A 55,368-nucleotide genomic window follows, 5' to 3' on the forward strand; every position below is an offset into this window, starting at 1 on the left:
ACCAATGTGCGCTGGGGCCTTCCGGCGACCGAGCACTGGTATTTCCACGCCAGCCCCTTCAAGGACGCCACCACACAGGACCCGGAGAAGAAACCGAATCCGCAGACGCTGGAAATGTTCATTCAGCAGCAATCGACCCAAAGCAACAACTAACCAAGGACCGAATCCCATGGCACGCGTCAAATACCTCAATCGGTCCAGCAGTCCCAACCAGGCCATCTTCGACCGCCTTGAGAAAGAGCGGAAGATGCCCACCGCCAACATCTTCCTGGCGCTGACCCAGACGCCTGAGTTGCTTGACGGCTTCCTTACCTACGCTAACGCGCTACGGTCGTCGCCGCTAAGCCCTCGGCTGCGGGAGTTGGCGATCCTCACTGTGGGACACCTCACGAACTCGCGCTACGAGATTGCGCACCATCAGTCGCATGGCCTCAAGGCCGGCCTGACGCAGGCGCAGCTCGACGCGATTCCGCAGTTCGAGAGCTCCAGCCTCTACACCGACCCAGAGAAGGCGGTGATGACATTTGCCAAGGAGTCGACTCTCAAGGTTGAAGTGAGCGACGACACCTGGTCACGCGCGGCGACATTCCTTGGCGAACCGGAAATGATCGCGCTGGTGCTGGTGGTCTCTTGGTACAACTCTGGTGTTCGCATCATGGCGGGCCTGGGGATCGAGCTCGAAGCGGGCCACTGAACGGCGGCAACGGCGCCGACCCACAACATCAACAGGAGGCATCACCATGACTTGCAGCCTTTTTCGTCGTCGCATGCTGGCGCTAGCCGCCGGCACGCTCGTGCTTGCAACCAGCCTGCCGGAGGCCTTCGCGCAGGGGACCGGTAGCGCCCCCATTCGTGTCGGGGGCACCTTGCCACTCACTGGCCCGCTGGCGTCGGTCGGCATGATTCACAAACTGGCAGCCGAGGTGTTCATCGAAGACATCAACAAGCGCGGCGGACTGCTGGGCCGCAAGGTCGAGTTCGTAGTACTGGACGACCAGTCGCAGTCGGCAAACGCCCGTACGCTGTACGAGCGCCTGGTCATTGCGGAAAAGGTCGACCTGCTGATGGGCCCTTACGGCACCAGTTCGATCATCGCCGCCATGGGCGTTGCGCAGCGGTTCAACAAGCTATTCATTCAAAGCAGCCTGGGGGAGCCTGCGCTGGCGCCGTACGACCTGCAGTTCCCTTCGCTGCCCCTGGGTCCTGATCCGCGCCTCGCAGACACGGAACTCATCCTCGATGGATATGCCAGCCTGCCGAATCCGCCTAAATCCATCGCCTTCGTCACCAGCAAGTTCCCGTCGGCGCTCGACTTGGCGAAGGGAGGCCAAGAGATCGCGCAAAAGCGTGGGCTCAAGAACGTGCTAACGCTCGAGTATGAGTTCGGAACGCGGGATTTTGGCGCGATTGCCGCCCGCATCAAGGACGCCAACCCAGACGTATTGTGGTCCGGCGCAGTGGGCATGGAGGCGGTGCAGCTGCTCGATGCGATGAAGCGCATCGACTACCTACCGAAGCGCCACTTCTACCTGTTCCCGGCGCCGGGTCCGACGGCGGCGAACCCCAACGCTGCCGGTGTGACCAGCCTGACCTGGTTCGAAGACCACGACCCGTTCACCAAGAATACGGGTGCCGCGGACTTCGTTACAGCGTTTGTGCAAAAAGCCAAGGCGGCCGGCTTGCCGTATCCGGTGGCCGAATACCAGGCTGCGTCGGAATTTGCTGCATGGCAGATCCTGGAGGCCGCTGCCAATGGCGCCGGCAAGATTGACGACAAGGCCATGGCGTCCTGGCTCAAGGTCAACAAAGTGCAGACCGTGCTCGGCGTTCGTTCGTTCGAAGGCAAGTTCAATAGTAGCGCGCCCGACACCAAGCTCAAGCAGGTGCAGGGCGGCAAGTGGGTGACCGTTTGGCCGGCGAAGTTCCGCCCGCCGAGTGGCGCCTTCCAGTGACATCGCATACCCCCGGATCGCAACAGGAGAAATCATGAGGACAATGACCTCGGCGCGGCTGCACCAACTGCACACCCCGATGACCCTCGACACCATCCCGGTGCCAAAGCCTCGGCCCAACGACGTGCTCGTGCGCGTGAAGGCGTGCGGCATCGTTCCCAACATGGCGAACGTCATCAACAACTGGCCGAGCTGGTTTCCGCACCAGCCGCTCGCCAAGTTTCCGGCCATCTTCGGCTTGGATCCGGCCGGCGTTGTCGAGGAGGTCGGTGAGGCGGTGATCAATGCAAAGCCGGGCGATCGCGTGTACGTGAGCCCGCTGCGTTCTTGTGGATCGTGCAAGGCCTGCCGCTCGGGCCGCCGTAGCCAATGCCGCTACTACACGCTCAATGGCTACTTCAGCACCAGCACAGACGGGCAACGCATCTTCGACCTGTACCCGTACGGCGGTTTCAGTGAGTACATGACAGCTCCTGAATACGCGCTGGTGAACATTCCCGACAACCTCAGCTTCGAGAAGGCTGGACGGTTTGGCTATCTCGGCACCTCCTACGGGGCGCTGCACAATGCCGGCGCTGGCCCGGGACAAGTCGGCCTGATTGACGGCATCACCGGTACGCTGGGCGTCGCGGCCACCGTGCTCGGCTTGGCGATGGGACTGTCCAAGATTCTGGGCGTCGGCCGGGATCTGGCTCTGCTGGAGCGCGTGAAGGCGCTAGCACCCGAGCGCATCGAAGTCATGGCGTTGGGGGAACGGCGCACCGGGGAATGGGCGAGGGCGCAGACCGACGGCGACGGCGTCGATTTCGCGATCAGCGCACTAGGCGCCCGCGCACCGGTCGAGACGATGCTGGATTCGATGAAGGGCGTGCGGCGCGGCGGCAAGGTAGTGAATATCGGCGGTGTGTCCGACGCGTTGCCGATCGACATGAAGTGGCTGATGGATGAGCAGATCCAGTTGATCGGGTCGAATTGGTTTAGCGCCACGCAAGGCCAAGAGATGGCCGACATGGTGAGCACCGGGACGATCGACCTGTCGTACTTGGAAGACGTCACATTCCCCCTGGAACGTGTGAACGAGGCGATCTCCGGCCTCAAGGACCGCAACGGGGGCTTCTCGAATTACGTCGTGTGCCCCTGAGGGCTTCGGCCGCCATGAGCATTCCAATGCCCGCGTCGACCGGTTGGCCCCGCGGCTGCTCAACCTTGTTGAAGGGCAACGCGGCGCTCATCTGCCAAGAGAAGCTGTGAATACAGTCGTACCCAAATTTTGGGTTGCACGGGAGACGGTGCGCGCAGCAAAGCGACGCCGCCAGTCAGCACAAGAGGGAGCGCTTGCGTGAGCGTCGTGATGATCAATGCCTCGATAGGTGATGAGCGACCTTACTTGGCTCTGGCGACGGGCGGGCGCGCGCTAGGACTGAATCGTTGCCTGGCCCTCGCTTCGACCCATGGGCTTGCGGGGGAGCTCGATCTGGCGGGGCTTCAGGGTCAGTGGTCGAGACTGATCGAGCCCTTGCGGGCCGCTTGCAACTCGACGCATGTCCTGCAGGCCATCGCTGCCGAAGGATTTCCGATGAAGAATCTGCGCCTGCACGCACCGGTAGCTCCGCGCCAAGTGTTTTGCACGATCAGCAACTACTCGGGCCAGTTGATCGAGGCCGCCGAAGACAGCGGCGACGGTCCAGCCGGTGCGGGCGCCAGCGCGCGCCGGGAGGCGGCGCTGGGGGCGATCCAGGAGCGTCGCCGAGTGGGTGCCCCGTACATCTGCCTAAAGCCAAGTTCGACCGTCCGCGATCCGACTGGCGCGCTAGTGATGAATGGCGAACACACCACGCTCGATTGGGAAGTTGAGTTGGGTGTGATCATTGGCGACGTGGATGGTGAACTGACGATCGAGCAGGCGGAGTCGGCAATTGCTGGCTATTGCGTGGTCAACGACATCACGTTGCGCTCGGCGGTTTTTCGTGAGGAGCCTCCGCGTTTCGGTACGGATTGGCTTCAGTCGAAAGGTGGTCGCGGCTGGCTGCCCGTCGGGCCGTGGTTCGTACCTTCTTGGAACGTGAGCGATCCCGGTGCGCTGCGCCTGTGGCTGCGTCTGAACGGCGCGCTCATGCAGAACGGTTGCACGGACGACATGGTGTTCGGCATTGCCGAACAGATTGCCTACCTGTCGCGACATGTCGCGCTTCTGCCAGGCGACCTGATCTGCACTGGTTCCCCGGCTGGATTTGGCAGCCACCATGGTCGTTTCTTGCATCCCGGCGACGTGGTGGAAGCAGGCATCGACGGCCTAGGGGCCCAACGCATTTGTTTCATCGAGGGCTCGCCCTCGTCTCATCGTAGGTATTGACCATGACCAAGACTGTTTTGCTGACTGACTACGCCTGGCCCGATGACTCCATCGAGCGCAGGGTCATTGAATCTGCGGGCCTGCGTCTCGTGAGTGGCCCGGCCGCGCCATCAAACGTGTCAGACATCGATACTCTGGTCGCCGCGCATCAACCGCACGGGATCATGACGTGCTGGGCGGAGGTCTCCGCGCAAGCGATCCAGTCCAGCCTGCCGCTCGAGATAGTGGCCCGCCTGGGCGTCGGGCTGGACAACATTGCTGTGCAGGCCGCGACCGACCGTGGAGTCTGGGTAACGAACGTGCCAGACTATTGCGTGGAAGAGGTTTCCGACCACGCGCTTGGATTCATCCTGTCCTGGACCCGTGGTCTGAATCACTTTGATCGCGAGGTTCGGGCCGGACGCTGGAACCCAGCGAGCGCGAAACTCAAGCGACTCGCCAACCTGACCTGCGGCATCGTAGGGTTCGGGCGCATCGGCCGCCTCACCGCCCGCAAGCTGTCTGCGTTCGGCTGCCGGATGCTGGCTTATGACCCATTTCCGGGTACACCGCAGCCAGGCGTCGAGCCGATGGATCTGGACAGCCTGATGCGCAACAGCGACATCGTTGTAGTGCATGCGCCATTGGTACCGGTCACCAAACATTTAATCGACTGCGAGCGGCTAGCCCTGATGCGACCGGGTGGCCTGCTCATCAATGTCAGCCGAGGCGCCGTTGTGGACACCGCGGCAGTGATTGAGGCCCTTACGTCCGGTCGTCTGTCCGCAGTTGGGTTGGACGTACTGGAGTCGGAGCCACTGGTGCCGGACGAACTGAGATCCAGTCCCGGCGCGATGTTGACGCCGCATGTCGCATTCTCGTCCGACGCGTCGTTGGAAGAATTGCGACGTCGCGCTGCCCAGGAGGTGGTGCGCGTCCTGTCGGGCCAGGCGCCGCACGAGGGGCGCAACCAGCCGGTTCGCCGCAGCTAAGGAGACACCATGTCGAATGCACCCGTGCCGGACCGCGATCTAGTCCACTTCGTCGAAGCCCAAGGCTTAACAAAACCTGGCGTCAAAGCGCACTGGCAGGAGTTGGCCGGAGGCGTGTCTTCCGACATCTGGAAGGTCGATTTGGGCGATCGCACAATTTGCGTCAAGCGCGCGCTGCAGCAACTGAAGGTCGCCAAGGTGTGGGAGGCTCCAGTCTCTCGCAATGCCTATGAGTGGGCTTGGATGCAATTCGTGTCGGAACATTGCCCTGCCAATGTGCCGACGCCCATCGCGCAGGATGTGGAAGCAGGCCTGTTTGCTATGACCTACTTGGAGCCGGAGGACCATCCGGTGTGGAAGCAGCAACTGCTAGCGGGCGAGGTCGACGTCGATCTGGCCGCTGCGGTGGGTAAGGTGCTTGGAGCGATCCACGCGGAAAGTGCCTGGCGGATCGACGTGGCCAAGCGCTTCGACACGATTGAGAACTTCTATGCCTTGCGACTGGAGCCCTACCTCGTCGCCACGGCGGCACGCTATCCCGAGGTCTCGGCGGCGCTGTTGGCGCTGGTGGCGCAAACAGCAGGCACCACGCACGCGCTGGTCCACGGCGACGTGAGCCCGAAGAACATCCTGGCCGGTCCGCGCGGACCGGTGCTTCTCGACGCGGAATGCGCCTGGTATGGTGATCCGGCGTTTGATCTCGCGTTCTGCCTCAACCATCTTGTGTTGAAGGCGGTTGTCGTGCCGTCGCGCAGCGCTGATTTCGCGCGGGCCTTCATGGCACTGATGCGCGGCTACCTCGACCAAGTTGGTTGGGAGCCTGCGCACGAAGTGCAACGCCGGGCCGCGCGATTGCTGCCTGGCCTGCTGCTGGCGCGGATCGATGGCAAGTCGCCCGTCGAGTACATCACCGACGAGCAAGACAAAGATCAGGTCAGAGGCTTCGCCGTTGGCTTGATCAAGCACCCATCTCAAGAACTCAGTGACATCTGCCGCCGCTGGTTCTAGACGGGATTGTGCCGACGCGCCCTAGAGGCGTCGGTAGGCGTCACTTTGCGATGGGAGGTCATTGAGGTGCGATCGATAGACAAGGGCATGGACGGGGAACGATCGCAAGCATTGTTCTCGGCCTGCCGAGGGAATGATCAGTCAGCGAGCTGGCGAGGAAAGGCGAGGATGCGTTTCGGCGCGGTTGGCGTTCGCTGCCTCCATTCCTCGGGTGCTGCCGCGCACAACGAGCGTCGGCGGCGAGACAGCGCTGTAAGGCGCCGCGTCTGCAGACTTCTGTTTCAGCTGATGAATGAACCACAGGCCGCACGCAGTGGCCAGTTCGGAGACGGGGAGGCTCATCGTCGTCAGTCCCGGTCCCCACCATCTGAAGCCCAACTCGTCCCCGAACCCAACAACGGACAACTGTTCGGGCACGTGCACGCCGCTTGCCAGCAGTTCCTCCAGAACGCCCTGCGTGTTCTGGACCGAACCCAGGACTACCGCCGTGGGTGGGCTGCGCAGTGCGAGCAGGCGTCGTATCGCATCACGGCCGAAATCCGTCGACGACGGCACTCCGAGTTCCTCTCGCGCATGCGTGGCCGCCTTGCTTCCGGCGAGGGCGTTGTGAAACCCTTGTAGGCGTGCGGCTCCAGTAGGAAGGTCCGTGGTGCCGCCGATATAGCCGATGCGCCGGTGGCCGAGTTCGACCAGGTGCCTGGTTGCCTGGAAGATCGCCTGCGTGTCGTCGATGCCAAACCAATGGTCCCCCAGCGAGGCATGTCTGCGCAGCAACTGGATGCGTGGCGTCATCTTGAGAAGGCGCACCGACTCTGGATGCGGCCGGGCCGTGGGCACGATGATGATGCCCGCCACATTGACGCTGGTGAGTTCGCGGATGTGGCGCAACTCGACCAAGCGGTCGTCGTCGGATTCTGACAGCGTCAATTGAAGATCTGCGCTCTCCAGGCACTTCGACAACGCGTGCGCGATCGTCGAATAGAAGCTGTTGCGGATGTCGGGAACGACCAGGCCCACCAAATTGCTGGAGACCCCGCGCATCATGCGCGCCGCACGGTTGGCGACATAGCCCATCTCGTTCGCTATCTCGAGCACCTTCTGCTTCATGGCAGAGCTGATGCGGGGGTCGTCGGCCAAGGCGCGGCCAACAGTGGAAGCGGAGACCTCGAGTCGGGCGGCGATGTCTTTGATTGTGACCATGGGAGAGATGGTGCAGGAATGCACTAACGATAGCATACTGGATGGCGATTGCCAACCAAAACGGCTCCCGTTCCAAGCCGTCGATGCATAAGAAAACTGCAAACAACCTTGAGTGAAGGTGCATCAAGACTGTTGACATTCCCGCAATGTCTCTTCTAGAATTTATGCTAACGATAGCATAGACAGACGATAACCCCGCCAGATGGCGAGCTCTATCGTCCGCGGCGCACCTCATCGCCCACGATCAAGGGCTGGCCACCCTGATCGGATTCTTTAGAGCCTCAACGGAGACAATTGCAATGAAAAAAACTCTGGTTGCCCTAGCTTCTCTGGCTGTTGCCGGTGCTGCTTCGGCACAGTCGTCTGTCACGGTATTTGGCGTGGTGGACGCCGCAATCAGCGGCTTCAAGAACCAGTCGGAAACGCCCTTCGGCGTGAGCGTCAACAAGACCGCGACGGCCTTGACCAGCTCTGGCTACAACTCAAGCCGCCTGGGCTTCCGTGGCACGGAAGACCTCGGCGGCGGTTTGGCTGCCGGCTTCTGGCTCGAAGCCGGCATGACCAACGACAACGGAAATGGCGCCGCCCCTGGCGGCGGCCTGAGCTTCAACCGACGCTCGACGGTCAGCCTGTCCGGCAACTTCGGCGAAGTCCGCCTGGGCAAGGACTTCAGCCCAACATTCTGGAACGACACCGTATTTGACCCATTCGGCGCCAACGGCGTGGGCACCAACTTGATTACGACCGCCAGCGGCGGCGCCGCCCTCGGCGTTCCCAACAGCGGCTTCCAGTCCAACCCGAACTACGTGCGATCCGTCAACTCGGTGGGCTACTTCCTGCCGCCGACCCTGGGTGGTTTCTACGGTCAGTTCATGTATGCCTTCAATGAACAGGTCTCGTACGACCCGGGTGGTCTGACCCCCCCGGGCGTCACCGCGATCGTCGCAAACCCGGCGCTGGCCCTGACGCCGAACAACGCGCGGGCTGGCCGTTATGTAGGTGGGCGCGTCGGCTACACCAATGGCCCGCTGGACTTTGCGCTGGCCTATGCCGAGAGCACCATCAGTTCCAACTACTACGCGGGTACCACGACCACCCTGGATACCTGGAACCTCGGAGCTTCTTACGACCTCGGCGTTGTCAAACTCTTCAGTGAATACTCGAACAACAAGCAAAAGACCGCCTATGCGACCAACGCGTTCAATCCTTTCGGTACCACGAAGCCCGGTGCCAATGGCGGCGTGTTTGGCGTGACTGTTCCAGTCGGCGTTGGCTTGATCCGGGCGTCGTACTCCGCTGTGAAGTACAACAACCTGCCGGTGAGCGTCTTCGCTTCGCAACCGAAGGCTGACCAGTTCGCTATCGGATACGTGCACAACCTGTCGAAGCGCACAGCGCTATACACAACCTTTGCGTACATCAACGACAAGGGTGGCGCTGCTCTGGGTGTCACAGGTTCCCCGGCCTTCTACACCGGCGCGATCCCGGGCAGTGTCGGCAATGCGCTGCCGAACAAGTCGATGGGCTACGACCTGGGTATCCGTCATGCCTTCTGATTTGCACGCTGGCGTACCCATGCACATGCCGATGTCAGTGGGCATGACCGCGGCAGGCATGGCGTCAGCAATCTCTGCTTCATTTCGGCCGGAATCGGACGGGGAACTTCCATTGGGCGCGCTCCGCGCCCGTCGATCGCCGGTGATGGTGACGAGAACCGTCGAGGACGCTCCAGCTCGGAAAGGATTGCCATGTTGATTTTTATTGAGAATGTGCCCTTGGCGCAGGATCCTCGCATCGTCATCGCTTGCATTCGTGCGTGCATCTGGGCAACTGTCGAAGGTTGGCCGTTTTGCCCTTGGACATATGGAAGGAGCGATGAATCGGTCGCACCGGTAGCCTGAGCAGCTGTGATCAAGCGCTTGCTTCGCCGCCGAGGTGCGTCTTGAGGAGTGCAAAACGGCCTCGAAAGAGGCTTCTAACGTCGCGACGAAGACCCTTGCGCTACCGTTGCGCGCGTCGAAGTCGTCGCGCGACGTGGATCGATCTCTGCGTGCACGATGTGGCTCATAGATCAGCGTGTCCCTAGTGGTGCGAGCAGGCGCGGCAATTCAAGGGATGGCGCGAATGACGCCGCCGTCGACGCGCAATGCGACACCGGTCGTTCCGGAGGACTGTTCTGAGCACGCATAGACCACCATGTTCGCGACCTCCTCGGTCGTCGTGAACCGGTTGATGAGCGTCGTCGGTCGCATCGTCTTCAGGAAGTTCTGTTCAGCTTCCTCCTGCGTGATGCCTTGCTCTTCAGCGGTCGACTTCATCCAGTTGCCCAGGATCTCGGAGCGGGTCGGCCCTGGCAATACCGCGTTAACGGTGACACCGCTGCCCCCGACCAATTCGGCCAGTCCCCGAGAGACGGCGAGCTGCGCCGTCTTCGTCATGCCGTAGTCGATCATTTCCTTCGGAATCGCGACCCCGGACTCGCTGCTGATAAACACGACCCGGCCCCAGCCGCGCTTGACCATCCCGGGCATGTAGTGCCGCGCGGCGCGCACACCGCTCATGACGTTGAGTTGGAACAGGTCCAGCCATTCGCTGTCTTCCTGTTCGAAGAAGCCATTGGGATGGGCGGTGCCTGCGTTGTTGACAAGAATGTCTGCCTCGTTGACCTGAGCCGCGAGCGCTGCTGAGCCTTCGGGCGTCGACAGGTCGGCGACCACGCCCACGAAGTCGGCGTCAGGCAGCAGCGCACGAAGTTCGCGCAACGCGGTGGCGACGCGCTCTTCCCCGCGCCCATTGATGACGACCGATGCGCCTGCACGTGCGAGTCCCTCGGCGATCGCGCGACCAATGCCTGCTGTGGATCCCGTCACGATGGCCTTGCGGCCCTTGAGTTCGATTTTCATGAGTTTCTCTTTGGTGATGCGAGCGCGTTGCTGCACGCTCAGGTTTCAAGACAGCGTCGTCAAAGCAGCCTTCTTCGCGACTTCGGCTTCGGCGGCATGGGCGAGGCGTTCCACCCAGTCCTGGTGGTATCGATAGAGCGCGCCGGGATGCTTGCGTCCGAGTTCATCGAGGAAGAAGACGCCTTGTTGCGTCTCTTCAGTCAGCACGTGGCAACCGGCTTCCGTCGAGGTGGTGACCCAGCCGTGGTATGCGCTCGAACCGGTCTTGTCGCCGTCGACCGTCGTCGCCCACGCGAGCCTGCGAAAGGGCGCGCACTCCGTCACGATCAGGTTCATCGGAAAACCCACCGTTACCCGGCTGTGTGGGTGCCGAGTCCCAGTGCGGTCTCGCCGGACAGAATCCTGACTTGATCTTCGGGAGGAAAGTAGTCGGACCAGCGCTCGGTATCGACAAGCAGTTGCCACACGACTTCAGGCGGTGCCTTCACGTCGATGTCGTTGAGTGCGTAGATCGCCGACGTCCTCGGGTCGTAACGCTTGGGCCAGATGACATGGTCGTACATAGTTCAGTTCGCCGGCTTGAACAGGTCTTGGAAAATGAGGGGCGCCCAACTCTTGTCCCGCGCCTGAACGAGTTGCCCGCCTTCCGCGATCTTTCCGAGACTGATTGGCGCGTAGCCGAGACGTTCGAGCAAGGCGGCCACCGTCGCGCTCGCGCCTTCATCGTCGCTCGACGTGAAGATCACCCGACGACCAGCGGCAGTGCCTGCCTCCTGGGCGAGCACGCCTGCGGGCAGATGGTTGAACGCCTTGACGAGCTTCGCTCCGGGCATTGCCTTCGCCACGATCGCCGAAGACGGCAAGTTGTCCAGGTCGGACAGCGGCACGCCATAGGCGTTGGTGGCGTCGATGACGACCTTGCCATGCCACGTCGTGGCGGCCTTGGCGACGTCGCGATGCGACTCGAAGGGAACCGCGAGGACAATCACGTCGGCCTCGAGCGCTTGCGCAAGCGTCATCGGAGCCACCGAGTTGCCGAGCTTTTGGGCAATTGCCACCAGCGAGTCCGGCCCGCGCCTGTTGGCGATACCGACGGTGATGTCATGACGGGCAAATTGACTGGCCAGGGCCTTGCCGACGCTGCCGCTGCCGATGATGGAATAAGTCATGGAGGTTCCTTTGTTGGGGGACCGGCCGTGAGCGATGCCGAACTGGCTGCTGTTGCCTACGCCCCTTGCTGCTTGGCTACCAATGGTGGCGACGGCCGGGGCATCTGAGAAGACGGTATATTGAGATGCAATTCATCTCCATTCGAGATGGAAGGGGTGTGCATGCTCGATGGTGTTTCTCTGGATCAGCTCAGAACCTTCATCGCTGCGGTCGACGAGGGGAGCTTCTCGGCGGCGGCTCGAAAGCTGAACCGTGTTCAGTCCGCCGTGAGCGGCTGGGTCGGTGGGCTGGAAGACCAGATCGGCGTGGTGCTCTTCGATCGCTCGGGCCGATTCCCGAAGCTCACGGCAGAGGGCGTGCTGTTGCTCGCGGACGCCCGCAACATCGTCTCCAGCGTGGACACGCTGAAGGCTCGCGCCAAGCTCATGACGTCCGGCGTCGAGGCAGAGCTATCCGTCGTGATCGATGTGTTCTTCCCTACCGGCGTCGTCAGCGCCGTCGCGAAAGCGTTCGCGACCCAGTTCCCGTTGACGCCGCTTCGGCTTTTTGTCGAAGCTTTGGGCGCGGCATATCAACCGGTTCTGGACGGCCGATGTAGCCTGGGTGTCCTTCCTCCCTTGCCGCGCGCCTTCCCGACGTTGGTCAGCGAGCGACTGGGCGAACTGCCGTTGATCGCGGTTGCTTCGGCATGTCATCCCCTCGCGAAGTTTGGGGGACGCGTGCCGCGGAGCGAACTGGCGCAGCACGTCCAACTGGTGCTCACCGACCGATCCGACCTCACGGCCGGTCGGGACTTCGCCGTTGCGTCGCCGATGACTTGGCGACTGGCGGATCTGTCCACGAAACATGCCTTTCTCAAAGACTGCGTGGGGTGGGGCGGCATGCCCTGGCACATGATCGAAAAGGATGTCGCTGCCGGAACGTTGGTCACCCTGGATGTGGACGAGATGCCCTTAACGGGTTTCATGTTGACGATGTCCGCATTCCATCGCGCCTCGGCGCCTCCAGGGCCTGCCGGAAAATGGTTCGTCGACCAGTTGAAGGCCCTTTGGCAACAAGGCCGAGTCGTCCCGACTGGCTCGGGATCGGCAGGCGCATTTGAGACCGACGGCTGAGTCTGCGTCTAAATCCGACCCCGATACGCGAGCACTTGTCTCAGCCGACCACGGGGTGCTCTTAACTTGAAATCGGTCGATGCTTCGACAGCCTACTCGAAAGCCGACGCGGCTACCAGACACGGCTGCACCTCTTGCTCCGCGTGTGAGCCGGGATCGCGCCGGCCGCTTGGTTCGGGAGTTTCTGGGCGAGGAATCAGGTCTGCTCGTTTTCACGCGAAAACAGGAGCCGCCGAATGCCGGCCGCTGTTGTCCATCACGGCTTCAAGCGCGAATAGACGCGCAAGGCAGAAAGCTGGGCGCTATCGCGCCTGGTAGCCGGCCGCGCGTGCGCTCCCGCTTCAAGTCCAACTTGTTATAGCCCGTCAGCGTCATCTTGACAGTTTGATCGACGTATCCGACGTGCCGTCCTCCCAGGACTGGAGGGGCGTCCGTCTCAGCGGCTTTTCAGCACCCTGTGGTAGCAAGGTGTCGTGCTTGGCGAAGATGCTTGCCATTTCCGCCGCGTTCTCGGTTCCCCAGGTGCACAGCGGGACGATCGCGTTGGCCAAGCTGCGACCGAGCGGCGTCAGCGTGTAGTCCACGCGCGGCGGCACCTCCCTGTAGTCGGTCCGCGCCAGCACACGATCGGCCTCCAGATCCTTTAATTGCTGGATCAGAACCTTGTCGCTGACGCCTTGTGTCAAGCGCTTGAGCTCGCCATAGCGCTTTGGGCCGTCGCGCAGAAAGAACAGGATCAGCGGTTTCCACTTGCCCGAGATGACGCGGAGCGTCGCGTTGAGCCCGCAGCCCGTATCGCAGATTTGAGAAGGCATCGTCATTTTTTGATACTTACCAAAAAGTGCATACTTGTCAACAGGTTATCAGAACTCCATAGTTGTCCTCAGGCAAGCATTTATTCAGCTTCCCTGCAACTCCAACTAAGGATTCATGACATGACCAGACTGAATGGAAAGACCGCTGTGATCACTGGCGGCGCTACCGGCATCGGCCTCGCGGCGGCAAAGCGCTTCATTGAGGAGGGCGCCTTCGTCTTCATCTTCGGCCGCCGGCAGGAAGCTCTCGACGCCGCTGTGGCCGACCTCGGGCCCAATGCCCGCGCGGTGAGGGGCTCAGTCTCCGATCTGGACGACCTCGACCGACTCTACGCGGCGGTGAAGGCCGAGCGCGGAACCCTCGACATCGTCTTCGCCAATGCCGGGGCGGGAAGCCCGCTTGCTCTCGGCGGGATCAGCGCCGAGCACATTGACGAGACTTTCGACACCAATGTGAAGGGCACGATCTTCACGGTGCAGAAGGCGCTGCCGCTGATGGGCCAAGGCGGTTCGATCATCCTGACCGGATCGAGCGCCGGCACCACGGGCGCCCCGGCATTCAGCGTCTACAGCGCGAGCAAGGCGGCAGTGCGCAACCTCGCGCGAACTTGGGCGGAGGACCTGAAGGGCACCGGTATCCGGGTCAACGTGCTGTCACCCGGGCCGACGGCGACCGAACTCGCGAAGGCAGCGCTAGGCGAGGAAGGCATGAAGATGTTCGCCTCGATGAATCCGCTCCAGCGCATGGCCGATCCGGCGGAGCTCGGGGCGGCGGCTGCCTTTCTCGCGTCCCAGGACAGCAGCTTCATGACCGCCAGCGAGGTCGCCGTCGACGGCGGCCTGGCGCAAATCTGACGCGCCACGCCCGGCCGGTCACTCCATTCGATACTCGGAGCCCGTCGGGCGCGGTACCGACGCCGCGCTGCGTTGCCGGCTCGCCGGCAACGCAGCGCAACCCCAACTCAATGATCATGCTCGACCGCACCGCTCAAGATAGTTGACGCTGAGCGCCGCATTGACTCGTCGGAATTGCTACCCGAGCTGAGCTGTTGCCTCACGTAACTTGCTACCCGTCGGATGGTCCGACGGGAGCATCACTACGTGACGAGGCTAATCAGCATGCCCTCGAGGGAGCTTGCATTCGGCGCCAAAGGTATCTGCAATGTATCTACATTGCAAGGAGAGAAACATGCGTGTTGAAGTTCAAAAGTGGGGAAACAGCGCCGCTGTGCGTGTCCCTGCTCCGGCGCTGAAAGACGCCGGTATGCAGGTCGGCCAGAGTCTTGAGCTGCGGGTTGAAGGGGGTAGGCTGGTCATCGAGCCGGCGACCGAAAGCCTCGACGACCTGCTGGCGAAGATGACGCCGGAAAACCATCATGGTTTGGCGCTGGAAGGGCCGGCGGTAGGGGCTGAAGCTTGGTGACGGGTGCGTACGTCCCAGGCCGTGGCGATGTTGTCTGGTTAGACTTCGACCCCCAAGCGGAGCATGAACAGGCGGGTCGCCGTCCCGCTCTGGTGCTCTCACCGGCGACGTACAACGGAAAGAGCGGCTTAATGCTCTGCTGCCCGGTCACCAACCAGGCGAAGGGCTATCCCTTCGAAGTGCCGGTCACGCCGTCCTCGGGCAAGGTCACTGGAGTTGCCTTGACTGACCAAGTGCGATGTCTCGATTGGCGCTCTCGCAATGCCTCGAAGTTCGCCTCAGTCACGACGCAGTGCACACTGGACGTGAGCGCGAAAGTGAAGCTTCTGCTGCCCTGAGCAGCGAAAACCTGATTGGGCGGGGCGGCTGTTCAACCTGCCCTGATTTCTTTGAAGGCGACGCATCGCTTCTGCGTGGAACGCGCACTGACGATATGCTGACGGCTACGGAATGAACGTCATGCCCAACGCAACCACCTCAGAACGGCATGAGTTAGCCAGAGAAGTGCAAAATGTCTTCCAGCGCCACCGGCCCCTTGGCAAGTCCGAGCTTCATCGCGGGCATTTTGCCCTTCGAGTCCGGTAAGCAGTAGTTGTGCGCGACCTTGAAAATGGTCAACACCATGGCCAAGTTCCTCGGCTTATGGCTACTGCGAGCAACTCAGCCGGACGAGGAGATCGGTGCGGACGGGCCGAAGGGATGATCGCGCGCAGCTATCACGTCGAAGACGTTTCTCTAAAACTCCGGAGTAGCTCAGCAGCAACAAGTTTTTTTGGAGCTTTTTCATTTTTTGAAGACCATCGAGGCCTTCGAAAACTCAAGGAACTAGCCCTCGATGCTGCAAACCGCCACCGCCACCGTCAACGACACCACCGTCACCGCAACCAATTCCGACGTCTTCAATCGCACCGCGATCGCGCGATCGGAGTGGCAGCTTCCGCACTTTGCCCTTGCGCCGAAGGAAGGTGAAGTGCTGCGGACGACGGACAGGACGGGTCAGGAACGGGTCACGTTCGTGGCGCTCGGAGACATCCACGTGGATGCCGAAGGCGAGCTGGTCCTGTCGGTTCAAAACACACTGATGCGCGGCGATGCGTTGCGCGAAGCGATTGTCAGACCCTTGCTCGAGGATGAAGTCGAACTGGACGCCCGAGTTCGCCTCAACCAGGTCATCGATTGCCTGATCGAGACGACGTCCCTCGACGAAGGTGTGCTAGATCCCAGGTTCAGGGAACTGCATGCGACCGTAGCGGATCGACTGCGCAGTCTGCTTGCAAGGCTCGAGCGGTTCGCCTGTCCGCAACTCAAGCATGCTGCGTAGCCAGGACCGGTGCCTGGCAACGGCAGGGAACTTGACCCATGACAACGAAGCACTTCACTCTCACTTCGATCACGCCAGTGGCTCGAGGCATCCTCGGGTTGAGCTTCGCGGACGGAGCTGTCTTCAAGGTCGATCTGAAGCCGGTCATCCGCAAGCATCGTCCGCTGGCTCGCTTGTCCGACCCCGCCGTGTTCGCGACGGCAAAGGTAGGCGAAAGGGGCGGTAGCGTGATCTGGGCCGATGACGACCGACTCGAACTCGCAGCGGACAACCTGCGCTCCCGGGCGATCGAACAGGCGGGCGGGTGCTCGCATGAGTTCATTTGGAACTGGATGGCGCGGCACGAGATGACGCTCGACGCGGCCGCGGAAGCGCTTGGCCTGTCTCGTCGCATGCTCGCCTACTACCGCAGCGGTAAGAAGCCGGTGCCACGCACCGTTGGGCCGGCATGCCGCGGCTGGGAGGCAGTGCTTCCGCGCGCCGATTCGATTACGTGACGACACCCCGGAGCGGACGCCAATCGTGCCAGCGCTGGGACAGGGCGACACTGCGCGGCGGGGCAGGTAGGCGATAACGCGCCCTTATCGGTCCCAACGCGCGCAGGACCCCGGGAGCGAATGTTTCAAGAAGACTGGTTGCTGCCGATCGAATTTCTACGCCCAACGACGGCGAGCGTTGAAAGCTGACATCCGCGCCTTTCTTCGCGACCGGCTGGTCTACTTCGGAACTTGACCTTCGTCCGTGAGGACATATGGGGCAGGGCAGTGGTCGGACGCAGCGGCATTGGATTGGCGTGGGCGTCGGGGCATGTCAACGGCTGCTTCCAAATGTCGAGAGATGGCGGTCAGGGCCCGATGCCGAAGTTGGCGCCCTGAAGTCCTATGTCCGCAGCTCAACCGGAAGCAGCCGCTCGCCGGATCGTTGCGGCGTACCCGGACCGCAGCGCTTGCCAGGTTATCTCGTCGAGGTGAAGCAAAGGTCTTCGGCATCTTTCCCCCCCCTCCCCCGGCGGTTAAGCAGTCGGCTGCGGACATCTATCCTGCGCGCCGATTTGAGCATGATGCTGTCGGTGCTCACCGAGCAGGCACGTTACGCAGCCAATGGAGAGGGCAAGCCCGACGGCTTGCCCGAATGCCGTCTTCAGTGAAATCTTGACTGCGGTCGAGCTGTTCGCGACTACTGGCAGGTGTAACTGGCAGCCGCCTTGACCGATCCAGTCCCCGCATATGTCGCCTTCTGCGGATACAGGCACAGCGGCATGGCGATGCTGCCGTCCGCCGAGCTCACTTCAATACGGTTCGGTGGAATGCCTTGCTCCACCCAGTTGCGCAAGGCCAGGAAGAGTTCGTCGCGCCCGTTGACGTACTGCGGCAAAGGCACCTTGGCGCCGGCGAGGTTCGCGTTGGTGGACGGATCTATTGACGCGCTCGTCGAGAAGGTGCTGTCGTGTGCGAGGCCGGGAATCAGAAACAGTCGATCGAAGGCTTGCACGGCTGACGTTCCGCCCATCGTTGCCGCAACGCGCGAGAAGTAGTTGAGCGAACCTTGGGGCATGATCTTGTCGTCGGCCAGGCCGTGATAGGTCAGTATCTTTCCGCCCGCATCCCGCCACGCGCCGAGATCTGGATTGTCCGTGTTGATGTTGCTGAACGCGCCTTGCAATGCGACGCCTCGTGCGGATGCTTCCGCCAGCGCTGCATAGTCGAGCGACTTCCACCGGCTGGTTCCGTTGCCTGTTGCATTCGTGAAAGTGGAGCCCGCGTAGGATGGATCCTGAAGCTCCAGCGCCACCTGGTCGGTTGCGATCGGGAACGGCGTCGTGCCGGCCAACGACAGGGCCAGGTTGGTCCCACGCGTCAGTCCCCACCAAAGCTGATCGGGACTGCCTTGTGTGGGGCCAGCGCCGTTGTCTACCGAGGGATCGGGAAAAGTGCCTGTGACGGTTTGTCCGTACCAAATCTGGCTGATTGCGCGTGCTTCGGCAAGGTTGACGCACGACGCATTGGCACTGGCGCCCGTCACGCCGTTGCCGGTTACGCCCGCGCACAGCACGTTCGCGTCCTTGGTCGGGTCGTATCTGCATTGCAGCGGATCAGCCAGGAAGCCCAGGCCCAGCGTGTCGCACGACTTGACAGCCGCGCCGCTGACAAGGGCGATCTTCGACGCGGCCATCGGCGCGCCCAGTTCGCGCTGCATCGCTACCTGCGGATAGAGCTCGGCCGTGATGAAGTTTGTCCAATTGAAGGCCGGGGAGCCGGCCAGGATGCCGTTGAAGTCGTTCGGATACTTCTGGGCCAGCTTGAAGCCCTGGCGTCCACCCGTCGAGAAGCCATCCCAGTAGGAATAAGCTGGCGATTGGCCATAGTAGGCCGTGGCGAGCGCCTTGGTCTTCACGGCCATCTCGTGAAGGCTGCGCTCCGCGAAGTCCTGCCAGAGCACTGTGTTGATGGTGCCGTCGGGGTTCATCGCGAAAGAGCCGTTGTTGAGCAGCGCGTGGCCATGATCGGATGCCGAGATGACGTAGCCCTTGTTGACGGCCGGCAGGAACTGGGCGCGCGAGCCGATCTGCGTCGGGTCGGCGTGCGCTCCACCGGCCCAGCCACCGCTGCCCATCGCGCGAATGACGTGGTTCCACGCCGACGGCGCAGGCAGCCACACCTCGATGCCGATGCCTGCCGAAGTCGACGGAGCACTGGCGGGTCCGGGGTTGCCGGGACCGACGAGCAGCTTGACGAAGCACATGTCCACGCCTGCGATCGGTGGCGTCGGAGTCGCCGGCGTGCCGGAGAGTGCGATCGGGTTACCGGCCTTGAACGCATGCACGACAAGCACTGTTGTGTTGGCGTCGGGCTTGAAGTTGGTGGCGATCGAGTTGTCGCAGGCGAGCTTCGTCGCGACCGGCGGTGTTGTTGTAACGGGCTCCGGTGCTGTCGTGGGCGAAGTGACAATGGGAAATCCGGCGCCGTTGCCGCCGCCACAGGCCGCGATCGTGCCCGCGAGGGTCGCCGTCGCCAGCAGCTTCCATGTCCTGTGCGTGGGCAGCACAGCGCGGTTCAGGCCCCATCGGGCCGATGCTTCGTATTTCATCTGTCTCCTGTGTATGAATTGAAGGGGTCCGCGGAGTGTTCGCGATGCGCAAACAGGTGACAAATCAGAAATGGAAGCGAGCTATTCGAATTGCCTATGGCTGGTGATTCGAGATGTCAGCCAAGAAGCGATGCATGCGCAAGGAGGAGTCGCGCAGATCGCCTTGCCGCGCGAGCACGCCGAGCCCGGACATCGGCGGTACTCCGGGCAGCGGCAACTCTACGATCGCGCCAGCGTCCAGCAGGTCGCGCACGAAACTCCAGGGCACGAAACCGAGCAACCCTTCCTCCTCGAGCAGCCGACGGATCAACGTGTGGCTGCGCGTGACGACCGGATGGGTGCCGACGTCTGCGGGCGCCTGTTCGCATAGGCCGTCGAACACCTGCCGCGCGATCGAGCCCGCAGGCGACAGCAACCATCGTTCACGCCATGCGTGCCGCCACGTGACGCGGCTGATCGCCGCCAGGCGGTGGCTTGCCGCGCAGATCACCGCCAGCCGGTCGTCCTGCACGGGAATGAACGACCAGCCGTCAGGAAGCACGGCGGGCCGCCGACAGACCACAACGTCGGCCTCGCCTCGCGTCATGGCCAGAAGGAGATCGTCGCCTTCCGCCTCGCGGATCTGGATCCTGATCGCCGGCGATGCGCGGCAGAAGGCCGGCAGCGCGTTCAACAGAATCCCGTTCATCGCAGAGGCGGAGGCCACGACCCGGACGACGCTCGCGCCTTCGTCCTGCCGCGCGAAGACGATCTCCGCGCTTTCCGCAGCGCCCTGCATCAACTGACGCGCGATCGGAAGCAGGTCAAGGCAGGCTGGGGTCGGACGCACACCGCGCGCATGTCGTTCGAATAGCCTTGTCTGCAGCAGGCTTTCCAAGCCGGCGAGGGTTTGCGTTACGCTGGGCTGCGCCATCCCGATCTGATCGGCGGCGCGCTGGACGCTGCCCAACTCCGCCACCTTGAGGAGGACCTGGATGTGGCGGAACTTGCCGCGCGTCAGTATTCGATTGAGAAGAACCGAGGCTGTCTCTCGCATGGAAAAGATTGGGAATCAGGGGTTGGATGCAACGGCCCCAATCGTAGGCCTAACGCACGCTCGTCGACACGGCGGGCTGCGGCGCCGCGCGGCGGTTGTCACACTGCTGGGCCTTGTCACGGCGGGCGTGGTGCGGGCGTCCAACGCCTGGGCAGCCGGCACGAGCATCGTCCGTCTCGTCGTCGGCGCACCACCGGGCGGCTCCTCGGACCTGCTCGCACGTCGGTTGGCCCGGGACATGGAGCCGCCCCTCGGGAGGCCGGTGATCGTCGAGAACCGGCCGGGCGCGGGAGGCGCCATTGCCGCGGCATTCGTCGCTCGCGCGGCACCCGATGGAAACACTGTACTGCTGTCGTCGTCCGGCGATGCCGTCCGTCAAGCGCTCCACCCGGAACGCATCATCGACATCCGCACCGACTTCATCCATGTCACGCAGGTCGCGGCCACCACGAACGTGCTTGTCGTGCATCCCTCGCTGCAGGCCCGAAGCCTGGTGGCACTTGTCATCGAAGCGTGCGATCATCCGGGCCGGCTGGCGTATGCGAGCGCGGGTAACGGATCGTCGGGTCATCTCGCCATGGAAATGCTCAAGCAACGCGCGAACATCGACATGGTCCACGTGCCCTACCAGGGAGGGGCGCCTGCCTTCAACGAGGTGTTGAGCGGCCGTGTGCCGCTCATGTTCACCAATCCCGACCAGGCACTGCCATGGATCCGACGGCAACGCGTGCGTGCGCTCGCGGTGAGCAGTCTCCAGCGCATTGAGGTCCTCGATTCGGTCCCCACGGTGAGCGAGTGCGGGTTTCCCGGCTTCGAGGCCAATGCCTGGGCCGGGCTGTCCGTGCCACGGGGAACGCCCGCATCGCGGGTCGACGCATTGCTCGATGCGGCGTGCATAGCTATGAACGGCTCCATGCGCGTGGAGGAATCAAATATCGGCGTTGATGTCGTGAGCTCATCTCCCGAGCGCTATGACGCATTCATCCGAAACGAGGTTGGCAAGTGGGCCGAACTGATTCAGCTGACCGGCCTCGCTCTGGATTGAGCGGACTTGTTGAACCAAGCGCTGCAGAGCCGCCCTGCCAAGCAAACGAGCGTGCGCAGCTTCGCCGGCGAGGCGAACATCAGCAAGGACATGGCGCACCGGCTGTTCCGCGAACCTGAGGGACACCATGCCCTTCAAGCACATCTGCCCCTTTTAACCGGCGGAATAAGGGCCCGAAGGGTTTGGGGGGTGGGGATCCTTGGGGAACCGATGAAGACGGCAGCGAGCATCGCGCCCCCATGCCCCCAAGGCAGCAGGCTCAACAACCCAGGGCCAATCGCGTTCCGGTAGTCAACTCCCAACAGCGCCGGCGAAGCGCGGTGTCACCTCGCGACTCGCGATTCGCACGAGCAACAGTGCCACAGCACCCACAAACAGCGGGATCGCGATCAGCTGGAAGAATGTTTGCGGCGAACCGGCGCTCGTCATTAGCCCGAAGTTCCAGTAGCCGCCGCACGAGCTTGCCCTTGTGCGACAAGCACTTGGCATGAGTTTGGGGTTCGGCTTTCTGTCTACAGCCGGATCTGCTGGAGCAGCTCGAACGCTTGGCGCCGCTTGCCGCTGGGCGTGGTGACGATGTCGAAGGTCGGCGCGTCGGATCCGGCGCTGGGCGTGCGGCAGGTATTGCGCACGATCGTGGCGAGCTCGGCCATCAAGGTCGAGAAGCTGTGCGCGGGCGTGCCGTCATCGAGCGTGTGGCTGGCGACCTTGTCCAGTGCCCTCATGGATCGCCTGGCCGGCGCCACCGGGTCGCGCTCGGCCTTGGCCTGCTGGTCCGTGTCGGCGAACAGCAGCTCGCGCCACGCCTCGCGCATGTGCCACTCGACGTAGTACGCCAGCACGCACAGCAGGATGTGCGCGCGCACGCGGTCTGCGGTGCGGTGGTGGATCGGGCGCACCTTCAGGTCCACCGTCTTCAGGCTGCGGAACGCACGCTCCACGTTGGCCAGTGCCTTGTAGTTGCGCACGCAGTCGGCGGCCTCCATGCGCTGCGCATCGAGCGACGTGCGGATGATGTAGATGCCGTCCAGCGCGGCCTCGGCCGCGATCGCGTCATGCTTGCGCGCGAACGTGAAGCTGTTGTCGCCGATGGCCAGCTCGAAGTGCTTGGCCACCTTGTACTGGTTGACCACCTTGCCCACGCGCAGGCCGATCGCATCGGCGCCAGCGAGCTTGCCCGCGTCGACGCGCTCCTTGATCGTGCGCAGATTCTTTTCGGTGGCCGCCAGCAGCTCCTGGCGCTTGTGCGCACGCAGCTTGGCCAGCTCGGGGTTGCGGCACGCCACCAGTCGCTCACCTGGGTACTCGGGCGAAGCGAGCTCGATCAGGTTGCGCTAACTACAAGGTCAATTTAGTGACTACATATTGAAGCAAAGAAAAGCACCCCAAGGGTGCTCATGCTTAAGAAACACGCGGGCTTGCGCCCGCGTACTGACTACGGGCCGGTCAGGAACTTCGGGCTAAAGCGCTGATCCGCGATCCAGCGTTGATGCATCCTGGTCCAGGACGTCTTGCCGGCATAGCGTCGGTCCTGGCGCAGCAGAAACGCCTTGAGTTGCTGGCGCACCTTCAAGCGCATGTTGACCGCGTCTTCGCGCGCGCGCCAGAGATTGCGCAGCGCCTCGTGGGCTTCGCCGGGCACCCAGATGGCCTTGAGTTCGCCCGCCCGGGACAACTCGGCCAACCGGGCGCAATCGCGCCGGTCGGTCTTGATGCGTTCGCCCGCGCGTCGCGGTATCAAGGACGGCGCGATGATCTCGCAGCGATAGCCGCGCCGAGTCAGTTCTCGATGCAGCCCGTAGCCGGTGGGCCCGGCTTCGTAGACCACGCTCACCTGCCGCGCCGGACCGTACTTGCGCAGCGTCTTGAGCACCCCCTGCACGTCAGGCCCGAGGGTGCCCACGAAACGGCTCGGCTCTCGCCCAGCTTCACACACGGCAACGGCGATGCTGTCCTTGTGCGCATCCAGACCAACGAAGAACTTGATAATCTCGTTCATGGCTCGTTTCCATACGGTTTGCGGCTGGGGAAACCCGCCGCATGTGGCTCGGCACACTCTCAGAGTGCGCAATCCACGATACCGGAGACGGGCCTTCCTTCGCCTATCGAGCGACCATCATGTCTAGACAAAGCTATAGCGTTCCGAGTGGTACTTGGCCAGCGGCACCTTCATCTCTCCGAGCGCCGCTTCGATCGCGTCAAGCATCATGTCCGGTCCGCAGATGAAGTACTCGTGGTCTGCATAGTGCGGCGGCAGGTGGCGCTTGAACACCTCGACGGTGATGCGGCCGCTCTCCCCGGTCCAGCCTTCGGGTGGGTTCGTGAGCACGTGAACCACCGTCAGGTCGATGCGCTTCGACAGTGCGTCCAGTTCCTCGCGGAAGGTCACGGATTCCCAGTCCTTGCTGCCGTAGATCAGGATCAGTGGCCGCTTGTCGCCGCGATCGGCGAATGTGCGGATGATGCTCATCATCGGCGTGATGCCGATGCCGCCCGCAATGAGCACGTGCATGTCCGCCGGGTTGCCGGTGGTGAAGGCGCCGTAGGGCCCGTCAAGATAGATGCGCTTGCCGACCGGAACCTTGGCAATCTCGTTCGTGAAGTCGCCGAGCTTGCGGATCGTCATCTCGACGCGGCCGTCGGCAGCCTCGGCACTCGACGAGAAGGAGAACGGATGGCCCGTGATCTTGAAAGGGCTGCCCCACAGCGTCAGCCAGCCGAACTGGCCGGGCCGGATGCGGAATCCCGCATGGCCTTCGGGTTTCATCACCAGGGTCGTCGTATCGCCGCGCTCCTGGCGAACTTCCGTCACGCGGTAAGGCCGGCGCAGCATGAAGAGCGGCTTCACGATACGTACGTACGCCAGCAGCGCGATCCAGAAGATCGTCATGCCGATCCAGAGGGCGCGCTTCATGGGGTCGACCAGGTAGAAGCCCCAGCCCACCATGTGCAGCAATCCGCCGCCGATGGCCATGAGCGCGAGCAGGATGTGGGTGATGTGCCAGAACTCGTAGCTGATCCTCAGTCGGACGCGCCAAAGCGCCATGATCACCAGCGTGATGACCGAGCCGAGCGACAGCACCGCAAAGACCGCGCCCATCGGCACGTCGCTGAGCGTCTCGGGCGGCGCGAGCTTGTCCGAGCCGGCCGCGATCAGGATGAGCGGATGCACCACCACCAGGCCCACGGCGATCAGCGAGATCCGGCGATGGAAGTGGTAGATGACGTCTTCGCCCCAGGGATCGGTGACGTACCTGAACCGCGCGGTGAGCCCGAACTGGAGGCCCATCATCGCGAGGCCGGTGTAGCCGAGTCCTACCGAGAACTCGGTCCAGAAATCGCGGCTCGGCGGCAGCGTGCCCGTCAGCAGCGCGAGCATGGGCGCCAGGATGAACAGCAGGTAGACGACGGCCCAGACGGCCTTTCGCAGCAGATCGCGGTTCGTCATGGATTCAAATGCACGTCGTGAGCAGCAGCGGCGGGCCGAGGACCAGCACGGTGCTGGCGAAGGCCACGATGGTCGTCCAGACGATGACCTCGTGAAGAAAGCTTCCGGTGTTGCCGGAGCCTGCGTCCGGCGCACCTCTGGCGAAGTTGCGCCACATCCACCCGATCACGAGCAGGTGCGCGATGAACACAATGACGAGGCTCCAGCGGAGGGCGCCGGCCGACCAGCCGAAGGCGCAGCCGATGGCATGCAGCGCGTAGAGCACCGACAGGGCAAGGCACCATACGCCGAAGCCGCCCGCGAGCCACCAGATGCGGCGGGGCGGGACGATCACGTTGTTCACGGCCGTCCCCCGAGCACCGTCACCAGCGTCGGCAACGCAAGCACCAGGCCCAGCGCGATGATGCCCGTGACCAGCGTGTAGTGGACCCAGAGTTGCGTCAGGCGCAGGTCGCTGGAGCGCCGCTGTGAGATGTAGCCATTGCGGATGCGCTGGAAGTTGCTGAAGAGAAACAGCAGTCCGGCGCCGGCATGGAAGGCGACATAGCCCAGCAGCACCGAGGCCGTCGCGCCGAGCGCATGCTCGCGCGGATGCGGCGTGACGCCCAGGATCATCTCCACGACCGCTGCGACGGCCGCGATCAGCGCGATTGCGGTGAGTGCCATCCAGCCCGATGCCTTGCCGCTGGTTGTCAGCACCTTGAGCGAGCCGCGCGTCGAGAATGCCGCGACGATGAGACAGGCGATGGCGCCGAAGGCGAGCGGCCAGCTCGGCGTGGGCGGCGTCATCTTCTGCCAGTCGCCGCCGGCGAGCCAGAGATAGAAGGTGCCGAACACCAGCGAGGTGAACAGCGTGCCGTTGGCGAAGAGGGCGCAGACCAGCGCCAGGTGAGACGGTGTGCTTGCCACTTCGGTGTGCGGCGGCACTTCGACGCCGAGCCCGACCGGCAGCGGGCCGTAGTCGCGCGGCAGCCCCGCGCGACTGCCCGCGTAGACGAACAGGCCGAACGTGACCAGCGTCAGCGCGAGCGAGAGCCAATAGGCCTTGAACAGGAATCCCAGCACCACGCCGCCCGTGATGATGGCGGTGACCAGCGGGAGGTAGGTCGGATTCGGCAGCACGATCAACTGGTCTGGCTTGCCGCTCGTGATGTGCACGCCGAGCGCCTCCTGCCAGCCGTTGCGCGCGAATCCAAGGTAGCCCTCGCCGCGTGCGAGCGAGATGGCAAGCTCGCTCTTTGGGAGGTCTTCGGTCTGCGGACCCACGTGCGGGATCGAGGCGAACGCATACGGTGCCGGCGGAAGCGCCATCGCCCATTCGAAGGTCGTGGCTTTCCAGGGGTCGCGACGCACGCGGCGCCCGTAGCGCAGCTGCACCACCAGGTCGATGAGGAGCAGGGCGAAGCCGATCGTCATCACGAAGCCTCCGACGGAGGACAACAGGTTGAGCCAGTTCCAGCCTTCGTCGCCGCGATAGGTGTAGATGCGTCGCGGCATGCCCAGCAGGCCCGTCAGGTGCATCAGGAAGAAGGTCATGTTGAAGCCGATGAAGATCAGCCAGAACGCAGGCACCGACAGGCGGTGCACCGCGGTGCGCCCGGTGACCAGCGGCAGCCAGTAGTAGAGCGCGGCCATCATCGGGAATGCGAGCGCTCCGGCCACGACGTAGTGCATGTGGGCGACGACGAAGTAGGTGTCGTGCGCCTGCCAGTCGAAGGGAACCATTGCGAGCATCACGCCGGTCAGTCCGCCCATCGCGAAGATGAAGAAGAAGCCGAAGATGTAGAGCATCGGCACGCCCCAGCGCGGCTTGCCGTGCGAGAGCGTTGCGAGCCATGCGAACACCTGCACGGCAGTCGGCACCGCGACAATGGCCGACCCGGCCGAGAAGAAGGCGAGCGCCAGGTGCGGGATGCCCACCGTGAACATGTGGTGCACCCAGATCCCGAAACTCAGGAAGGCCAGCGCGATGATGGCGACCACGATCGCGCGATGGCCCACCAGTTGCCGGTTGGCAAAGACCGGGATCATCGTCGACAGCACTCCGGCCATCGGCAGGAAGATGATGTAGACGTCCGGATGGCCGAACAGCCAGAACAGGTGCTGCCATAGCAGCGAGTCGCCGCCGCGCGTCGGGTCGAAGAAGGGCAGGCCGAAGGCGCGTTCGAGCTCCAGCAGGATGGAGCCCAGGATCAGCGGCGGGAAGGCGATGATCATCATCAGCGCCGTCACGAGGATGTACCAGCCGAAGATCGGCATGCGGTCGAGCGACATGCCCGGCGCGCGCATCTTCAGGATCGAGACCGTGATCTCCATGGCGAGCGACAGCGCCGAGATCTCGACGAAGGTGATGCCGAGCAACCAGATGTCGGCGTTCACGCCCGGCGTGAAGACGTTGGAGCTCAGCGGCGTGTACATGAACCATCCGCTGTTGGGCGCAACGCCCAGGACCAGCGAGACGGTGACGATCGAGGCGCCGAAGAGATAGCACCAGTAGCCGTAGGCAGTCAGCCGCGGAAAGGCGAAGTCGCGCGTGCCGAGGATCTTCGGCGTCAGGTAGACCGCGAAGCTTTCCACCATCGGAATGGCGAACAGGAACAGCATCATCGACCCGTGCACCGTGAAGACCTGGTTGTAGGTCTCGGCGTCGAGGAACCCCGAATGCGGCGTTGCAAGCTGCACCCGGGTCAGCATGCCCAGCACGCCTGCGATGAGGAAGAACACGAAGGACGTGAGGAACATCCGCATTCCGAGGACCGAGTGGTTGACTGCGGCGAGCCGCTGCCATCCCGGCCCCGTGGCCCATATCCGGCTCAACTGGCGATGCAGCCGCAGTGCCTGCGCACCTTGCGGTTGCGGGTTGACGGATCCACTCATTTCTTCGCCTCCGGTGCTTCGAGCGCCTGTGTCAGAGCCGCGGAGAAGTCCTCCGGTCGATGGACGATGACGACGAAGCGCATGCCCGCATGGCCGATGCCGCAGAACTCGTCGCAGGTCCCTTCGTAGCGGCCGGGCTGGTCGGCCTGGATGCGCAGCCGATTGGTCCGACCGGGCACTGCGTCGATCTTGCCGGCGAAGCGCGGCACCCAGAAGGCATGGATCACGTCCTTGCTCGTCACCACCATGTCGACCGGCTGGCCCGCGGGCAGAAGCAGGACGTTGCGCGTCTCGGCGCCGCCGTGCTCGGGATAGCGGAAGGTCCAGAACCATTGCGCTCCCACCGCCTCGATGCGCTGCGGCGGCGCGCTGCCCGGCAGAGGCAGCAAACGTTCGCCAGTCACAAGGCCGTAAGCCAGCAACGGCAGCAGGACGATCGCAGGCAGCACGAGGCCACCCAGCACGATCCAGCGCATCGGCGGGACACTGGAGCCCCATCCCGGGCGCCTGATGACCTGGATGAAGATCCCGACGACGAGCAGGAAGAGAACGGCGGAGCCGATCAGCATCACCCACCAGAGCGTGGCGATGGATGCGGCGGCCGGCCCGGAAGGATCGAGTGTCGACAGCGGTCCGCTGCAGCCCGACAAGGCGGCCAACGATCCGGCTTGGAGCGTTGCGCGCAAGACGCTACGATGACCGCCGATCGACTGCATTGACTGCATCCGCTGCAAAGGAGAAGAAGCATGGCGAGCAAGAGCGACGGCACTTCGTCCCAGAGCGAAGTTCTCCTGGAACTGAAACGGCTCGATGTCGGCTCGGCCGTCGCGGTGATCGGTCATCCGATCCACGTGATGCTGGTGCATTTTCCGGTCGCCTTCGTGGTCGCGACACTCGGTGTCGATGTCTTGTACTGGTGGTCGGGCGACGTCTTCTGGCTGCGCGCAGGTGTGTGGGCGTCGGGCATGGCGTTCTGGAGTGGCGTGGCCGCGAGCATCGTCGGCACCGGCGAACTTCTGCTTGTCCGCGGTATTCGCTTGCATGAGGCCAGCTGGTCGCATGCCGTCGCTGCAATGACGCTGGTCGCGATCGCCGGTGCCAGCTGGGGCCTGCGACTGACCGACCCCGCATCCGTCTTGCCGCACGGCCTGGTGCTGTCGGCCATCGCTTCGGTCATGGTGGGCTTCGCCGGCTGGCACGGCGGCAAGCTGGTGTTCGATCATGGCATCGGCATCCTTGTGTCGCCGAAGGACTGATGCCACAAACGCGAGAGCCCGCCGGGCTCGAACAGGTGTGCCGCGAACATGTTCGAGTCGATGTGAGGCTTGGCCAGCACGACCCAAAGGATCGCCGCAATCAGCACCACATAGGCGACGGTGAGCGCCACGAATGAGAAGCGGCCGAAGTGGCCCTTCGGCATGAACAGCTGGTGCATGACCAGGCCGGCCACGACGTGCAGCATGGCCATGAGACCGACCAGCACCATCTTCACGGTGAACCATTCCACGAAGGTGGCCTGCAGGAAGATGAGCGCAGTGCCGGTGCCGATGGCGATGAATGCGGCGGGCGACGTCATCTCCACGTAGACCAGTCGCGTGATGCGGTGCAGGCGGTCGAGGTCTCCACCCTGCGCGAGCCCCTTGCGCTGCCAGAACAGAAACGGCAGGACGATCAGCCCTCCCGACCAGACTGCAATTGCAGCGAGATGGGCAAACTTGAGAAAGGTCGTCACAGGGCGGGCTCGCTGGGTCGAAGGCTGGACCATGCAAGCCAGAGCCCCACGCCGAGATAGGGCAGCATCGCGGGCACCCACATCAAGAGACCCGCGAGCTGCTGGTCGGCGATCGGCGTGAAGCCCCAGGACACCGCGCTCGCGATGTGCACCGGATACAGCGGCACCGAAGCGAAGACGATCAGCGCGCCGAGAAGGCCCATCTGCGCGATCGTCGCGACCAGCGCCATCAACGCAGGGCCGGTCGGCGTCGCGGTCGACAGGACGGCCCGCCACAACAGCCATGCGCTGCCCAGGAGCGAAAGCTGCATCAACCAATAGGCCGGCACGCTGGCAAGACCCCAGGCATAGGGGCCCGGCGCGTGCCAGAGCCACAGCACGACGGCGTGGACAGCGACCAGCATGGCGATCGCCGGAGAGCCCGCGCGCCGTACCGGAAAGGCCCGAGCCAGCAGCGGCGCAACGACGGCGACGAGCAGCATGTGGTGGAACACCCGCGCCGAGAACAGCGCCGAGGACAGCGCGCAAAGCGGCGAGACGAAGACGATGAACATCAGTCCGATCGCGGTCCAGCCTGCACGCGCGTCGGACGATTTGCCGCGGGCAACCATCACTGACAACGCGACGAGCGCCGCCAGCAGCAGCGGATCCGTATTCCAGCGCGTCCAAAGGTCCGCAGGGACCGGCGCGGGGCCGCAGTAGGCGATTGCGAAATCCAGCGTCACAAGACCACCCTTTCCCCGATTGCGGCGTCGCAGGTGATGCGGCGGCCGCCTTTGAGTGTCGGACAGGATAGTAGCTGTCACCCGAAGGCTCAAGCTTTGTATGAAGCCCTTGACAAACTCGAAGGTTGGACGGCATCCGGTCACCGTCGGGCGCCGGTCACGGCGGCAGTTGCAGTTGCAGCTTCTCGCGGATCGCCCGCGCTGTGAACGTCGTCTTCATCCCAAGCTGGTCGGACACCTCGGCGTCGCTCATGCCGCCGCGAATCAGGCGTGCCGCATAGGCGTTGCGCACAAGCTGCGGCCCATGGAATGCGGCCTGATGGCCCAGCGCCTCGAGCGTGCGCTTCACGCAGCTCGTCACGACCCGCTCGGCGAGGTCGGGCGCTACCGGGCTGCATGCGGCGCCGAGGCCGCCTCCGATCAGGTCCGCCGATTGCACCTTTTCGGCCTGACCGAGAAACAGGCGATTCGAGCGGCGACCGCCTTCTTCGTGATCACGCCGAGTCTGGACGATCTGCAGGCCGCTACGCTGGTCCAGCCAGCCTTGCAGGGCTTTTGCCAGCATCGACCGACCGGCCAGCGCGCGTGTGGCGACCTGCCGATGTCCCGGCGAACGGATTACCACCGTGCCGTCGTGTTGAATGGTGATGTTGCGCGGGATGAGCTTGCAGACTTCGGTGAGCTTCAGCCCGCACTCCGCCACGATCAGGCGCAGCGCGAAGTTGCGTGCCGGCGTCCACGCGTTCGGGAGCAGGGCGCGTTCCTCGTTGAACATCTTCCTGGCCATCTTCTCGTAGTCGATGAGGAAGGCCGGGCTGGGCGGGAGCGGCGGGTCGGTCTCGAACCGTGTCTCCGGCTTGCTGCGCTTTCGGGCCAGCACGGCGGCGGCCGGGTTGCTGTCAACGACCCCTGCCGCATGCAGATGCGTGAACACGCGGTTGATCTCGGCGAGGTAGGTCCGCATGGTGCGCACACTGGCCGGGGCATTGCCGCGGCCCTCGAGCGCCTGGAGGAAGGACTCGATGTGCGCCTGCTGGACTTTGTCGAGTCTCAGCGATCGGCCCGTCAGCCAACGGCAGAACTTGCCCCAGAACGAACGGTAGAGGTTGTTGCTGTGCTCTGTGTAGAGGGGCGCGTCGGCATCGGTCGTTTCCGTGCCGCGCTTCCAACTCAGCGTCGAGCGCCATTGCCGATGGGCTTCGATGGGGTTCTGCAACCAGGGCAGGTCGTCGGCCTTGGCGGAACTTATGGCGATGGTGCGTGACATGCGGTATCCGATGGGGGATCAGATGCGCGGTATATCACGAATGAGTGAGTCAGTTGGGCGCTTGCGAGAGCCATTTCTTGTAGACGGGAGGGGGTGGCGCGGGGGTGGGTAGAGCGTGTCGCTCGATTGGGGCGGGGGGTGTGATGGGGAGTCTTCTTAATGATATACCGTTCTGAAACGCGATAGCTTACTTGTTCCAGCGCACCTTGCGCTGCGCTCTGACAGCGCCCTCTCAGACCTCGGACCACATCCGCAGCAGGTTGTGATACTGGCCTGTCAGCGCCACCGTCTCATCGCACTCGCCCACGCGGGCACGCAGCTTCTGGATCACCTGGTCCAGATCGAAAAGCATGCCTCTCTGGCGATCGTCACGAATCATGCTTTGGAGCCAGAAAAACGAGCAGATACGCTCGCCCCGCGTGACGGGGTGCACGCGATGGAGGCTTGTCGACGGATACAGGATCAGGTCGCCGGCAGGGAGCTTGACCTCGTGCGTGCCATAGGTGTCGACCACCTCGAGTTCACCGCCGTCGTAATCGTCCGGATCGCAAAGGAACAGCGTGCAAGAGAGATCGGTCCGCAACTGTTGGCCGGTGCCGGGCACCATGCGTACCGATCCGTCGACATGCAACCCGTAGTGCTCACCGCCCTCATAGCGGTTGAACATCGGCGGCACGAAGCGAAGCGGCAGTGCCGCAGAGAAGAATATCTGACTGCGAGCCAGCGCATCCAGGATGGTCTTGCCGAATTCCCGGCCCACAGGCGATTGCTCGGGCAACTGTCGGTTGCGCTTGACCCGGGCGCCTTGCGCGCCGACGGATTCCCGCCCATCCACCCAATCGGCCGCATCCAGGGCAGCACGAATCTCGCGAACCTGTTCCGCACTCAGAACGTCGGGTACATGCAGCATCATCTTGCAGATTCCTCGGAACGAAAAAAGCCCCGACCGCGAGGCCGGAGCACGAGTGTCGCACCGCTCCGGCGCGAGCTCGTTGATCCGCGTCAGAACGCGAAGTTGGCCGTCAGGCGTGCAGAGCGCGGAATGCCCGGCGTGTAGCGGTAACCGCTCTTGTTGATGGCCGAGACGTATTCCTGGTCGAACAGGTTGTAGATATTCAGCTGAAGCTCGACGTTCTTGGTGATGCGGTAGGAAGCCATCGCATCGAACACCCAGTAGGCTTCGGCGTACGCCGGGGTGCCGATGGCGCCGTCGGTACCCCGGCTCAGCTTGCCGTTGTAGCGCGCACCGCCGCCAAGGGTCAGCCCGAACGGGAATTGATAGCTGGTCCAGAGCGTGAATGCGTTCTTGGGCGTGTAGGTCAATACGTTCTCGCCGCTGGCCGTGATCGCGGGACCACTCAGCACTTCGGTATCCATGGTCGTGAAGCCGGCGCTGACACCCCAGTTGTCGGTGATTGCCCCCGCCGCGCCGAGTTCAATGCCCTGCACCCGCTTCTTGCCGGTCTGGTAGTACTGCAGCGAGGTCGGATCCTGCACCACCTCGTTCTTGATCTCCGTACGGTAGAGCGCAGCCGTCAAAGCGAGCTTGTTGTGCAGCACGTCCCACTTGGTGCCCACCTCGTAGGTTGTGCCCTCCTGGGGCTTGAAGTCGGTCCGCGAGGCGCTGTTGCCTGTGCCGCTGGCCGCCAACGCGAAGTTGGCGCCGCCCGGGGGCTGGGCCGAGGTGCCCCAAGCAGCGTAGATGCTGCCGTTCTCCGCGGGCTTGTACACCAGGCCCAGCTTGCCGGACCACAGGCCGTCGGAGGATGACAGCGACGAAGGGATCAGCGTTCCAACTGGCAGCTTCGGATTGGCGGTGGCAGTCGACAGCGTCGAGGCACGGTAGTCAGTGCTGTAGTGGTCGTAGCGCACGCCGCCGGTCAATTGCCATTGCTCGTTCAGCTTTGCGGTGTCGAACGCATACAGGCCAACGGTGTCGGTGGAGCCGACGCTGTCCGCGCCGCTCGGTGTACGGCGGAAGCCGCTGACGTTCGGGTTGGGGTTGTAGAGGTTGGCTGCCGGCCAGGCGCCGGTATTGAAAGGCGCGCCCGAGGCGGGAGTGACATTGGGGCCGAAGAAGCCCAAGCTGGTCTGCTCTTCGCGGATCAATTCCAGGCCGGCGTTCATCGTGTGTCCGACCGAGCCCGTGTTGAACTTGGCGGAGACGTTGGTCTGGTTGGTGAACAACTCGTTGGTCTGGTCCTTGTTCGTGGGATTGCTCCGCGCGATGGTCCAGGTGTTCGGGTTCGCGACGACAGGGGTCAACAGGTTCGCTGCCGAACCCATGAACGAGGTCAGCATGTAGTCCTGCGACGTCTTGCCGTAGCGGGTCGTGTTGCGCAGGATGACGTCGGGCGTGACGTTGTGTTCGACGCGCGCCGTGAACATGTCGGCGGTCACATTGTTGAAGTCCGAAGTCGTGCCGTAGAAATTCGACGGGTCCACCGGCGACGCGAAGCTCAGGAATTGCCGCTTGGGATCCGGACTCGTATAGCCCGGCAGACCGACGGTCGGCACACCGCCATCCGGCACTCCACTCTGGTCCATGTGCAGATAGTTGAAGTAGAAGCGCGTCGGCGTGTTCAGACCGATCGCAATCGACGGTGCAACGCCCCAGCGCTTGGTGGTAATTTCATCGCGGCCGGCCACGCCGGAGTCATCCATGACCGCGTTCAGTCGGAACGCCGCGCCCGAGCCGTCGGTATTGGTGATGACCTTGTTCCAGTCGATGGTGCCGCGCTTGTAGTCGCCGCTGCCGAAGCCGATGGAGCCCAGGAAGGCGTCTTCCATGTTCGGCTGCTTGGAGATCATGTTGATGTAGCCGGTCGGCGAGGTGCGTCCGACGTCAGTACCGGACGGCCCCTTCACGACCTCGACCTGATCGATGTTGAACACGTCGCGCGTGATCGAGCCCATGTCGCGGATGCCGTCCACGAAGATGCTGCTCGAGGCGTCGAAGCCGCGCATGTAGATCGAGTCGCCGGTGCTGGTGCTGCCGTTCTCGCCGAGGTAGAAGGCGCCGGCGCCGGGGGTATTGCGCAGGGCTTCGGACAGCGTCGTGGCGCCTTGCTCCCGCATCAGCACTTGAGGAATGATCTGGACGGTCTGCGGCGTGTCGACGAGCGGCGCTGTGAACTTGGGGCTGGCCGAGTTGTCGACTTTCAACTCAGTGGCGGGGGTGTCCGCTTCGACGCGAACTTCCTTGAGGGTGTTGGTCGAGGTCTGAGCGGAAACGGGCAGTGTCAGTGCAAAGAGAGTGGCGGCTGCGGCGCTGCCGAACGGGGGCAAGGCGCGTGCAACAGCATGCTTGCGGCTCTTGATGTAGGCCATGAAGGTTCTCCGAAAAGGAAAGAAATGAGAACTTCACTGGCGGGTCCCGACGAACGCCGGCTAGGCGTCTGGGATTGGCTGGGTGAGCTGAGTCGCGATGAAATGCGAGTCCGATGCAAATGATAATGACTCGCAATACAAAACTTCACCTGCCGTTCATCTTTGTGTAGAAATTCAGGACGATTTGTTGCGCAATGTTGCCAGCAAGCAACGATGCGTGCGATTTCAGTAGACGTCGCGCCGATAACGGCCCAGGCCCGCGAGCTCGCTCATTCGCTCTGCGCCGACGATCTGGCGCAGAGCCGCGTCGACGCCGGATGCCATCCCCTGCATGCTCCCGCAGACATAGATCGCCGCACCCCGGTCGACCCAAGCACGCACTTCGTCGTGGGCCTGGAGCAGGCGATGCTGGACGTAGATCCGCTGCTCCCGGTCGCGCGAGAACACCATGTCGATCCGCTTCAGGACGCCCTGATGGCGCCACGCCTCGATCTCGTCGCGGCAGAGGAAGTCGTACTCCGCGTTGCGCTCACCAAAGATCAGCCAGTTGTCGTTCTCGTTCGCCACAGCCCTTGCGCGAAGATGGCCGCGCAGGCCGGCCAGGCCCGTCCCGTTGCCGATGAGGATCAGCGGGCGTTCGGCATTGCCGTCGAGTCGGAAATTGCGGTGCGGCCGGATACGGAATTCCACTGTGTCGCCAATGGCCAGTGTCGAGGTCAAAAGCCCCGATGCGGCGCCGAGCGAACCGTCGGGATGCCGCTCCTGGCGAACGAGGAGTTGCAGTTTGCCATCGGCGCACACCGAGGCGATCGAGTAGTCCCGGGGACGGCCAGGATCCTTTGCGAGCGTGATCTGCGCAATGTCTCCCGATTCCCAAGTTGGCAGCGATTCGGCCAAAGGCGCAAAAGCCAATTCAAAGACGGGCGCGCCCGCGCTGCCCGCATTCAGCAAGGTGCGCGCAGCGAGACGCCAGCGTGTCGCCGTGCCCGAGGGAGACGCGGACGGGATGGAAACCGCTTCAACGCCGCTGCATTGGGCCTCCCAGGCCGCGAGCGTGGCCGGATCTCCGTTGTCGACTTCGATCCGGTCGAAATGCCGAATCGCACCTCGGGCATGCAACCACTCGTCGAGCAGGCGGCCGAACGCGCAGAAATTGGCGTACTGGCGATCTCCCAAGGCAAGGACTGCATACCGGAGAGAAGAGAAGTCAGGTGCGGTGCGCATCACTTGCTCGGTGAAAACGCTCGCGCCGTCCGGTGGGTCGCCTTCGCCGTAAGTGCTGGCGATGAAGAATGCCCGGCGCGCGTTGCGCAGCGTGTTGGCGTCGACCTTGTTGAGCGGCATCAACTGCGCCGGCATACCGCCTTCATGGAGCCATCGCGCCGTCTGCCATGCCAGCGCTTCGGCCTGGCCAGTCTGGCTTGCGAAGAGTACGAGTGCAGCTTCGCTGGTGTCACTGCCGGCGAACGCCGAGGCTGCTTGCGCGTTGACGATTCGCATCTGGCGCTGCCGGAAATACACAGCCAGGCACAGCATCGTGTACGCGAGCGCGGTCGCGCACGCGGCCAGCGCTCGCACCGTGGGCTCGCTCATGCGGCACGCGCCCCAACCGGCCACCACTCGCTGGTTCGCTCGATGTGACCGGCGCCTTCGCGCAGTACGAACAATGCGGGGATCTTGTGCCGCCGCGCGAAAGCGAGACCTTCGTCGAGGCCCAGCACGGTGAGCACCGTCGCGAGCGCATCTGCCTGCATGCATTGCGGGTGCAGCACGGACACCGATGCAATCGCATTGCACAAGGGTTCACCCGAGCGCGGATCGATGGTGTGCGACCAGCGCCGCCCACCGCGGTCATGCACATGCCAGCGATCCCCCGACGTGGCGATGGCCATGTCGGCCAGTGCAATCCGCCGAGTCAGCCCGGGCATCGTTTCGATCATCACCTGCCATGGCTCGCCGCCGGGACGCCGACCTGCCGCGCGAAGTTCTCCCCCGATCTCGACCAGGAAATCGCGGAGACCTGCATCATGCAGGGCGGCAGCGACATGGTCGACCGCGAATCCCTTGGCAATTCCGGAAAGGTCGAGGGCGCAGCCGCCGGGCTGCAGGATCGAGCGGTCCGCCTCGTCGACCTTCAAGCGTTGCCATCCCACGCGCGCACGCGCCGTGGCGATTTCACCTTGATCGGGCACGGCCACTGATGCTGAAGCGTGTGCCCCGAATCCCCACAAAGCAACGAGCGGGCCAATGGTCGGATCCATGGCTCCGCCACTCGCCGAGGCCCAATGATTTGCACACGCGAGCACTTCGGCGAACTCCGCTTCGATGGCGTGCCGGCTGCCCGCGGCGGCCCGGTTGAAGCGGCTGATGTCCGATGCGGACTCCCAGGTGCTCATCTGCGCGATCACGCGCTGCAATGCAGCCTCCACGTTCGCCCGGACGGCGGGGAGCGGCATCATCGCGGGATTGTCCATGCGCACCGACCACGTCGTGCCCATGCTCCGACCCGCCAGGGTCTGCAAGGTGACGGGGTCGGCTCGTCGCGGCGCGGCGGCGTTCGCATAGCCGCCCGCACGCCACGTCGCGAATGAAATGCGCTGCGCGGGCGGGTTCTCCAATGGGCTCAGGGCATCACTTCCAGCGTTGCGGCGTAAGTCAGACGCCGCTCCTTGGCCTGCGGTACCGAGGTCTTGCCGTCCTTGGTGATGGCTTCGAGCCAGTACATGCCAGCCTGCGGCCACGTCACGGTGAACTGTCCCTTGGCATCGGTCTTGATCGCGACCTCGTCGACCTTGTCGCGGTAGCGCGTGTTGCCGGGCGTCACGTTGACTTCGATGTCCTTCGCGGGCTGTCCGTCGATCTGCAACGCAAAGGTGGCCTTCTCGCCCTTGACCAAGTCCGTCGGATTGGCCGCGACAAGCTCAAGGCCCTTTCCGATCGGCTTCAGCGTGCTCGGCTTGCCAACCGTCACGAAGGTCTCGATGCGTCCTGCCGATTGCGTCACCTCGACCTCCTGCGCGTCGGCCGGAATCTGACCGGCGATGCTGGCAGGCGTACCGCGGGCACGCTTCACCTGGCCGGTGGCCTTGTCCTTCCAGCGCGCGAAGACGCCATCGTTGAGCACCGCGATCCGATAGGTACCGGGCTGCGCGAGGTTCAGGTCGAACACGCTGCGCAGCTTGCCCTTGTGGATGTTCTCCGCTGCGACCGCACTGCCGTCGGGCGCCGTGATGCTGAGGTTGTCGAGTCCGAGCGGGTTGTGATTGAAGAAGAACAGATCGTTCGAGACGGCCGCATCGACCGTGATCCAGTCTCCCTTGGACAGGACGGTGCTCGACGGCAGCAGCCACACGTTGTGTGCCTGGACCGCGGCAGTGCCGGCGGAAAGAGCAAGCGCGATGGCCGCGGTACGGAAAGCAGACTTCATGGTGAATCCCCTTGGTGGCTAAGTAATGATCAGATCAGGGCCGGAGTTCGAGCTTGATGTCGCCCAGTTCGCTGTTGCCCGTGACAGCCAGCTGATCGCCCTGCGTCGGCGGCCACTGGAAGGGGATGCTGACGATTTCGCGTCCGCCCACTTCGCGCGCCGCTTCGACGTAGAGCTTGTAGGCGCCCGGTGCAAGCTTGGGCAACGCCACCGAACCCTCGGTGAAACTGAGCTCATGCTTGCCCGCTGGCCGGGTCGCGCTGCTCACGCCATCGACGGGCATCTGCAATTCGCGGCCCGTCCGCCGCCACCACTGGCGCAAGTCCTTGAGCCACTTGGTGCCTTCGCCCTCGGCGCTCCCCTTGTTCTTGATGTCGTACCAGACGGCCAGTGTCGTCGCGACCGATTGGTCGGGGCGCTCGATCCAGGCAGCGACATAGGGGCGGTGGTACTCCGCGACATTGAGGCGTGGGACTTCGATGTTGACCGAGAGACCCGCCGCAAAGGCCGGTGCGCCGAACAGCGCGGCGAGGGCGAGTGAATAGCGAACTTGCACGGGAACCTTTCTCCTGAAATCAATGAATGAACAGCAATGCGAGCAGCATCGGTATCACCAGGCCCATACCCACCATCGGCCATGTGAAAGGCCGGTTGCCGGCGTGCATCTTGAGGATGAACAAGCCTGTGATCGAGAACACCAGCGCGGCGGCCGCGAAGATGTCGATGAACCAACTCCAGGCCGCACCTGTGTTGCGGCCTTTGTGCAGATCGTTCAAGTAGGACAGCCAGCCGCGATCCGTGCGCTCGTATTCGGCCTCCCCATCGGCAAGGCCGACCCGCAGCCAAGCGTCGCCGCCGGGACGCGGCAGCGAAAGATAGATTTCGTCGTCCGACCATTCGGCTTCGCGGCCCGAGGTCTCGACGGCCCATTGCCGGCGCACCCACGCCTGAAGTTCGTCGGGGAGCTCCGACTTGCCCTTCCGCGCCTTGACCGCGGAAGCCTGCTGCACGAGTCGCTCGCGCAATGCGGAATCAACCGTGCCCGTACGACTCGTGATACGGGGTTTTGCCTCGATGCCTGCTGCGTGATTGAGCGTGAATCCCGTGACGGCGAACATCATCATTCCAATCAGGCAGACCGCCGAACTGACCCAATGCCATTCGTGCAGGGTCTTGAGCCAATAGGCGCGGCGGCGGTTGTCAGGAGACGTGGCGATCATTTGAGGCGCCGATTCTAGTCTCACAAATGAGAATGAATGTTATTCGCGGAGGCGACTTTGCCCTGAAAAATGGCAACATGCGCCCGTGAAGCCCCGAACCTGTCGAGATATGTCGCTATGACATTGATAGCAGATGAAGTTTGGTAAAGGCGAGGATGACGGGGCGCATACTGCAACCGTCATGAACCTGGATCCGTTCGTTCGCGTCGATGAAACGCCTTTCTCGGCCTCGAGAGAAGAGATCCTGAAGACAAGAGGCGAGCCAAGAAGCACATGCCGGAACGACATCGGACTCCATGAGCTCGACTACGAATCCGTCGTCTACCGATTCCAGGACTGCGGCAGGTTGGAAGAGATCACTCTGAAAGCACCCGTGGTGAATATCGGCAATCTGTCAGTGCCCTTTGCCGCACTGGCGTCCTTCGTTCGAATCACGGATTCGACGGTATTCGAGAAAGCGGGCTTTCTCATTTCTCCGAAGTTCGGAATCGCCTTCGTTCCGGATGAGCCCTTCTGGGTCACCGCACTCGCCGCCCACTGCATTGACGCGTGGCGCGAGATTTAAGGGAAGACCGCGTACGCCACGATCTCGATCTTCATGCCCGGAACCACCAGGCCCGCCACGCCCATGCTGGAGCGGTTCGGATAGGGCGCCTCGAAGAATTGCCGGTAGACCTCGTCGATGACCGGCATGTCCTTGACGTCGGTCATGTAGATCAATACCTGGGCGACGTCGCGGAGATCGCCGCCGGCCGCACGCACCGCTTGCTGCAGGTTCGCAAACGTCAGCCGCGCCTGCTCGGCAATCGGGCCGACGTCGATGCTCCCGTCCGCACGTACAGGACCATGGGCAGTGAACAGCAGGCCCGATGCCTTGACCGCCCACGAGAAGGGCTGCCTGAGCGGCGGCAGTCCGGTGTCGATGACCTCCTTCATGTCGCCGATCAGCCCAGAACGGCCGCCATGGCCTGCGCCACGTGGTTGACGTTGTTCGTCGTCAGTCCCGACAGGCAGAGGCGGCCGGACCGTACCAGGTACACGGCATGTTCGTCGCGCAATTGGTCGACCTGTGCCGGCCTCAATCCCGTGTAGCTGAACATGCCTCGCTGCGTGAGGAAGTAGTCGAAGTTCCGCCGCCCGTTGAATGTCTCGTTGAGCACGGCATGGAGGCGCTGGCGCATATCGCGGATACGCCCGCGCATCTCGGCAGTCTCGCTCCTCCATTGCGCGAAGAGCGACGGGTCCTGCAGCACGCGGGCGACTACGCGCGCACCATGCGTGGGCGGCGTCGAGTAGTTGCGTCGCACCGTGGCCTTGAGTTGACCCAGCACGATGTCGGCCGCCGACTGACTGGCGCACACCACGCTCAGACCACCGCAGCGCTCGCCGTACATCGAGAAGTTCTTGGAGAACGAATTCGCGACGAAGAACTGCAAGCCGGCATCCGCCATGGCCCTCACGGCGAACGCATCTTCTTCCAGGCCATCGCCGAAGCCCTGGTAGGCAATGTCGATGAAGGGAATCAGCTCGCGATCGCGCAGCACGGGAATGAGCGCCCGCCATTGCAGGACCGACAGGTCGACGCCGGTCGGGTTGTGACAACTCGCGTGCAACAGCACGATGCTGCGGCGGGGCAGGGTGCTCAAGGTCGACAGCATCTCGTCGAAACGCAGCCCGCCGGTGGCCGCGTCGTAGTAGGGATAGGTCTGCACCTTCAGCCCCGCGCCCTCGAAGATCGCGTGATGGTTCTCCCAGGTCGGATCGCTGACCCAGATGCCGTTCCCCTCGAAATAGCGATGCAGGAAGTCGGCGCCGACCTTCAGCCCGCCGGAGCCGCCCAAGGTCTGCAGCGTGGCGATGCGGCCAGCGGTCACGGCCTCATGGCCTTCACCGAAGAGCAGGCGCTGCACGCCCGTGCGGAAATCTGCCAGGCCTTCGATCGGCAGGTAGGGGCGCGGCCCGGGATCCCGCAGCAGTGCCGCTTCCGCCTGCCGCACCGATGGGAGCACGGGCAGTCGGCCTTCGTTGTCGAAATAGACGCCGATGCTCAGGCTCACCTTCTGCGGTCGCAGGTCTTTCTGGAACGACTCCATCAACGAAAGGATCGGGTCGCCTGCGTAGGGCGGAACGTGGTCGAACAGGGAGATGGCAGCGGTGTTCATGGACGAGGGATGGAAGTGGAGGAAGGCAATTCGTGGATTTTTTTCGAGTCGGTCAGCTTTGCCAAGAACGTTTTTCCGTCTGCATAATTTGACCTTCATAGAGCAATTTTTAGGTTGATTTATGCATTCCGAACTGGATGACATCGACCGCCAGTTGCTGACGGCGCTCCAGCACAACGCCCGCCTCACCACTGGCGAACTTGCACAGATGACGGGCCTGTCGCAATCGCCGTGCTGGCGCCGCATCCGCCGCCTGGAAGAGTCGGGCCTGATCGACGGCTATCACGCGCGCCTCGATCGGCGTGGTCTGGGCTACGGCGTGGTGGCCTTCGTCAGCATCAGCATCGATTTCCAGAACGAGGCCCGCTCCACCGAGTTCGTGGACGCCGTGCACGCCATCCCGGAGGTGGTGATGTTCCATGGCATCACCGGGACAGCAGACTTCCTGCTGATGGTGATCGCCAAGGATCTCGATGTTTATTCGGAGCTGCTGCAGAACAAGCTGCACCGCCTACCGGGCGTGAGGCAAGTGCAAACGAGCTTTTCGCTTCAGGAGTTCAAGCGGTATGACGATTTGCCGATTCCGTCGGCAGACGCACAGCACTAACGATCGCGATCACTGTTGCGCGCTACAACACGAACGGCACAAATCGACGCGTACGCCGCATGTAGTCCTGATACGCCTCGCCGAAATGCGAGAGACACTCCTGCTCTTCGCGAAACGCCGTAATGAAGAGCAGGGCCGTCGCCGCCATCGCCAGCACGAGCCCCAGCCATGTGAACCGCTGGAGGAAGATGCCCCACGTCAGGCAGATCAGCGCGGTGTACATCGGGTGGCGAATGAAGCGGAACGCGCCGACAGTCACCAGACTGGTCGTCTTCTCGAATCCGATCAGGGCGTCATCCTTGCGTGCTTCTTCACTCGGATGACCGAAACGCCTCAACAGAACAAACGCGTGCAGCGGAAGCCAGATCGAGGTGATGAAGAGCACCAGCGCCACCAGTTGCCGCGGCGTGAGCGGATCGTCACCCCACACAGGCAGGTTGATCCAGATCAGCCCGAGGATGCACTCCCACGCAAAGAACCGATAGAAGCCGTGAGACCGCGGACGCCTGATGGCTCCGCGCGACAAGTAAAGGAGCGCCGAACTCACGACGACGAAAGTGGGTCCGTAGGCCGCAAAGGGGAGAAGCATCCGCTTCGTTGGACGAAACTTGAGAAGACGGTCAGTCGGCAACGGCCGGATGGCGCAGCGGGGCCACCGGCAGATGCACGGTGCGATGCAGGAAGGTCGACTCCGGCTCCCCGGCGCGCAGTCGCGCGACCAGCTCGTCGGGATCGAATTCCACGCCGATCGGATTCTGCGCGAACCCCGGGCCTTCCATGAAGGCGCTGGCCTCCTCGTTGGTCGAATAGGCGTCGACCTGAAACTCCATCCGGTTTCCGTCGGGGTCCCCGTAGTACAGCGACACGGTGATGCCGTGATGCAGGCACCAGTACGGCAGGATGCCGAGCTCCTTCAGTTGGGCGTAGTTCTCTGCAAGGTCGCGCAATGACGCATAGGTGTAGGCCACATGATCGACGCCGACCAGGTCCTGCCTGCGCCTCGGTCCATCCGGCGCGAATACCGAGAGGTTCAGGAAAGCGACGCGATGGTGCTCGTCGTCATAGCTGACGAAGGCAAGCCCCGGGTTATGGTGCCGGATCTTGGCGTCCAGCACGGTCTGATACCACCGGATCATCTCGTCGAAACGATAGGTGCGATAGACCACGTGGACGAACTTGGCCGGACGGATGCGGGGCGCTTCTGTCATCTCGATTCCCATTCAAGTGCTGCGAGACAGCAGCGGACACTAGCATCTTCGGATGTATTTTGGAATGCGTACTCGCGATCCAAGATTGACTTCGCCTAACGCCGCCGACATCATCGGCGGCGCATGAACGCCTCCCTTCCCGCGATACGCATCTGGTCGACCAACCAGGTCGCCGCCGCCGCGCGGCTAGATTACTTTGCCGATGCGGTCTCGTCCTCGCTGACGCCCATGTCGGTGCACGGGGCGGCAAGCGGGCCGTTCCACGCTCACGTCAGGATGGCCGAGCTCGGCTCGATCACCATCCTGCAGACAGGCGGGAGTGGGCACAAGGCGGTCCGCGGGCATTCGGAAATCGCGCGAAGCAGCGAGCACAGCTATCACCTGATCGTGAACCGGAGCGCGCGCTGCGATCTCGAGCACCGCAGCAACATCCGGCTGTTGGCGGGCGACGCGGTGCTTGTCGATTCGCGCTACGGCCATCGCTTCGGGCTGGGCGACGACCATGCGCACCTCCACGTCAAGCTGAGCCCTGACTGGCTGCGCACGTGGGTGCCCAATCCCGATGCCCTGCTGGGTCGTGCCTTGCCGCGCGAATCGCCTTGGGGTCGGGCGATGGTCGCCTTTGCCAGGGAGCTTTCGCCCGAGCTTGCAGTGTCGTCGCCGTTGCCCGCCAAGGTGCTTGCCGATCAGATCGGATCGCTTCTGGCGCTGACGGCCCACGAGCTCACCGCCGCCCAGGTGCCGGCATCGCCGTCAACTGCGGGACTGCGCGAGCGCATCCACGATTGCATTGCGCAGCGATGCACGGAGATGGAACTCGATGCGACCCAGGTTGCGAGCTCGCTCAATGTCTCGCAGCGCACTCTGCATCGTGCGCTGGCAGCGCATGGAGAGGCCTTCGGCACAGTCCTCATCGTGGCGCGTTGCGAGACGGCCATGCGCATGCTCCAGTCGCCGGCAATGGACCGCCTCACCCTCGAACAGATCGGTCGCCGCGCGGGCTTTCGCAATCCTTCGCATTTTTCGCAGACGATGCGACGCCGCTTCGGCGTGAATCCAGGTCAGATCAGAAATCGTCGCGCCTGATTTCGGCCGGGGTGCGCCCATGCAGGCGCCGAACGGCCCGGGACATCGCGGCAGTCCCCGAAAAGCCTGCGCGCGCAGCGATCTCCTCAACGCCGATGGACCGGAATGTGCGCGATTCGAGCATACGTACGGCCGAGTCCACGCGCGCCGAAACCAATACGGCTTGGAAGCTCTCGCCGAATGCGAGCAGCGTGCGCTCAACGGTCATTGCAGGTTGCCGCAGCGCGGCGGCCACCGCGTCGACATCGAGCAGAGGATCGGTGCAACGCAGTGCGATGCAAGCTTTGATCTTTTCCCGGAGCGCGCTTTCGGCAGCGGATGGTTTGCAGGCAGAGTCGCCAACCTGCGCGCCGATCAGCGACAGCAGTGCGCCCAATTGATCGGCAACGAGCCGTGGTGCGATGGGCGCCGTCGACACCCATTGCGGTGACAGCGCCGAGGCGAAACTGGCCAGCGCGTGGCCCCACCCGGCGTCCCTGGGGATGACGCGGCCCACGAGCATGCGCGGGTCCGGCAGCCATCGATGCACCCAATCCTCTTCGAGCTTGAGGTGGATCACGTCGAAATCGTGGTGAATGTCGATCTCGTGCCCGAAGCGGGAGTCGGTCAGCACGGCGTCGCCGGGCCGCAGTTGCAGCCGCGTGCGATGTTCGATGGTCCATTCCGTCGCCAGATTCACGATCAGGTGGTAGGTGTGCACCAGATCGCGGCGCAAGTCCGTGGCGCGGCGGAACGAGCGGTGCGCCGTTCCGACCTGCCGGATGACGGTGAGTCCCTCCAGCGTGACCGATTCGATGTCCGTTTGAAGCAAGAGCGGCGTGTCGCACGCCGCATGCATCGGTATCAACGCGGACGACAGTGCCTCGGAGAAATACTCGAATCGTTGCGCCGCCGGCACCGCCTGGGTGGACCAGCGCACCACCTCCAGCGGGCGACCAGGACTCACTGCCGCGCGCCGAACGAGATGGGATACGCCGAGGTCCTCAGCGTCAGCATGGGATCGGCGGCTTCGATTCCTGCGTGCGGCTGCCCCGGGAGAAAGAGCGTCTGCTTGTCCGTTGCCGGGTCGGCGGCCAGCGACTTGATGGTGATGGTTCCCAGCTTGGCGAGCTTCCGGTTGTCCGGCCAGGCGATCGATGGGTCATCGATCTTGTCGCCGCTGTCGGCGACCTGGGCATACCAGTCGAAGACGACAGGACCTTTCGCGACGCGCTGGGCGAGTTCTTCGCGCAGGTAATCCGGCCCTTTCGCCTTGGCCTCGTCAGGTGACAGATAGTGCTCGCCCGCACGCGGAACGAAGCGATAGCGTACGTGGGTCGACTTGCCGTCAACGTTGGTGTACTTGACCGAGTTCACACCGAAGTAGGCGGCCGTTGCATAGGAAACAGGCGGCGGCTTTTGCGTCGTGAGGAAAGTCTTGGCGACCGGATGCGTGGCCAAGAAGCGCTCCACCGGTGTCGGGTGTTGGGCATCCGGCCCGCTGGCTCCGACACTGCGCAGCAAGGCCGCGAACTCGTCGCTGTTCGACGTCGGAAATCCGTTGAAACTGTGCGTGACCACGTCGAAGGCTTCACCGTCCTTGGCCTTGATCTTGACGGCGAAGCCACGCGGGTTCGCTTCGGGGATGTTGTCAGGGACGTCCGGAATACCGGTGAAGTCCGAGAAGCGCACCGTCACCAGGTATACGCCACCCGCGAAGATCGGTGCCTTGGAAAGCGCCTTGGCGCCCTGGGCCGGCGCGAAGCTGCCTTGAAGGATGATGCCTTTGGCGTGGACCGCGCGGGCATGGTGCTCGCCGAAGGCCGTGTGCAATGCGTCCACAAGGTCCTTTGGTGACTGGTTCGGAACTATCGTCTCCGGCGCGGCAGCAGCCGGAATGGGCAGCGTTGCGGCCATCAGGCCACTGATGGTCAAGGCAACAGCGATGCTGAGTTGCGCCGCTCGAAGAGGCATCTTGTTGAGGTCGTCGGCCGGATCGCACATGGTAGGAACTCCTTGCAGGTTGGGCCGCACCGTCGCGGCGAGAGTCATTCTTCGCCCAAAGCGCGCGCCGGTTTGTGCTGAAACTGCCAGCACACCGACGTGTCTGTCCTCTGCGTGCCAAACTCTCCAACAGGCATGTATGCGTCGATACGCTCGGCCCGACGCGACGCCGTCGCCCAGCATCGGAGGTCCCATGGAAACACTGAATCGCGTGACGCATGGAGATCCCGTGATTCATCTCGACCCTCCGCGTGGCGGCCTTGCGCCACGCGCACTGCGACGGGTCCGTGAACACGGGGAAGCGCGTCTCGCCGAAAAGATCGACCTCGCGACGATGGCCGGGCTCGCGGGCCTTTCGCCGCCGCATTTCGCACGTGCCTTCAAGCAGAGTGTCGGGACGCCGCCTTATCGCTACGTGCTGCGGAGGCGTATCGATCTCGCGACGCGCCTGCTCGAGAACACCGACCGCCCGCTCGCCGACATCGCGCTCGATGTCGCCTTCTACTGCCAGAGTCATTTCGCGCGGACCTTCGGCATCTGGTCGGTGAAACGCCGCGTGTCTATCGCCGCAAGCACCGCCGCTGACACGGTGGCTGCGGGTGCCTTCAGTTCAAGGCGTTGGGCTGTTCAAGAAGCGGGTCAGCGCATCCCTCGTCGCTTGCAGCGCCTCTTCCATCAGCCAGTGGCCCGCGCCCGGGACCACCACACCTTCCACATGACTGGCGACCAGCCGCCCCTGCGTGACAAGGAACTCGCGGGATGCCTTCTCGCCGCCGAGCACGAGCATCGGCATGGGCATCGGTAGCGGCGGTCGGCTTCGGGAATCGAATGCCCTGGAGTCGGCCGCGAAGCCGTTCCAGAAGTGCTCCAGATAGATGCGCTCGCGGCCTTTCACGAGTTTTTCCGGTGTCTCTCCGTAGAAGTTGAAATGCCACTTGTCGCGCAACAGCCAGACTTTCTGCCAGTCCCCGACGCCGGGCAAGAACGCGTCCATCAGCACGATGCTCTCGACCTCCGCCTGCGGCGCCCGCGGGTGCTATCAAGAAATGCGCGTCCTTTGTCTCGGTCCTACGGAGCGCTCAATTCCGCCGAAGCGAGAGAGCCGAGGTCGTACCCTCCTGCGATCAGCACATTGCCATTCGACAGCAGGGTCGCAGTGTGGAAGTAACGCGGCGAGTGCAAAGATCCGGTCATCGTCCACTGCCCGGCCGCAGGGTCGTAGCGCTCGGCCGTCCCCAGAGTGACGTCGTTGTCGTAGCCGCCCGCGACCTGGACCCTGCCATCGAACATAAGCGTCGCGGTATCGCCGGTGCGTGGAGTGCTCATGGAGGCGGTCGGCGTCCAGTGGCCGGTGCCTGGGTCGTAGAGTTCCGCCGAGGCAAGTGAGGTACCACCGCCGAATCCGCCTGCGACCAGCACCTTGCCACTTGGCAGCAGGGTCGCGGTGTGGGTCAGGCGAGCGGTCGCCATGGCGTCGGTCGCCAACCACTGGCCGGCGACGGGGTCGTAGCGTTCCGCGCTGGCAATAGCACCGGTGCCGGCGAATCCTCCCGCAACCAGCACCGTGCCATTTGGCAACAGCGTCGCGGTGAAGACGCTTCGCGCTGCGCTCATGGGGCCGGTAGCCGTCCAGTGGCCTGTGGCGGGGTCGTAAAGCTCTGCCGTGGTGAGATAGGACGCGCCATCGAACCCGCCCGCCACCAGGACCTTGCCATTCGGAAGAAGGGTCGCGGTATGGCCGCTGCGAGCAACGCTCATCGAATCGGTCGGCGTCCACACGCCGGTCGCGGGATCGAAGAGTTCGGCGGTCGCCCAATCGCCGCCGCTGTACTCCCCGCCCGCCACCAGCACTCGGCCATCCGGCAGCAGGGTGGCCGTGTGAAAGAAGCGCGAATCGCGCATGGAGCCGACTCCCACCCAAACGCCGGCACCAGGATCGAAGGACTCTGCCGTGGCCAGAGTGCCGGCGTCGTCGTAGCCCCCGGCGACCATCACTCTGCCATTGGGCAGCAGGGTCGCGGTATGGCTGGTGCGAGCGTGGCTCATCGGGGCGATCGATGTCACAGAGCCCGCAGCTACGACCCTGATGTTCACGATGGTCGTGACCGAGCCCACCTCATTGCTGCCCGTCACAAGGTAGTCGGCTGCAGCCTGATCGTTGAGTGGCGTACCGGAGATGACACCGGACACGGCGTCGATGCTCAGCCCCGCAGGCAGCGGGGTGTTTGCCGCAAACACGCTGATCGCACCGCCGGTGCTGTATGGGTAGTTGGGCGAGATGGGAGTGCCCACCCAGTACAAGGCCATCGAATACTGATAGCCCAGCAAGGTGGGCGGCAAGCGCAGGTCGACAACCTGAATCTGCAGCGTGGTCGTGGTCGAACCGGCACTGTTGCTCGCAGTCACTGTGAAACTGGTTCTTGCGGCGACGCGGCTGGGCGTGCCGGAGATGACACCCGTGACGGGGTCCATCACCAATCCGTCGGGCAACGCGGGCTGCACGGCAAAGCCGCTGACGTCGCCGCCCGACAGTGACGGATGGTTCGGCGGAATGGGCTGACCGACCGTGTACTCGGCATCCTGATTTCCGTAGTTCAAGTTCGAGGGCGGCTCTGCCTTGGCAACGACCGAGATCTGCAGGCGCGTCGTGACCGAGCCCTCGAAGTTGGCGCCCCTGACGGTGTAGGTCGCCGGAGCGGCCAGCACGCGCGGTGTGCCGCTGACGACGCCACTCGTCGGATCGATCTGGAGGCCGTCCGGCAGCGCCGGAAACACCGTGTAGCGCAGGATCCTTCCGCCACTGCTGCTCGGGACATTGGGTTCGATCGGCTGGCCCATCTGGTAGACGACCGTATCGCGCACGTAGTGCAGACCCGCGGGCGGCACCGTGACCGAACCGGCACCACCAATCGGGAAACTGAAGCCGCCACCGCCTCCTCCGCATGAACTCACGCACAGGATTGCGAGAAAACTGAGCACCCATGCCAGAAGGCGGGGCGCGACTTGCCACGTCGCGTTCTTCATTTCAGTCTCCGTCCCTCGTCGGGGATGGAGACTATGCGCCTAATCTCTGTTCAAGAACAGTTGTACGAACTTGCCGCACCCTGCGAGGTGATCACACGTTCGGCTGTCCCGCCCCGACCGCATACACCTCGACCGGCGCCGCCTTTCCACGGAACATCGCCGGCCCGAGGTGCTCGGCCGGAATGCGCCCGTCGAGCGCCGCACAGGTCGCGGGATCGATCAGGATCGACCGCTTCGCGAGCTTGGTGTGTTCTTCCAGCCGCGCGGCAAGGTTGACCGTGTCGCCGATGCAGGTGTAGGTCGCGCGCTGCTGCGTGCCGGTGTAGCCGGCGACCATCTCGCCGGTGGCGATGCCCACACCGATGCGGATCGCGGGCTTCGGCGTCGCGATGCGATCGACGTTCAGCAACTCGATCATCTCGATCATGTCCAGCGCTGCCCGCACGGCGGCCTCGCTGTGGCCGGGCAGCGGCAACGGGGCGCCAAAGATCGCCATCAAGCCGTCGCCGATCATCTGGTTCACCACGCCGCCATGGCCGTTGATGGCGTCGAACATCAGCGTGTAGTAGGTGTTGAGAAGCTCGATCGTCTCCTCGGGCGGTTGCGATTCCACCAGCGCCGTGAAGCCGCGGATATCGCAGAACATCACCGTGCCCTGCACGCGCCGCCCGCCGAGCGCAAAGCCCGATTGCTGCAGGTCCTGCGCGACTTCGGACGTCGCGAAACGGCGCACCATTTCCTTCTGCTGGTCGCGCAGGCGCTTCTTTTCAAGGCTGGCGCCGATGCGCGCTTTCAGCAACACCGGATTGATCGGCTTGTGCAGGTAGTCCTCGGCGCCCAGTTCGATGCAGCGCACGATGTTGGCCAGGCCTTCGAGTGACGAGGTCACGATCACCGGAACGTCACGCAGCTTCGGGTCGGCGGTCAGTTCCTCCAGCACCTGAAAGCCGTCCATCTCAGGCATCTCGATATCGAGCAGCAGGAGGTCGAAGGGCTCGCGCCGCAGCAGTTCCAAGGCGATGCGTCCGTTCTCCGCGCAGTAGACACCGTGGCCGTGCAGCTCGAGGCTGCGAGTCAGCAGCAGGCGATTAACCTTGTTGTCGTCTGCCACGAGAAGGCGGGCAGGTGCGTGACGCAGGTCAACCATGGGTCAGCTCCGTGAGGGTTGCGGCGACTCGCGCGTATTCCTGCGCCAGCGCGTCGAGCGCATTCAGCTGCGGTGCGGCTGGCAGCCCGCCCAGTTCCAGCTCGCGCGCCATCTCGCCGAGCGTGTGCGCGCCGAAGGTCATGCTGTTGGACTTGAGCGAATGAGCCGCGCGGCGGAAGGTATCAGCGTCTCCGGTAGCGAGCGACTCGCGGAGTTCGTCGAGCATGGTGGGCGCTTCTTCGAGAAAGGTCTGGACCAGTTCCTGGATGAAGTCGTCCCCTGCGGTTTCCTTCAGTTCGTTGAAGGTCGCAAGATCGATGGTCGCGTCGCTCATGTCATCGTTCCCTCCGCGTCGGTACGCTGTTCAATGCCTCGACCAGGCGATCGACACGGATCGGCTTGGTCAGGTAGTCGTCCATGCCCGCCTCCATGCACATCTCGCGATCTCCCTGCATCGCGTTGGCGGTCATCGCCACGATGCGCGGTCGCTTCGGCGCCGCGAGCAGCGAGCAGATCTGTCGCGTCGCATCCAGGCCGTCGAGTTCGGGCATCTGCACGTCCATCAGCACCACATCGTAGGCCTGGCGTTGCACCGACTCCACCGCCTCGATGCCGTTGGAAGCAAGGTCGGCCCGATAGCCCATCTGCTGAAGCAGGCGCGTCGCGAGTTTCTGGTTCACCGCGTTGTCTTCGGCAAGCAGGATGCGCAGCGGATGCCGTTGGGCCATCGACGGATCGACTCGGGCCTTGGTGTCGCCAACGGCGCGCGGCCTCGCGGCGGGCGCAACCAGGCTGAGCAGCGTATCGAACAGGTGGGACTGGCGGATCGGCTTCGCCAGATAGGCGTTGAACAGCGAATCGGCTTCGCCCACCTCGCGCCGGCCCACCGAACTGAAGAGCACCAGTGGCAGCGAGACACGGCGTGCCCGGATTCGCCGGGCCAACTCGACGCCGTCCATCTCGGGCATGTGCATGTCGAGGATCGCGAGATCGAAGCGCTCGCCCTCTTCGAGCCAGCGCAGGGCTTCGAGCGGCGACGGCGTGGCGCGCGTCTCCATGCCCCAATGGCCGGCCTGCAGCGAAAGCACGCGCCGGTTCGTCGCGTTGTCGTCGACGACAAGCATGCGCTTGCCCTGAAGCTCGGCGTGAACGCCACCGAAGTCGCGGCGACGGCTCGGCGGCAGTTGTGCCGTCGGCGCTTCGATCGTGAAGAAGAAAGTCGAGCCAGTGCCCGGGCCGTCGCTCTCGACCCACATGCGGCCGCCCATGAGTTCGGCCAAGCGTTTGCTGATCGCAAGCCCGAGGCCGGTGCCGCCATATTTGCGCGTCGTGCTGGAGTCGGCCTGCGAGAAAGACTTGAACAGACGGCCCATGCCTTCCGCCGAGAGGCCAATGCCCGTGTCGCGCACGGCAAAGGTCAGTGTCACCTTGCCCGTTGGAGCCGGCCGTGTATTGACCGTCAGCACTACTTCGCCGGCATCAGTGAATTTCACCGCATTGCTCAACAGGTTCAGCAGGATCTGTCGCAGCCGCGCGAGATCACCGCTCACGGCGGCAGGCACGTCACCCTCGAAGACGTAGGCCGTGTCGAGGTCCTTCTCCGTTGCACGCGCGCTCACCAGGTCGAGGGCGGACTCCACGCAGTCGCGCAAGTCGAACGGATGTGATTCGATGTCCATGCGCCCGGCCTCGATCTTCGAGTAGTCGAGGATCTCGTTGATGATGGTCAGCAGCGCATCGCCCGAATCGCGGATGGTCGCGACGTAGTCCTGCTGGTCGGCGTCGAGCTTCGTTTCGAGCAGCAGGCCGCTCATGCCGATCACCGCATTCATCGGGGTGCGGATCTCGTGGCTCATCGTCGCGAGGAACGCGCTCTTGGCTTCGTTCGCGGCCTCGGCCGCCGCACGCGCTTCCTGGGTCTGCTTGAACAGCGCCGCGTTCTGGATCGCGATCACGGCCTGGTCCGCGAAGGTCTTCAGCAGCTTGATTTCCTTCTCGGCGAACGGTCTGGGCGGCTGACGGGTGACATGGATCGACCCGATGTTCCGACCCTCCCACATGAGGGGAGCGACGATGACCGCGTAGCTGCCCATTTGCTCGGCCACCTCCCGCATGAACTGCGGCGCGTTCGGCGCGGCGAGCACATCCGCAAGGTGAAAGACCTCGGGCCCCAACATGCTCATGGATTTGATGACGGGCCGCGGGTAGTAGCGCTCCAGCACTTCGCGGGCAGAGCCCCGGTGCGCGCCCAGGTGCACCAGGCCGTCATCGCCGACCAGCGAGATGCCCACCTGATGGCCGGAAAACAGGCGCTGGCAGCTCTCCAGGATCTTGTCGAACACGGGCTGCGCGTCCGCCATGGAGCTGCTGATGACCTGGAGCACCTCGGCCGTCGCGGTCTGTCGGTCGAGCGTCTCCTGAGTCTCATCGAACAGGCGCGCGTTTTCCAGCGCGATGCCCATGCTCGCGGCCACTGTTTCGAGCAACTGGATTTCGCTGCGCCCGAAGGCGTATTCGCGTTCGTGGTTCTGCAGACCTATGACACCGAGTGCACGATCGCTGCCGATGATCGGGACCGCGACGATCGAATGCGCCCAGTCGGTGCCCGGCAACGGACGGAGTCCGGCCTTTGTCTGCTCCTCGCGCGTGTTCGTGACGCCGACCATGCGTGTGTGGAGTATTCGCGCCACCGGCTCGTCCGGCTGCAGCGGCCGGGCCGGCGGCAAGGGCAATGGCCGGTTGTGCTCGTAGCGGTAAAGCGCCTGGACGAAGTTCGTCCGGTCGTCCCACCACAGGATGGTGACGTCGCCGGAGTCGAACATCTCGCGCAGCTTGTCGCCCACCATGCGAATGACAGCCAGGAATTCCATCCGGGCCACCATGCCTTGCTGGATGCTGTTGACGAAAGTCAGCTCGCCGGCACGTTGCGCCAACTCGGCCGTCAGCTCGGCCAAACGGCGTTCCAGGCCCTCGCGGACGCAGGTGCCGTCGAGCGCCGCGGCGGCCTGCTGCGCCAACAGGGCGATCAGATCGCGATCGCAGTCATTGAAACGGCCGGCAGCGCCTTCGATGTCGGCATACAGGTAGCCGATGGGCGTTTGCTGCGAGATCAGCGGTGCGATCAGACACGAGCGCTGGGCCTTCGGTTCGGCGCCCTCCGGGCCGTGCCGCAGGCTCGCGGCGCGGGTACGGCGGGCTTCCGAGAGCCAGGGCCGGATCGCGGAGAGCAGGCTGGCGGCGTCTTCGCCTTTCGGAAGCATCGAGCCGGCGATGTGGAATTCCCCATCGACATCGAGCGCCAGCAGCACGCGCTGGGCGCCGGTGAGATCGGCCGCCTCGTCGACCAGGAACGAATGCAGCTCGGTCTCCGCGCGCAGCTCGTTCAGGCGCAGCCCGCTTCGGACCAGCCGCTCGAAAGGCTCGCGCGCCCGCGTGCCCGCGCGCGACGCGTGCACCGTCAAAGGCCGGGACCGGGACTCTGCCATGGGGGCGTTTGCCTCCTGCCGTCAAGGGGTTGATGCGTGGGGGCGCACACGGCGTGGAGTCTAGCGGCGAAGCGGATCGCGGGCACGCCCGGCCCGAGGCGCGCCAACCGGGTCAGTTGTACGCGACGATGAGGAGCACGTCGGACGGCTCGCTGGCCACGGCGCCGGGGCCCCTTGTGATCGACACCCTTCCGCCTGCCGCGCCGAAATGACAGCCACTGGCGGTGATGGGCTTCCCGTCCGTGCACTGAACGACGAGCGGCGTCTTGCCGCGTCCATCGACGAACACGTTCGCGCTCTGCTGGCTCTTCTGGAAGTCGATGACGACGCCGTTCGGCGATGCGGCGGAAGAGGCGGATTGCGGTTTGGATGAGACCTGTATGTCGAAGGGCGGCTCGACGATGCGTCCCGCGAAACGGATGGTCCCGCCGGCGGCGCTGGACACCATGGGTACGCACGCGATCGAGGTGGCCGCGAGGACGGCCCGGAGAAAGGAACGCGCGATACATGCTGGTCTCATGTCGAACTCCTTTTGATCCCGCCTTCGAAGCGGCATGAACCATGATGGATTGCGTGTCGTGAACTCCCCAATAGGGGGATTCCCGACGAAGGGATACGTACTATCCAACGTTGTCACAAATCCACCGCAGCCAACGTCTTGAACCGATATGGACGACCCAACCCACACTTTCGACCAGCTTCGCGCCCGCCTGCAGGGCATCGCCTATCGCATGCTGGGCTCCGTGGCCGAGGCGGAAGAGGTGGTGCAGGACGCCTGGCTACGCTGGCACGAGGCCGACCACGCGGAGCTCGACAGCGCCGAGGCCTGGCTGGTCACGATCACCACGCGGCTCTCGATCGACAGGCTTCGCACCGCGAAGGCGCGGCGCGAGCACTACGTCGGAATCTGGCTGCCCGAGCCGGTGCTGACCGACTCACCCGCAACGCCCGACGAGTTGCTCGAACGCGCAGACGAGGTGTCGGTCGCGTTTCTCATGCTGCTCGAACGGCTGTCGCCGGAGGCGCGCGCCGCCTTCCTGCTTCGCGAGGTCTTCGACGCGGACTACTCGGAGCTCTCCCGCGTGATCGGCAAGAGCGAAGCCGCCTGTCGCCAGCTGGTGCATCGCGCGAAGACGCAGATCCGCGACGAGCGCCCGCGCTATGAGGTCTCGCCCGATACCCATGAGCGCCTGCTGCGCGACTTCGCGGCGGCAGCGACGGGCGGCAACCTCGCGGCGCTG

Annotated in this window: 55 protein-coding genes and 3 pseudogenes (2 of these 58 only partly in view); 21 read left to right on the forward strand and 37 right to left on the reverse strand. The window is 63.7% G+C overall.

From position 1 onward, the window contains the following. The 7 genes from AC1DHL_RS02240 to AC1DHL_RS02270 all read left to right on the forward strand — a co-directional run. Nucleotides 1–153 carry the 3' end of a VOC family protein gene (locus AC1DHL_RS02240; protein WP_478102206.1) on the forward strand. The gene continues 858 nt to the left of window position 1, outside the view, so only the last 153 of its 1,011 coding nucleotides appear in the window; its start codon lies off the left edge, out of view; its stop codon occupies nt 151–153. 16 nt (nt 154–169) lie between these two features. Beyond that, nucleotides 170–694, forward strand: coding sequence for a carboxymuconolactone decarboxylase family protein (locus tag AC1DHL_RS02245; RefSeq protein ID WP_478160269.1), 525 nt, complete (start codon nt 170–172; stop codon nt 692–694). 46 nt (nt 695–740) lie between these two features. Continuing rightward, nucleotides 741–1,952 carry an amino acid ABC transporter substrate-binding protein gene (locus AC1DHL_RS02250; protein WP_478160271.1) on the forward strand — a complete coding sequence of 404 codons (1,212 nt, stop codon included), beginning with the start codon at nt 741–743 and terminating at the stop codon, nt 1,950–1,952. Beyond that, nucleotides 1,936–3,093, forward strand: a complete 1,158-nt coding sequence (locus AC1DHL_RS02255) for an alcohol dehydrogenase catalytic domain-containing protein (protein ID WP_478160273.1) — start codon at nt 1,936–1,938, stop codon at nt 3,091–3,093. Before AC1DHL_RS02250 ends, AC1DHL_RS02255 begins: the two co-directional genes overlap by 17 nt. A gap of 198 nt (nt 3,094–3,291) precedes the next feature. Then, entirely contained in the window at nt 3,292–4,305 is a 1,014-nt protein-coding gene (locus AC1DHL_RS02260) for a fumarylacetoacetate hydrolase family protein (protein WP_478160275.1), read from the forward strand. Nucleotides 4,306–4,307: 2 nt separating this feature from the next. Then, nucleotides 4,308–5,276 carry a C-terminal binding protein gene (locus AC1DHL_RS02265; RefSeq protein WP_478160277.1) on the forward strand — a complete coding sequence of 323 codons (969 nt, stop codon included), beginning with the start codon at nt 4,308–4,310 and terminating at the stop codon, nt 5,274–5,276. A gap of 9 nt (nt 5,277–5,285) precedes the next feature. Continuing rightward, nucleotides 5,286–6,284: a phosphotransferase family protein gene (locus AC1DHL_RS02270; protein WP_478160279.1), complete on the forward strand. Its 999-nt coding sequence runs from the start codon at nt 5,286–5,288 to the stop codon at nt 6,282–6,284. 141 nt (nt 6,285–6,425) lie between these two features. Here the strand turns inward: AC1DHL_RS02270 and AC1DHL_RS02275 are convergent, their stop codons facing one another. Beyond that, nucleotides 6,426–7,586, reverse strand: coding sequence for a LacI family DNA-binding transcriptional regulator (locus tag AC1DHL_RS02275; RefSeq protein ID WP_478160281.1), 1,161 nt, complete (start codon nt 7,584–7,586; stop codon nt 6,426–6,428). A 197-nt stretch (nt 7,587–7,783) separates the two neighbouring features. Between AC1DHL_RS02275 and AC1DHL_RS02280 the strand changes: the two genes are divergently transcribed. Then, entirely contained in the window at nt 7,784–9,040 is a 1,257-nt protein-coding gene (locus AC1DHL_RS02280) for a porin (protein WP_478102191.1), read from the forward strand. Nucleotides 9,041–9,592: 552 nt separating this feature from the next. Here AC1DHL_RS02280 and AC1DHL_RS02285 read toward each other — a convergent pair. From AC1DHL_RS02285 to AC1DHL_RS02300, 4 genes are read right to left on the reverse strand one after another with little or no spacing between them, the layout of a single operon-like run. Continuing rightward, nucleotides 9,593–10,387, reverse strand: a complete 795-nt coding sequence (locus AC1DHL_RS02285; protein ID WP_478160283.1) for an SDR family NAD(P)-dependent oxidoreductase — start codon at nt 10,385–10,387, stop codon at nt 9,593–9,595. Nucleotides 10,388–10,432: 45 nt separating this feature from the next. Beyond that, complete coding sequence (locus AC1DHL_RS02290; protein WP_478160285.1) at nt 10,433–10,723, reverse strand: SRPBCC family protein; 291 nt, start codon at nt 10,721–10,723, stop codon at nt 10,433–10,435. Between the two features lie 14 nt (nt 10,724–10,737). Beyond that, nucleotides 10,738–10,950, reverse strand: a complete 213-nt coding sequence (locus AC1DHL_RS02295; protein ID WP_478102185.1) for an SRPBCC family protein — start codon at nt 10,948–10,950, stop codon at nt 10,738–10,740. Nucleotides 10,951–10,953: 3 nt separating this feature from the next. Beyond that, the gene (locus AC1DHL_RS02300) at nt 10,954–11,556 is read right to left on the reverse strand and encodes an NADPH-dependent F420 reductase (protein ID WP_478160287.1); all 603 of its coding nucleotides are present in this window, start codon (nt 11,554–11,556) and stop codon (nt 10,954–10,956) included. 162 nt (nt 11,557–11,718) lie between these two features. Between AC1DHL_RS02300 and AC1DHL_RS02305 the strand changes: the two genes are divergently transcribed. Beyond that, entirely contained in the window at nt 11,719–12,672 is a 954-nt protein-coding gene (locus AC1DHL_RS02305; protein WP_478160289.1) for a LysR family transcriptional regulator, read from the forward strand. A 464-nt stretch (nt 12,673–13,136) separates the two neighbouring features. On the opposite strand, the pseudogene AC1DHL_RS02310 reads toward AC1DHL_RS02305, so the two are convergent. Then, a pseudogene (locus AC1DHL_RS02310) lies at nt 13,137–13,493 on the reverse strand (winged helix-turn-helix transcriptional regulator); the annotation flags it as partial. A gap of 114 nt (nt 13,494–13,607) precedes the next feature. Between AC1DHL_RS02310 and AC1DHL_RS02315 the strand changes: the two are divergent. The 3 genes from AC1DHL_RS02315 to mazF all read left to right on the forward strand — a co-directional run bounded on the left by AC1DHL_RS02315 (nt 13,608) and on the right by mazF (nt 15,248). After that, complete coding sequence (locus AC1DHL_RS02315; protein ID WP_478102180.1) at nt 13,608–14,342, forward strand: SDR family NAD(P)-dependent oxidoreductase; 735 nt, start codon at nt 13,608–13,610, stop codon at nt 14,340–14,342. Nucleotides 14,343–14,676: 334 nt separating this feature from the next. Beyond that, entirely contained in the window at nt 14,677–14,910 is a 234-nt protein-coding gene (locus AC1DHL_RS02320) for an AbrB/MazE/SpoVT family DNA-binding domain-containing protein (RefSeq protein WP_478160291.1), read from the forward strand. Further along, nucleotides 14,907–15,248 (forward strand): endoribonuclease MazF, encoded by a 342-nt coding sequence (mazF, locus tag AC1DHL_RS02325; protein WP_478160400.1) that lies wholly within the window; start codon nt 14,907–14,909, stop codon nt 15,246–15,248. The genes AC1DHL_RS02320 and mazF overlap by 4 nt, the downstream gene beginning before the upstream one ends. A gap of 154 nt (nt 15,249–15,402) precedes the next feature. On the opposite strand, the gene AC1DHL_RS02330 is transcribed toward mazF, so the two are convergent. Further along, nucleotides 15,403–15,534 (reverse strand): hypothetical protein, encoded by a 132-nt coding sequence (locus AC1DHL_RS02330; RefSeq protein WP_478102177.1) that lies wholly within the window; start codon nt 15,532–15,534, stop codon nt 15,403–15,405. 211 nt (nt 15,535–15,745) lie between these two features. Here AC1DHL_RS02330 and AC1DHL_RS02335 point away from each other — a divergent pair, with 211 nt between their 5' ends. Together AC1DHL_RS02335 and AC1DHL_RS02340 are read left to right on the forward strand one after the other, a co-directional pair. Beyond that, nucleotides 15,746–16,231: a hypothetical protein gene (locus AC1DHL_RS02335; protein WP_478102175.1), complete on the forward strand. Its 486-nt coding sequence runs from the start codon at nt 15,746–15,748 to the stop codon at nt 16,229–16,231. 38 nt (nt 16,232–16,269) lie between these two features. After that, nucleotides 16,270–16,728 carry a DUF2442 domain-containing protein gene (locus AC1DHL_RS02340; protein WP_478160293.1) on the forward strand — a complete coding sequence of 153 codons (459 nt, stop codon included), beginning with the start codon at nt 16,270–16,272 and terminating at the stop codon, nt 16,726–16,728. A 679-nt stretch (nt 16,729–17,407) separates the two neighbouring features. Here AC1DHL_RS02340 and AC1DHL_RS02345 read toward each other — a convergent pair. Together AC1DHL_RS02345 and AC1DHL_RS02350 are read right to left on the reverse strand one after the other, a co-directional pair. Then, complete coding sequence (locus AC1DHL_RS02345) at nt 17,408–19,318, reverse strand: tannase/feruloyl esterase family alpha/beta hydrolase (RefSeq protein ID WP_478160295.1); 1,911 nt, start codon at nt 19,316–19,318, stop codon at nt 17,408–17,410. A gap of 94 nt (nt 19,319–19,412) precedes the next feature. Beyond that, nucleotides 19,413–20,354 (reverse strand): LysR family transcriptional regulator, encoded by a 942-nt coding sequence (locus AC1DHL_RS02350; protein ID WP_478160297.1) that lies wholly within the window; start codon nt 20,352–20,354, stop codon nt 19,413–19,415. 130 nt (nt 20,355–20,484) lie between these two features. Here AC1DHL_RS02350 and AC1DHL_RS02355 point away from each other — a divergent pair, with 130 nt between their 5' ends. After that, entirely contained in the window at nt 20,485–21,399 is a 915-nt protein-coding gene (locus AC1DHL_RS02355) for a tripartite tricarboxylate transporter substrate-binding protein (RefSeq protein WP_478160299.1), read from the forward strand. Nucleotides 21,400–21,911: 512 nt separating this feature from the next. On the opposite strand, the gene AC1DHL_RS02360 is transcribed toward AC1DHL_RS02355, so the two are convergent. The 6 genes and pseudogenes from AC1DHL_RS02360 to coxB all read right to left on the reverse strand — a co-directional run bounded on the left by AC1DHL_RS02360 (nt 21,912) and on the right by coxB (nt 28,440). Continuing rightward, the gene (locus AC1DHL_RS02360) at nt 21,912–22,727 is read right to left on the reverse strand and encodes an IS1634 family transposase (RefSeq protein ID WP_478160402.1); all 816 of its coding nucleotides are present in this window, start codon (nt 22,725–22,727) and stop codon (nt 21,912–21,914) included. Nucleotides 22,728–22,858: 131 nt separating this feature from the next. Next, nucleotides 22,859–23,398 (reverse strand): annotated as a pseudogene (locus AC1DHL_RS02365) (IS110 family transposase); the annotation flags it as partial. 123 nt (nt 23,399–23,521) lie between these two features. Next, a complete protein-coding gene (locus AC1DHL_RS02370) occupies nt 23,522–24,847 on the reverse strand; it encodes a ferredoxin reductase family protein (RefSeq protein WP_478160301.1) in 1,326 nt (441 codons plus the stop codon). Between the two features lie 4 nt (nt 24,848–24,851). Then, a complete protein-coding gene (locus AC1DHL_RS02375; RefSeq protein ID WP_478160303.1) occupies nt 24,852–25,190 on the reverse strand; it encodes a hypothetical protein in 339 nt (112 codons plus the stop codon). Next, the gene (ctaD, locus tag AC1DHL_RS02380) at nt 25,187–27,724 is read right to left on the reverse strand and encodes a cytochrome c oxidase subunit I (protein WP_478160305.1); all 2,538 of its coding nucleotides are present in this window, start codon (nt 27,722–27,724) and stop codon (nt 25,187–25,189) included. Before ctaD ends, AC1DHL_RS02375 begins: the two co-directional genes overlap by 4 nt. Then, a complete protein-coding gene (coxB, locus tag AC1DHL_RS02385) occupies nt 27,721–28,440 on the reverse strand; it encodes a cytochrome c oxidase subunit II (protein WP_478160307.1) in 720 nt (239 codons plus the stop codon). The genes ctaD and coxB overlap by 4 nt, the downstream gene beginning before the upstream one ends. A gap of 30 nt (nt 28,441–28,470) precedes the next feature. Here coxB and AC1DHL_RS02390 point away from each other — a divergent pair, with 30 nt between their 5' ends. Continuing rightward, nucleotides 28,471–28,980 carry a DUF2231 domain-containing protein gene (locus AC1DHL_RS02390; protein ID WP_478102157.1) on the forward strand — a complete coding sequence of 170 codons (510 nt, stop codon included), beginning with the start codon at nt 28,471–28,473 and terminating at the stop codon, nt 28,978–28,980. Here the strand turns inward: AC1DHL_RS02390 and AC1DHL_RS02395 are convergent. The 10 genes from AC1DHL_RS02395 to AC1DHL_RS02440 form a co-directional block, all read right to left on the reverse strand. After that, a complete protein-coding gene (locus tag AC1DHL_RS02395) occupies nt 28,944–29,456 on the reverse strand; it encodes a CopD family protein (protein ID WP_478102156.1) in 513 nt (170 codons plus the stop codon). The genes AC1DHL_RS02390 and AC1DHL_RS02395 overlap by 37 nt on opposite strands. After that, entirely contained in the window at nt 29,453–30,181 is a 729-nt protein-coding gene (locus tag AC1DHL_RS02400; protein ID WP_478160309.1) for a cytochrome c oxidase assembly protein, read from the reverse strand. Before AC1DHL_RS02400 ends, AC1DHL_RS02395 begins: the two co-directional genes overlap by 4 nt. Nucleotides 30,182–30,338: 157 nt before the next feature. Further along, on the reverse strand, nt 30,339–31,448 hold the full coding sequence (locus tag AC1DHL_RS02405) for a site-specific integrase (RefSeq protein WP_478160311.1): 1,110 nt from the start codon (nt 31,446–31,448) through the stop codon (nt 30,339–30,341). Between the two features lie 232 nt (nt 31,449–31,680). After that, entirely contained in the window at nt 31,681–32,361 is a 681-nt protein-coding gene (locus tag AC1DHL_RS02410; protein ID WP_478160313.1) for a Fe2+-dependent dioxygenase, read from the reverse strand. Nucleotides 32,362–32,450: 89 nt separating this feature from the next. Beyond that, complete coding sequence (locus AC1DHL_RS02415) at nt 32,451–34,778, reverse strand: catecholate siderophore receptor Fiu (protein WP_478160315.1); 2,328 nt, start codon at nt 34,776–34,778, stop codon at nt 32,451–32,453. Between the two features lie 225 nt (nt 34,779–35,003). Further along, on the reverse strand, nt 35,004–36,371 hold the full coding sequence (locus AC1DHL_RS02420; RefSeq protein WP_478160317.1) for a sulfite reductase subunit alpha: 1,368 nt from the start codon (nt 36,369–36,371) through the stop codon (nt 35,004–35,006). Next, a complete protein-coding gene (locus tag AC1DHL_RS02425; protein ID WP_478160319.1) occupies nt 36,368–37,396 on the reverse strand; it encodes an FAD:protein FMN transferase in 1,029 nt (342 codons plus the stop codon). Before AC1DHL_RS02425 ends, AC1DHL_RS02420 begins: the two co-directional genes overlap by 4 nt. A gap of 5 nt (nt 37,397–37,401) precedes the next feature. Further along, the gene (locus tag AC1DHL_RS02430; protein ID WP_478160321.1) at nt 37,402–38,205 is read right to left on the reverse strand and encodes a DUF4198 domain-containing protein; all 804 of its coding nucleotides are present in this window, start codon (nt 38,203–38,205) and stop codon (nt 37,402–37,404) included. 34 nt (nt 38,206–38,239) lie between these two features. Further along, nucleotides 38,240–38,761, reverse strand: coding sequence for a DUF2271 domain-containing protein (locus tag AC1DHL_RS02435; RefSeq protein WP_478160323.1), 522 nt, complete (start codon nt 38,759–38,761; stop codon nt 38,240–38,242). Nucleotides 38,762–38,780: 19 nt separating this feature from the next. Next, complete coding sequence (locus AC1DHL_RS02440) at nt 38,781–39,425, reverse strand: PepSY-associated TM helix domain-containing protein (protein WP_478160325.1); 645 nt, start codon at nt 39,423–39,425, stop codon at nt 38,781–38,783. Nucleotides 39,426–39,606: 181 nt separating this feature from the next. Here AC1DHL_RS02440 and AC1DHL_RS02445 point away from each other — a divergent pair, with 181 nt between their 5' ends. After that, nucleotides 39,607–39,990 (forward strand): hypothetical protein, encoded by a 384-nt coding sequence (locus AC1DHL_RS02445; protein WP_478160327.1) that lies wholly within the window; start codon nt 39,607–39,609, stop codon nt 39,988–39,990. Here AC1DHL_RS02445 and AC1DHL_RS02450 read toward each other — a convergent pair. Together AC1DHL_RS02450 and AC1DHL_RS02455 are read right to left on the reverse strand one after the other, a co-directional pair. Further along, nucleotides 39,987–40,361 (reverse strand): RidA family protein, encoded by a 375-nt coding sequence (locus AC1DHL_RS02450; protein WP_478160329.1) that lies wholly within the window; start codon nt 40,359–40,361, stop codon nt 39,987–39,989. The genes AC1DHL_RS02445 and AC1DHL_RS02450 overlap by 4 nt on opposite strands. Nucleotides 40,362–40,369: 8 nt before the next feature. After that, a complete protein-coding gene (locus AC1DHL_RS02455) occupies nt 40,370–41,566 on the reverse strand; it encodes an amino acid aminotransferase (protein WP_478160404.1) in 1,197 nt (398 codons plus the stop codon). Nucleotides 41,567–41,708: 142 nt separating this feature from the next. Here AC1DHL_RS02455 and AC1DHL_RS02460 point away from each other — a divergent pair, with 142 nt between their 5' ends. Continuing rightward, nucleotides 41,709–42,194, forward strand: coding sequence for an Lrp/AsnC family transcriptional regulator (locus tag AC1DHL_RS02460; RefSeq protein WP_478160330.1), 486 nt, complete (start codon nt 41,709–41,711; stop codon nt 42,192–42,194). A gap of 22 nt (nt 42,195–42,216) precedes the next feature. On the opposite strand, the gene AC1DHL_RS02465 is transcribed toward AC1DHL_RS02460, so the two are convergent. Together AC1DHL_RS02465 and AC1DHL_RS02470 are read right to left on the reverse strand one after the other, a co-directional pair. Next, a complete protein-coding gene (locus tag AC1DHL_RS02465) occupies nt 42,217–42,783 on the reverse strand; it encodes a methyltransferase family protein (protein WP_478160332.1) in 567 nt (188 codons plus the stop codon). A 31-nt stretch (nt 42,784–42,814) separates the two neighbouring features. Continuing rightward, nucleotides 42,815–43,402 carry a VOC family protein gene (locus tag AC1DHL_RS02470; RefSeq protein WP_478102136.1) on the reverse strand — a complete coding sequence of 196 codons (588 nt, stop codon included), beginning with the start codon at nt 43,400–43,402 and terminating at the stop codon, nt 42,815–42,817. Between the two features lie 123 nt (nt 43,403–43,525). Here AC1DHL_RS02470 and AC1DHL_RS02475 point away from each other — a divergent pair, with 123 nt between their 5' ends. After that, nucleotides 43,526–44,488, forward strand: coding sequence for a helix-turn-helix domain-containing protein (locus AC1DHL_RS02475; protein ID WP_478102134.1), 963 nt, complete (start codon nt 43,526–43,528; stop codon nt 44,486–44,488). Here AC1DHL_RS02475 and AC1DHL_RS02480 read toward each other — a convergent pair. Together AC1DHL_RS02480 and AC1DHL_RS02485 are read right to left on the reverse strand one after the other, a co-directional pair. Beyond that, on the reverse strand, nt 44,469–45,434 hold the full coding sequence (locus tag AC1DHL_RS02480; protein ID WP_478102132.1) for an AraC family transcriptional regulator: 966 nt from the start codon (nt 45,432–45,434) through the stop codon (nt 44,469–44,471). The genes AC1DHL_RS02475 and AC1DHL_RS02480 overlap by 20 nt on opposite strands. Beyond that, nucleotides 45,431–46,471 (reverse strand): catalase family peroxidase, encoded by a 1,041-nt coding sequence (locus tag AC1DHL_RS02485; protein ID WP_478160334.1) that lies wholly within the window; start codon nt 46,469–46,471, stop codon nt 45,431–45,433. Before AC1DHL_RS02485 ends, AC1DHL_RS02480 begins: the two co-directional genes overlap by 4 nt. Before the next feature lie 334 nt (nt 46,472–46,805). On the opposite strand from AC1DHL_RS02485, the pseudogene AC1DHL_RS02490 reads away from it, so the two are divergent. Further along, nucleotides 46,806–46,991 (forward strand): annotated as a pseudogene (locus AC1DHL_RS02490) (helix-turn-helix transcriptional regulator); the annotation flags it as partial. A gap of 90 nt (nt 46,992–47,081) precedes the next feature. On the opposite strand, the gene AC1DHL_RS02495 reads toward AC1DHL_RS02490, so the two are convergent. The 6 genes from AC1DHL_RS02495 to AC1DHL_RS02520 all read right to left on the reverse strand — a co-directional run bounded on the left by AC1DHL_RS02495 (nt 47,082) and on the right by AC1DHL_RS02520 (nt 54,647). Further along, nucleotides 47,082–47,471: an alpha/beta fold hydrolase gene (locus tag AC1DHL_RS02495; RefSeq protein ID WP_478102381.1), complete on the reverse strand. Its 390-nt coding sequence runs from the start codon at nt 47,469–47,471 to the stop codon at nt 47,082–47,084. Between the two features lie 68 nt (nt 47,472–47,539). Further along, nucleotides 47,540–49,495, reverse strand: a complete 1,956-nt coding sequence (locus AC1DHL_RS02500; protein ID WP_478160336.1) for a putative Ig domain-containing protein — start codon at nt 49,493–49,495, stop codon at nt 47,540–47,542. A 91-nt stretch (nt 49,496–49,586) separates the two neighbouring features. Beyond that, nucleotides 49,587–50,642, reverse strand: a complete 1,056-nt coding sequence (locus tag AC1DHL_RS02505) for an adenylate/guanylate cyclase domain-containing protein (RefSeq protein WP_478160338.1) — start codon at nt 50,640–50,642, stop codon at nt 49,587–49,589. Then, nucleotides 50,635–50,976 (reverse strand): Hpt domain-containing protein, encoded by a 342-nt coding sequence (locus tag AC1DHL_RS02510; RefSeq protein WP_478102123.1) that lies wholly within the window; start codon nt 50,974–50,976, stop codon nt 50,635–50,637. The genes AC1DHL_RS02505 and AC1DHL_RS02510 overlap by 8 nt, the downstream gene beginning before the upstream one ends. A gap of 1 nt (nt 50,977) precedes the next feature. Continuing rightward, nucleotides 50,978–54,127, reverse strand: a complete 3,150-nt coding sequence (locus AC1DHL_RS02515) for a GAF domain-containing hybrid sensor histidine kinase/response regulator (RefSeq protein ID WP_478160340.1) — start codon at nt 54,125–54,127, stop codon at nt 50,978–50,980. Between the two features lie 112 nt (nt 54,128–54,239). After that, entirely contained in the window at nt 54,240–54,647 is a 408-nt protein-coding gene (locus AC1DHL_RS02520; RefSeq protein WP_478160342.1) for a hypothetical protein, read from the reverse strand. A 148-nt stretch (nt 54,648–54,795) separates the two neighbouring features. Here AC1DHL_RS02520 and AC1DHL_RS02525 point away from each other — a divergent pair, with 148 nt between their 5' ends. After that, a protein-coding gene (locus tag AC1DHL_RS02525; protein ID WP_478160344.1) for an RNA polymerase sigma-70 factor crosses the window boundary here: on the forward strand, nt 54,796–55,368 show its 5' portion. Its footprint extends 306 nt past the window's final position; 573 of the gene's 879 nt are visible here — the first part of the coding sequence; it begins with the start codon at nt 54,796–54,798; its stop codon lies beyond the right edge, outside the window.

It is taken from the genome of Variovorax sp. 10L426, assembly GCF_056395305.1.

What these genes read in the sequence shown, in the direction of transcription:
- AC1DHL_RS02245 (WP_478160269.1), top strand. Translation starts at nt 170, where the DNA reads ATGGCACGCGTCAAATACCTCAATCGGTCCAGCAGTCCCAACCAGGCC.
- AC1DHL_RS02250 (WP_478160271.1), top strand. Translation starts at nt 741, where the DNA reads ATGACTTGCAGCCTTTTTCGTCGTCGCATGCTGGCGCTAGCCGCCGGC.
- AC1DHL_RS02265 (WP_478160277.1), top strand. Translation starts at nt 4,308, where the DNA reads ATGACCAAGACTGTTTTGCTGACTGACTACGCCTGGCCCGATGACTCC.
- AC1DHL_RS02270 (WP_478160279.1), top strand. Translation starts at nt 5,286, where the DNA reads ATGTCGAATGCACCCGTGCCGGACCGCGATCTAGTCCACTTCGTCGAA.
- AC1DHL_RS02280 (WP_478102191.1), top strand. Translation starts at nt 7,784, where the DNA reads ATGAAAAAAACTCTGGTTGCCCTAGCTTCTCTGGCTGTTGCCGGTGCT.
- AC1DHL_RS02285 (WP_478160283.1), bottom strand. Translation starts at nt 10,387, where the DNA reads ATGAAAATCGAACTCAAGGGCCGCAAGGCCATCGTGACGGGATCCACA.
- AC1DHL_RS02290 (WP_478160285.1), bottom strand. Translation starts at nt 10,723, where the DNA reads ATGAACCTGATCGTGACGGAGTGCGCGCCCTTTCGCAGGCTCGCGTGG.
- AC1DHL_RS02295 (WP_478102185.1), bottom strand. Translation starts at nt 10,950, where the DNA reads ATGTACGACCATGTCATCTGGCCCAAGCGTTACGACCCGAGGACGTCG.
- AC1DHL_RS02300 (WP_478160287.1), bottom strand. Translation starts at nt 11,556, where the DNA reads ATGACTTATTCCATCATCGGCAGCGGCAGCGTCGGCAAGGCCCTGGCC.
- AC1DHL_RS02305 (WP_478160289.1), top strand. Translation starts at nt 11,719, where the DNA reads ATGCTCGATGGTGTTTCTCTGGATCAGCTCAGAACCTTCATCGCTGCG.
- AC1DHL_RS02315 (WP_478102180.1), top strand. Translation starts at nt 13,608, where the DNA reads ATGACCAGACTGAATGGAAAGACCGCTGTGATCACTGGCGGCGCTACC.
- AC1DHL_RS02320 (WP_478160291.1), top strand. Translation starts at nt 14,677, where the DNA reads ATGCGTGTTGAAGTTCAAAAGTGGGGAAACAGCGCCGCTGTGCGTGTC.
- AC1DHL_RS02330 (WP_478102177.1), bottom strand. Translation starts at nt 15,534, where the DNA reads ATGGTGTTGACCATTTTCAAGGTCGCGCACAACTACTGCTTACCGGAC.
- AC1DHL_RS02335 (WP_478102175.1), top strand. Translation starts at nt 15,746, where the DNA reads ATGCTGCAAACCGCCACCGCCACCGTCAACGACACCACCGTCACCGCA.
- AC1DHL_RS02340 (WP_478160293.1), top strand. Translation starts at nt 16,270, where the DNA reads ATGACAACGAAGCACTTCACTCTCACTTCGATCACGCCAGTGGCTCGA.
- AC1DHL_RS02345 (WP_478160295.1), bottom strand. Translation starts at nt 19,318, where the DNA reads ATGAAATACGAAGCATCGGCCCGATGGGGCCTGAACCGCGCTGTGCTG.
- AC1DHL_RS02350 (WP_478160297.1), bottom strand. Translation starts at nt 20,354, where the DNA reads ATGCGAGAGACAGCCTCGGTTCTTCTCAATCGAATACTGACGCGCGGC.
- AC1DHL_RS02370 (WP_478160301.1), bottom strand. Translation starts at nt 24,847, where the DNA reads ATGACGAACCGCGATCTGCTGCGAAAGGCCGTCTGGGCCGTCGTCTAC.
- ctaD (WP_478160305.1), bottom strand. Translation starts at nt 27,724, where the DNA reads ATGAGTGGATCCGTCAACCCGCAACCGCAAGGTGCGCAGGCACTGCGG.
- coxB (WP_478160307.1), bottom strand. Translation starts at nt 28,440, where the DNA reads ATGCAGTCGATCGGCGGTCATCGTAGCGTCTTGCGCGCAACGCTCCAA.
- AC1DHL_RS02390 (WP_478102157.1), top strand. Translation starts at nt 28,471, where the DNA reads ATGGCGAGCAAGAGCGACGGCACTTCGTCCCAGAGCGAAGTTCTCCTG.
- AC1DHL_RS02405 (WP_478160311.1), bottom strand. Translation starts at nt 31,448, where the DNA reads ATGTCACGCACCATCGCCATAAGTTCCGCCAAGGCCGACGACCTGCCC.
- AC1DHL_RS02410 (WP_478160313.1), bottom strand. Translation starts at nt 32,361, where the DNA reads ATGATGCTGCATGTACCCGACGTTCTGAGTGCGGAACAGGTTCGCGAG.
- AC1DHL_RS02415 (WP_478160315.1), bottom strand. Translation starts at nt 34,778, where the DNA reads ATGGCCTACATCAAGAGCCGCAAGCATGCTGTTGCACGCGCCTTGCCC.
- AC1DHL_RS02420 (WP_478160317.1), bottom strand. Translation starts at nt 36,371, where the DNA reads ATGAGCGAGCCCACGGTGCGAGCGCTGGCCGCGTGCGCGACCGCGCTC.
- AC1DHL_RS02430 (WP_478160321.1), bottom strand. Translation starts at nt 38,205, where the DNA reads ATGAAGTCTGCTTTCCGTACCGCGGCCATCGCGCTTGCTCTTTCCGCC.
- AC1DHL_RS02440 (WP_478160325.1), bottom strand. Translation starts at nt 39,425, where the DNA reads ATGATCGCCACGTCTCCTGACAACCGCCGCCGCGCCTATTGGCTCAAG.
- AC1DHL_RS02445 (WP_478160327.1), top strand. Translation starts at nt 39,607, where the DNA reads ATGAACCTGGATCCGTTCGTTCGCGTCGATGAAACGCCTTTCTCGGCC.
- AC1DHL_RS02450 (WP_478160329.1), bottom strand. Translation starts at nt 40,361, where the DNA reads ATGAAGGAGGTCATCGACACCGGACTGCCGCCGCTCAGGCAGCCCTTC.
- AC1DHL_RS02460 (WP_478160330.1), top strand. Translation starts at nt 41,709, where the DNA reads ATGCATTCCGAACTGGATGACATCGACCGCCAGTTGCTGACGGCGCTC.
- AC1DHL_RS02465 (WP_478160332.1), bottom strand. Translation starts at nt 42,783, where the DNA reads ATGCTTCTCCCCTTTGCGGCCTACGGACCCACTTTCGTCGTCGTGAGT.
- AC1DHL_RS02470 (WP_478102136.1), bottom strand. Translation starts at nt 43,402, where the DNA reads ATGACAGAAGCGCCCCGCATCCGTCCGGCCAAGTTCGTCCACGTGGTC.
- AC1DHL_RS02475 (WP_478102134.1), top strand. Translation starts at nt 43,526, where the DNA reads ATGAACGCCTCCCTTCCCGCGATACGCATCTGGTCGACCAACCAGGTC.
- AC1DHL_RS02485 (WP_478160334.1), bottom strand. Translation starts at nt 46,471, where the DNA reads ATGTGCGATCCGGCCGACGACCTCAACAAGATGCCTCTTCGAGCGGCG.
- AC1DHL_RS02500 (WP_478160336.1), bottom strand. Translation starts at nt 49,495, where the DNA reads ATGAAGAACGCGACGTGGCAAGTCGCGCCCCGCCTTCTGGCATGGGTG.
- AC1DHL_RS02505 (WP_478160338.1), bottom strand. Translation starts at nt 50,642, where the DNA reads ATGGTTGACCTGCGTCACGCACCTGCCCGCCTTCTCGTGGCAGACGAC.
- AC1DHL_RS02510 (WP_478102123.1), bottom strand. Translation starts at nt 50,976, where the DNA reads ATGAGCGACGCGACCATCGATCTTGCGACCTTCAACGAACTGAAGGAA.
- AC1DHL_RS02515 (WP_478160340.1), bottom strand. Translation starts at nt 54,127, where the DNA reads ATGGCAGAGTCCCGGTCCCGGCCTTTGACGGTGCACGCGTCGCGCGCG.
- AC1DHL_RS02520 (WP_478160342.1), bottom strand. Translation starts at nt 54,647, where the DNA reads ATGAGACCAGCATGTATCGCGCGTTCCTTTCTCCGGGCCGTCCTCGCG.